At 44.8% G+C, this 56713-nt stretch carries 50 protein-coding genes and 1 pseudogene (1 of these 51 cut by a window edge); 24 read left to right on the top strand and 27 right to left on the bottom strand.

Translation table 11 applies throughout. From position 1 onward, the window contains the following. The 5 genes from KI742_RS08960 to KI742_RS08940 all read right to left on the bottom strand — a co-directional run. Nucleotides 1-1467, bottom strand: a 1467-nt coding sequence (locus KI742_RS08960) for a VWA domain-containing protein (protein WP_285445297.1), incomplete at its 3' end; no start/stop codon positions are given. Further along, complete coding sequence (locus KI742_RS08955; protein ID WP_050550100.1) at nucleotides 1460-2464, bottom strand: VWA domain-containing protein; 1005 nt, start codon at nucleotides 2462-2464, stop codon at nucleotides 1460-1462. The genes KI742_RS08960 and KI742_RS08955, both read right to left, overlap by 8 nt. Continuing rightward, entirely contained in the window at nucleotides 2457-2933 is a 477-nt protein-coding gene (locus tag KI742_RS08950; RefSeq protein ID WP_017821862.1) for a DUF4381 domain-containing protein, read from the bottom strand. The genes KI742_RS08955 and KI742_RS08950 overlap by 8 nt, the downstream gene beginning before the upstream one ends. 37 nt (nucleotides 2934-2970) lie before the next feature. Then, nucleotides 2971-3897 (bottom strand): DUF58 domain-containing protein, encoded by a 927-nt coding sequence (locus KI742_RS08945; protein ID WP_262629585.1) that lies wholly within the window; start codon nucleotides 3895-3897, stop codon nucleotides 2971-2973. A gap of 13 nt (nucleotides 3898-3910) precedes the next feature. Beyond that, nucleotides 3911-4867: a MoxR family ATPase gene (locus KI742_RS08940; protein ID WP_017635415.1), complete on the bottom strand. Its 957-nt coding sequence runs from the start codon at nucleotides 4865-4867 to the stop codon at nucleotides 3911-3913. A 310-nt stretch (nucleotides 4868-5177) separates the two neighbouring features. Between KI742_RS08940 and KI742_RS08935 the strand changes: the two genes are divergently transcribed. The 8 genes from KI742_RS08935 to KI742_RS08900 all read left to right on the top strand — a co-directional run bounded on the left by KI742_RS08935 (nucleotide 5178) and on the right by KI742_RS08900 (nucleotide 14078). Further along, the gene (locus KI742_RS08935; RefSeq protein WP_285385822.1) at nucleotides 5178-7094 is read left to right on the top strand and encodes a methyl-accepting chemotaxis protein; all 1917 of its coding nucleotides are present in this window, start codon (nucleotides 5178-5180) and stop codon (nucleotides 7092-7094) included. Nucleotides 7095-7150: 56 nt separating this feature from the next. Further along, on the top strand, nucleotides 7151-7351 hold the full coding sequence (locus KI742_RS08930) for a restriction endonuclease subunit S (protein ID WP_005375165.1): 201 nt from the start codon (nucleotides 7151-7153) through the stop codon (nucleotides 7349-7351). Nucleotides 7352-7597: 246 nt separating this feature from the next. After that, nucleotides 7598-8266 (top strand): LuxR C-terminal-related transcriptional regulator, encoded by a 669-nt coding sequence (locus KI742_RS08925; RefSeq protein ID WP_021707603.1) that lies wholly within the window; start codon nucleotides 7598-7600, stop codon nucleotides 8264-8266. 228 nt (nucleotides 8267-8494) lie between these two features. Then, complete coding sequence (locus KI742_RS08920) at nucleotides 8495-9151, top strand: LuxR C-terminal-related transcriptional regulator (protein WP_005383910.1); 657 nt, start codon at nucleotides 8495-8497, stop codon at nucleotides 9149-9151. Between the two features lie 206 nt (nucleotides 9152-9357). Next, nucleotides 9358-9948, top strand: coding sequence for a calcium-binding protein (locus tag KI742_RS08915; protein ID WP_005375168.1), 591 nt, complete (start codon nucleotides 9358-9360; stop codon nucleotides 9946-9948). Nucleotides 9949-10100: 152 nt separating this feature from the next. Beyond that, nucleotides 10101-11819 carry a type I secretion system permease/ATPase gene (locus KI742_RS08910; RefSeq protein ID WP_285385820.1) on the top strand — a complete coding sequence of 573 codons (1719 nt, stop codon included), beginning with the start codon at nucleotides 10101-10103 and terminating at the stop codon, nucleotides 11817-11819. After that, nucleotides 11794-13134: an HlyD family type I secretion periplasmic adaptor subunit gene (locus KI742_RS08905; protein WP_005383906.1), complete on the top strand. Its 1341-nt coding sequence runs from the start codon at nucleotides 11794-11796 to the stop codon at nucleotides 13132-13134. The genes KI742_RS08910 and KI742_RS08905 overlap by 26 nt, the downstream gene beginning before the upstream one ends. 95 nt (nucleotides 13135-13229) lie before the next feature. Further along, the gene (locus KI742_RS08900; protein ID WP_005375171.1) at nucleotides 13230-14078 is read left to right on the top strand and encodes a mechanosensitive ion channel family protein; all 849 of its coding nucleotides are present in this window, start codon (nucleotides 13230-13232) and stop codon (nucleotides 14076-14078) included. Between the two features lie 95 nt (nucleotides 14079-14173). Here the strand turns inward: KI742_RS08900 and fhuB are convergent, their stop codons facing one another. Genes fhuB through KI742_RS08880 form a run of 4 tightly spaced genes read right to left on the bottom strand, consistent with a single transcriptional unit; the run spans nucleotide 14174 to nucleotide 19997 of the window. After that, nucleotides 14174-16141 (bottom strand): Fe(3+)-hydroxamate ABC transporter permease FhuB, encoded by a 1968-nt coding sequence (fhuB, locus tag KI742_RS08895; protein ID WP_005383903.1) that lies wholly within the window; start codon nucleotides 16139-16141, stop codon nucleotides 14174-14176. Further along, nucleotides 16138-17067, bottom strand: coding sequence for an iron-siderophore ABC transporter substrate-binding protein (locus tag KI742_RS08890; RefSeq protein ID WP_154203993.1), 930 nt, complete (start codon nucleotides 17065-17067; stop codon nucleotides 16138-16140). The genes fhuB and KI742_RS08890 overlap by 4 nt, the downstream gene beginning before the upstream one ends. Continuing rightward, a complete protein-coding gene (locus KI742_RS08885; RefSeq protein ID WP_005375174.1) occupies nucleotides 17058-17843 on the bottom strand; it encodes an ABC transporter ATP-binding protein in 786 nt (261 codons plus the stop codon). Before KI742_RS08885 ends, KI742_RS08890 begins: the two co-directional genes overlap by 10 nt. 51 nt (nucleotides 17844-17894) lie before the next feature. After that, entirely contained in the window at nucleotides 17895-19997 is a 2103-nt protein-coding gene (locus KI742_RS08880; RefSeq protein WP_213901275.1) for a TonB-dependent siderophore receptor, read from the bottom strand. A gap of 145 nt (nucleotides 19998-20142) precedes the next feature. Here KI742_RS08880 and KI742_RS08875 point away from each other — a divergent pair, with 145 nt between their 5' ends. The 6 genes from KI742_RS08875 (at nucleotide 20143) to gcvA (ending at nucleotide 27308) form a co-directional block, all read left to right on the top strand. Beyond that, the gene (locus KI742_RS08875; protein WP_033906862.1) at nucleotides 20143-21996 is read left to right on the top strand and encodes an ABC transporter ATP-binding protein; all 1854 of its coding nucleotides are present in this window, start codon (nucleotides 20143-20145) and stop codon (nucleotides 21994-21996) included. Between the two features lie 228 nt (nucleotides 21997-22224). Continuing rightward, nucleotides 22225-23268, top strand: coding sequence for a DUF4118 domain-containing protein (locus tag KI742_RS08870; protein ID WP_285385816.1), 1044 nt, complete (start codon nucleotides 22225-22227; stop codon nucleotides 23266-23268). After that, complete coding sequence (locus KI742_RS08865) at nucleotides 23265-23963, top strand: response regulator transcription factor (RefSeq protein WP_053350063.1); 699 nt, start codon at nucleotides 23265-23267, stop codon at nucleotides 23961-23963. Before KI742_RS08870 ends, KI742_RS08865 begins: the two co-directional genes overlap by 4 nt. Before the next feature lie 151 nt (nucleotides 23964-24114). Beyond that, a complete protein-coding gene (locus tag KI742_RS08860) occupies nucleotides 24115-24768 on the top strand; it encodes a TrkA family potassium uptake protein (protein WP_005375180.1) in 654 nt (217 codons plus the stop codon). 1 nt (nucleotide 24769) lies between these two features. Beyond that, nucleotides 24770-26134 carry a TrkH family potassium uptake protein gene (locus KI742_RS08855; protein WP_025768536.1) on the top strand — a complete coding sequence of 455 codons (1365 nt, stop codon included), beginning with the start codon at nucleotides 24770-24772 and terminating at the stop codon, nucleotides 26132-26134. A gap of 247 nt (nucleotides 26135-26381) precedes the next feature. Further along, on the top strand, nucleotides 26382-27308 hold the full coding sequence (gcvA, locus tag KI742_RS08850; protein WP_047103923.1) for a transcriptional regulator GcvA: 927 nt from the start codon (nucleotides 26382-26384) through the stop codon (nucleotides 27306-27308). A gap of 94 nt (nucleotides 27309-27402) precedes the next feature. On the opposite strand, the gene KI742_RS08845 is transcribed toward gcvA, so the two are convergent. Next, nucleotides 27403-29139 (bottom strand): BCCT family transporter, encoded by a 1737-nt coding sequence (locus KI742_RS08845; RefSeq protein ID WP_138939664.1) that lies wholly within the window; start codon nucleotides 29137-29139, stop codon nucleotides 27403-27405. Between the two features lie 319 nt (nucleotides 29140-29458). Here KI742_RS08845 and KI742_RS08840 point away from each other — a divergent pair, with 319 nt between their 5' ends. The 6 genes and pseudogenes from KI742_RS08840 (at nucleotide 29459) to KI742_RS08815 (ending at nucleotide 35336) form a co-directional block, all read left to right on the top strand. Further along, on the top strand, nucleotides 29459-30646 hold the full coding sequence (locus tag KI742_RS08840; protein WP_285385811.1) for an aromatic ring-hydroxylating dioxygenase subunit alpha: 1188 nt from the start codon (nucleotides 29459-29461) through the stop codon (nucleotides 30644-30646). A 1-nt stretch (nucleotide 30647) separates the two neighbouring features. Further along, nucleotides 30648-32084, top strand: coding sequence for an aldehyde dehydrogenase family protein (locus KI742_RS08835; protein ID WP_285385808.1), 1437 nt, complete (start codon nucleotides 30648-30650; stop codon nucleotides 32082-32084). A 142-nt stretch (nucleotides 32085-32226) separates the two neighbouring features. Then, nucleotides 32227-32388 (top strand): annotated as a pseudogene (locus KI742_RS08830) (rubredoxin); the annotation flags it as partial. After that, nucleotides 32377-33660: an NAD(P)/FAD-dependent oxidoreductase gene (locus tag KI742_RS08825; protein WP_285385834.1), complete on the top strand. Its 1284-nt coding sequence runs from the start codon at nucleotides 32377-32379 to the stop codon at nucleotides 33658-33660. The pseudogene KI742_RS08830 and the gene KI742_RS08825, both read left to right, overlap by 12 nt. A gap of 12 nt (nucleotides 33661-33672) precedes the next feature. After that, nucleotides 33673-34989, top strand: coding sequence for an FAD-binding oxidoreductase (locus KI742_RS08820; protein WP_285385806.1), 1317 nt, complete (start codon nucleotides 33673-33675; stop codon nucleotides 34987-34989). Continuing rightward, on the top strand, nucleotides 34986-35336 hold the full coding sequence (locus KI742_RS08815; RefSeq protein WP_005385875.1) for an ethanolamine utilization protein EutQ: 351 nt from the start codon (nucleotides 34986-34988) through the stop codon (nucleotides 35334-35336). The genes KI742_RS08820 and KI742_RS08815 overlap by 4 nt, the downstream gene beginning before the upstream one ends. A gap of 226 nt (nucleotides 35337-35562) precedes the next feature. On the opposite strand, the gene azu is transcribed toward KI742_RS08815, so the two are convergent. The 4 genes from azu to norR form a co-directional block, all read right to left on the bottom strand. Beyond that, nucleotides 35563-36015 carry an azurin gene (azu, locus tag KI742_RS08810; protein ID WP_005375211.1) on the bottom strand — a complete coding sequence of 151 codons (453 nt, stop codon included), beginning with the start codon at nucleotides 36013-36015 and terminating at the stop codon, nucleotides 35563-35565. A gap of 335 nt (nucleotides 36016-36350) precedes the next feature. Then, nucleotides 36351-37001, bottom strand: a complete 651-nt coding sequence (locus KI742_RS08805; protein WP_005385872.1) for an HAD family phosphatase — start codon at nucleotides 36999-37001, stop codon at nucleotides 36351-36353. A 269-nt stretch (nucleotides 37002-37270) separates the two neighbouring features. Then, entirely contained in the window at nucleotides 37271-37789 is a 519-nt protein-coding gene (locus KI742_RS08800; RefSeq protein ID WP_005375218.1) for a hypothetical protein, read from the bottom strand. Nucleotides 37790-38186: 397 nt separating this feature from the next. Then, nucleotides 38187-39719, bottom strand: a complete 1533-nt coding sequence (gene norR / locus KI742_RS08795) for a nitric oxide reductase transcriptional regulator NorR (RefSeq protein WP_285385804.1) — start codon at nucleotides 39717-39719, stop codon at nucleotides 38187-38189. A 190-nt stretch (nucleotides 39720-39909) separates the two neighbouring features. Between norR and norV the strand changes: the two genes are divergently transcribed. From norV to KI742_RS08775, 4 genes are all read left to right on the top strand, one after another. Further along, nucleotides 39910-41412, top strand: a complete 1503-nt coding sequence (gene norV, locus KI742_RS08790) for an anaerobic nitric oxide reductase flavorubredoxin (RefSeq protein ID WP_372052361.1) — start codon at nucleotides 39910-39912, stop codon at nucleotides 41410-41412. 8 nt (nucleotides 41413-41420) lie between these two features. Continuing rightward, nucleotides 41421-42569, top strand: a complete 1149-nt coding sequence (gene norW / locus KI742_RS08785) for an NADH:flavorubredoxin reductase NorW (protein ID WP_285385802.1) — start codon at nucleotides 41421-41423, stop codon at nucleotides 42567-42569. A 43-nt stretch (nucleotides 42570-42612) separates the two neighbouring features. Then, nucleotides 42613-42951 carry a DUF1971 domain-containing protein gene (locus tag KI742_RS08780; protein WP_005375231.1) on the top strand — a complete coding sequence of 113 codons (339 nt, stop codon included), beginning with the start codon at nucleotides 42613-42615 and terminating at the stop codon, nucleotides 42949-42951. A 184-nt stretch (nucleotides 42952-43135) separates the two neighbouring features. Then, entirely contained in the window at nucleotides 43136-44014 is an 879-nt protein-coding gene (locus KI742_RS08775; protein WP_005375233.1) for an NAD(P)-dependent oxidoreductase, read from the top strand. 194 nt (nucleotides 44015-44208) lie between these two features. On the opposite strand, the gene KI742_RS08770 is transcribed toward KI742_RS08775, so the two are convergent. The 13 genes from KI742_RS08770 to KI742_RS08710 form a co-directional block, all read right to left on the bottom strand. Beyond that, nucleotides 44209-45648 (bottom strand): catalase, encoded by a 1440-nt coding sequence (locus KI742_RS08770; RefSeq protein WP_285385800.1) that lies wholly within the window; start codon nucleotides 45646-45648, stop codon nucleotides 44209-44211. Between the two features lie 291 nt (nucleotides 45649-45939). Further along, entirely contained in the window at nucleotides 45940-46557 is a 618-nt protein-coding gene (locus KI742_RS08765) for a glutathione S-transferase family protein (protein ID WP_005375238.1), read from the bottom strand. Between the two features lie 14 nt (nucleotides 46558-46571). Next, nucleotides 46572-47606 carry an NADP-dependent oxidoreductase gene (locus KI742_RS08760; protein WP_005375239.1) on the bottom strand — a complete coding sequence of 345 codons (1035 nt, stop codon included), beginning with the start codon at nucleotides 47604-47606 and terminating at the stop codon, nucleotides 46572-46574. 151 nt (nucleotides 47607-47757) lie between these two features. After that, complete coding sequence (locus KI742_RS08755; protein WP_005385858.1) at nucleotides 47758-48357, bottom strand: TetR/AcrR family transcriptional regulator; 600 nt, start codon at nucleotides 48355-48357, stop codon at nucleotides 47758-47760. Nucleotides 48358-48407: 50 nt separating this feature from the next. Then, nucleotides 48408-48728, bottom strand: a complete 321-nt coding sequence (yqfB, locus tag KI742_RS08750) for a N(4)-acetylcytidine aminohydrolase (protein WP_285385796.1) — start codon at nucleotides 48726-48728, stop codon at nucleotides 48408-48410. A 67-nt stretch (nucleotides 48729-48795) separates the two neighbouring features. Further along, entirely contained in the window at nucleotides 48796-49191 is a 396-nt protein-coding gene (locus tag KI742_RS08745; protein ID WP_033906760.1) for a VanZ family protein, read from the bottom strand. A 2-nt stretch (nucleotides 49192-49193) separates the two neighbouring features. Then, on the bottom strand, nucleotides 49194-50501 hold the full coding sequence (locus KI742_RS08740; RefSeq protein ID WP_213867405.1) for an oligosaccharide flippase family protein: 1308 nt from the start codon (nucleotides 50499-50501) through the stop codon (nucleotides 49194-49196). 8 nt (nucleotides 50502-50509) lie between these two features. Continuing rightward, nucleotides 50510-51541: a glycosyltransferase family 4 protein gene (locus KI742_RS08735; RefSeq protein WP_005385852.1), complete on the bottom strand. Its 1032-nt coding sequence runs from the start codon at nucleotides 51539-51541 to the stop codon at nucleotides 50510-50512. Next, nucleotides 51538-52371, bottom strand: coding sequence for a putative capsular polysaccharide synthesis family protein (locus KI742_RS08730; protein WP_005385851.1), 834 nt, complete (start codon nucleotides 52369-52371; stop codon nucleotides 51538-51540). The genes KI742_RS08735 and KI742_RS08730 overlap by 4 nt, the downstream gene beginning before the upstream one ends. 15 nt (nucleotides 52372-52386) lie before the next feature. Further along, the gene (locus tag KI742_RS08725) at nucleotides 52387-53634 is read right to left on the bottom strand and encodes an O-antigen ligase family protein (RefSeq protein ID WP_285385833.1); all 1248 of its coding nucleotides are present in this window, start codon (nucleotides 53632-53634) and stop codon (nucleotides 52387-52389) included. Further along, complete coding sequence (locus KI742_RS08720) at nucleotides 53600-54652, bottom strand: glycosyltransferase (protein ID WP_285385791.1); 1053 nt, start codon at nucleotides 54650-54652, stop codon at nucleotides 53600-53602. Before KI742_RS08720 ends, KI742_RS08725 begins: the two co-directional genes overlap by 35 nt. Nucleotides 54653-54654: 2 nt before the next feature. After that, nucleotides 54655-55464, bottom strand: coding sequence for a putative capsular polysaccharide synthesis family protein (locus KI742_RS08715; RefSeq protein ID WP_064369664.1), 810 nt, complete (start codon nucleotides 55462-55464; stop codon nucleotides 54655-54657). Beyond that, nucleotides 55442-56713, bottom strand: partial view of a polysaccharide biosynthesis tyrosine autokinase gene (locus KI742_RS08710; protein WP_005385847.1) — the 3' portion only. 909 nt of this gene lie beyond the right edge of the window; 1272 of the gene's 2181 nt are visible here — the last part of the coding sequence; its start codon lies beyond the right edge, outside the window; it ends in the stop codon at nucleotides 55442-55444. Before KI742_RS08710 ends, KI742_RS08715 begins: the two co-directional genes overlap by 23 nt.

Raw genomic sequence — 56713 nt, 5'->3', positions numbered from 1 at the left:
TTGCTGTTGCTGTTGCTGTTGCTGTTGCTGTTGCTGTTGCTGTTGCTGTTGCTGTTGCTGTTGCTGTTGCTGTTGCTGTTGCTGTTGCTGTTGCTGTTGCTGTTGCTGTTGCTGTTGCTGTTGCTGTTGCTGTTTTAGCTTTTCTTCTACAACCGATAGGTTTTTCTTCGCGGCTTCAAAGTTAGGCTTTTCCTCTAGCAGTTTTTTATACAAATCAGCCGCATCTTCTAATTGACCATTTTTAGCGAGCGAGTTGGCGAGGTTATAGCGGCCGTTAAGGGAGGCATCATGAGAAAATGCTTCGATAGCGGCTTCGTAGTCACCTTTTTGATAACTGGCGGCTCCTTTCCAGCTTGGGTTTGTAAATAGGTTTTGCGCCTGTTCATACTCACCTTGCTTGTATAGTTCCGCTCCTTGTTGGTCGGCATTTAAGAACGGATTAGCTTCTGCATGCGGTGTCCACGTTACTGGGACTACAGTCGCAACTACCATCCAAATCAGGCCGCGTCGAAACAGTAAAGCCGCAGGAAGAAGTAACAACGGCAGTAACCAAAAGCCACTGTTGAGACGAGAATCAGTTTTAACTTCTTCGCTTTGGGTCGCAGAAAGCTGGCTACCAATGTTATTGGTAAAGGCCGCGATGTTTTCAACATCACGGTTGGTGTGTTGAATAGGAACAAATAGGCCACCAGTCTTATTCGCTAGCGTTTGTAGATTTTTCAGATTTGTTTTCGCTACGACGGTTGTGCCTTGTGCCGTTTTTAGCAGAGAGCCATCGGGCAGCGCGATAGGCGCACCGTTAGGAGTCCCGACGGCAAGAACAGAAATGCGAAACTTTGTACCTTGGACTAAATCTAACGCGCGAGACAGCTCTGACGTATCAAGATCATCCGCTAACACGATGATATCGCCTTGTTGCGTGCCGGCTTGAGAAAACTGGTTGATCGCAAGTTCAATCGCGGCAGGCAGGTTTGCTCCTTGAAAAGGCATCAGCTCTGGTGACAAATTTTCGATAATGCCCGCAAGCGTGCTGGAATCAGTTGTCAGTGGACTTAAGTTATAGGCATCGCCAGCGTAAGCAATAAGTCCAGTGGCTCCCTCTTTCCATTTAGGCAGCAAATCGAGCGCCTTATAACGTGTTTGTGCTAGCCGATTGGGTTTGATGTCTGTAGCAAACATAGAGCGAGACATATCAAGCACCAAGATACGGTTTTGGTTTAACTCAAAGCTTGGTCGAGCATTGGACTGCCAGCTTGGCCCCGCTAATGAAATGCAAGTTATTGCCCAAGCTAAACCCCATAGAGTGAAGTAATGCTTAGACTGCGTGTTTTGTCCGAGCATCCGCGATAGGTGAGGGGCAATCAGTGTGGACTTTTGGGCTCTAAATTTGTGATTAAGCAAGAGTGCTATAGGGATCACGATGAGCCCCAAAAGCCAATAAGGATTGAGGAAAATAAACTCAGCCATGTTTTCTCCTTAATAGGAATAACAATACCGATAATACAAATGCAGCGCTTAATGGATATGGAAACCATTCAGACTGTGGGCGCCAAGTTTGTGTGTCGCTAGATACGGGTTCTAGCTGGTTGATGGTGTCATAAATCTTTTCGAGCTCTTCCGTATCTCGCGCTCGAAAATATTGTCCACCTGTCACCTCTGCCACTTTAGTCAGTGTTTGTTCATCTAAGTCGGCTGCGGTGTTGACTTTGCGAGTCATGAAAAACTCTTTCACCATCATTTCACCAGCGCCCACGCCCACGGTGTAAATAGTGGCGTTGTATTTTTTCGCAATTTCCGCTGCTTCTAGCGGCTCGAGTACCCCTGCAGTATTGCTGCCGTCACTGAGCAAAATCATGACTCGTTGGGGAGCATCACTGTCTACAAAGGTTTTTGTGCCTAACCCAATACCATCACCAATGGCGGTTCGTTGACCAACCAAGCCGATGACGGTTTGATTAATCTGTTGCATGACGCTTTTGCGGTCTGCAGTGAGTGGTGTTTGCAAATAAGCATGGTCGCCAAACAAAACAACTCCGAGACGGTCACCTTTTCTCTTTGCTACGAAATCAGACAGAACTTTTTTGACTGCTGTGAGGCGATCGATATATTCGCCGTTGAGTTCCATGTCTTCCTGCTGCATCGAACCGGACAGATCGACGACTAACATCAAGTCCCGATACTTGGGTTGGAATTCAACGGGATCGCCAAACCAAACTGGACGCGCACAAGCGACGACAAGAAGGCCCCAGATCGCGATTGAAAGTGCTTTTTGCAGCGCTTGCTTAGGCTTGCTGCGATTCTCATTAGTTGGTAAGTACGCCAATTTGATCTCGGCTTGTTGAGATTCTTGTGGCAGAAACTTGTATACCAGCCAGGGGATGGGCAACAAAAACAGTGCCCACCACCAGACAAATTCAATGTTTAGCCATTGGGCAAGATCGGTTATGAGTGTTTGCTCAGTCACGGTTATTTGCCTTTTTCTTTGGTGGCAAAGCGTAGGTTATCCAAAAGACACAATCGTCTACCAAGCTTTGATGCTGCCCTTGGGAAGAATTCTGATACAACGCTTCTTGCCACTGATGTTGTTTGTCTACGAATCGACTTTCTTTGGTATGGCTATCGAGAAATTCATACCAAGCGATTCCAGTTAATGGTGCGATCTCTTCACGCGGAAAGTAACTCAATGCTGCCTGGCGCAATATTTCCAGAGCAGAGGAAGGGGTATGAGGCGCGGTAGGTTGAGTTAAAAGTGTTAATGCTGTCTTTTTTGCGCGTAAGTGTTTTTTACGCCATCTCACATAAAGACAAATGCCGAAAACGAACAGCAAGGTTGCTGCAAGCACCACCCACCATCCCCAAGCGAGCGGAAACCAATCCGGTGCGTTTGGCAAAATCAAAGGTTCAAGGTCTAGGCTTTGGTTGTTTGTTGTCATTATTATTACTGCTTAATAAATACTGCTTGTCAGTTTGTTAGCTTAATTGTGAAATTAAGGGCCAGCCACTTGATAGCGTGTTAAATGGAATTGCTATCGAATGGCACTGCTGCTTAATGGTTTCTTGATGTTGGGTAAAGTGGCTTTCGAGTTCTCTTCGTTGTCCTTTAGAGCCAAAGTTAAACCATTGACTATGCAGCCCATCCGAAGCTTTCACTTGACCTCTAAAGTCTGTTTCGCCTCTTTCTAACGGATCATAAAACTGAACGGCCCTTACGCTATTGTGTTGTTTGAGTCGACGTAGTTGTGCCAGTTTCGTTGGTGTTACGTGGGCAAAGTCACTGAGCATAATCAATTCGCTGCCTTTTGGGGTGAGCGTATGAAGTGTCTCCAATACTTGTGTATAAGGCAGTGTACGAGTGTCGTTGCTTGCCGTACGAGTTACTTGCGCATTATGTATGTCGACTATGGCGTTAAGAATCCGCAGCCCTTGTCTTTGTAAAGAAGAGGGGCGAAATTCAAGACATTGATGTCCGTCATCAATCACTGCGCCGATGCGATCTTTTTTAGCTAGAGTTAGCCAAATTAGAACACTGGCAAAGTGGGCCAATTGAACGGATTTGAGTACATACTTAGATCCAAAATGTAGACTAGAACTTAGATCAAGATAAAGAATGACCGCTTGCTCTTTATCTTCTGCAAACAACTTCGTATGTGCTTTACCGGTCCTAGCGGTGACTCGCCAATCAATGCTGCGAATATCGTCGCCAGGTTGATATTGGCGCACCTCCATAAAATCCATACCTCGCCCTTTTTGGCGACTGGTATGGTTACCACTCATCTGCGACCAGAGACTCTGTGCTGGTGGTAACCAACGTACAGATTGAGTGCGATATTGGAGCAGCTCTTCAAGGGTTAATGTCACCCCATTCGCATGAGGTGGTAATGAATGTGTAGCGGACATATCACTCACTCGTTTATGCACTGCCAACAAGGTTTAGCAGTTTATCGATGACCTGGTTTGCCGTAATGCCTTCAGCTTGAGCGTGGTAACTCAATAATAAACGGTGGCGCAGTACCGGATAAGCCATGGTTTGAACATCTTCCGGAGAGACAAAATCACGACCAGCAAGCCAAGCGTGCGCACGTGCACAGCGATCAAGAGCGATGGTAGCACGCGGACTCACACCCATTGACAACCATTTGTCCAACTCAGTGTCATATTTGTTGGCTTGACGTGTCGCCATAACTAAACGGACGATGTACTGCTCTATCGTTTCTGCCATATGAATATCCAACACTTCTTTACGTGCGGTGAATATATCTTGTTGGCTTAACATTGGGCGTTCAACCTTTGCTTCGCCTTTTGCTTCTCCGCGGTTAATACGCAAGATAGATAGCTCATGCTCCGCATCTGGGTATTCCACTTCTAAATGCAATAAAAAGCGGTCTAGCTGCGCTTCAGGAAGGGGGTAGGTCCCTTCTTGCTCTATCGGGTTTTGAGTTGCCATAACCAAAAACAACTCTGGCAGCGGGTAGGTATGACGACCTGCTGTGACTTGTTTCTCTGCCATTGCTTCAAGCATTGCCGCTTGTACTTTGGCTGGTGCACGGTTTATCTCATCCGCAAGAATAAGCGAGTTGAAGATAGGACCTGATTGGAAAGTGAATTCTCCGGTTTCGGGACGGAAGATATCGGTGCCGGTTAAATCGGCTGGCAGCAAATCAGGGGTGAACTGAATGCGGTGGAAGTCGCCTTCAACACAGTCTGAGAGTGATTTTACTGCACGGGTTTTTGCTAACCCAGGAGGGCCTTCAACTAAAATATGCCCATCCGCAAGAAGCGCAACAAGCAGTTGCTTTACCAGATCTTGCTGTCCGATGATCTGCGACTCTAAGTATTGCTGAAGAGTTTCGAAGTTAGATTTATGCATGCTTTGGACTCTCGGTATCCATATGATTTTCGTGTTGAGTATTGGTCATTTTCCATGTGAAAAAAGTTCCAACGCTCTATTGCAATTTATCTTTTCAATATTGGGACGCTACAGAGAATTGCAAGTACGTGCTATCTCTGAAAGTGCTTATTTGACAGTGTGTTACATTTATTTTTCATAATATAATGAGAAATGCCTCTAGTTTTGTACATATGAGCCGATAAAGATTCCGTGGTGTGCGTGTCATGAGATATGCACCTGATTCCCCTTGTGGGGCCAATAACAAGTGATTCTTTTAAAAGGTCCGAATATGTTGAAACTTCATTCCTTGAGCATCAAACAGAAGGTTGTACTTGGCATTACGTTTGCTGTTCTAGCATCAACAATCATTGTTGGTGTTATGGCTCAGCGTCATGCGAGAGATGTATTGAGCCATCGTCTTATTGACATCGAGCTACCTGCGATGTTGCAGCAAATCAATACCGAAATTGACCGCGAAGTTGTCGAAATGCAACAAGCGGCAAAACAGCTGGCTACAAACGAATTTATTGTTGAAGCCCTATCTAATACAGACCGTGATCCGTCAGTAGAAGTTCAGTTGGTTCAGCAGCTCAATAACGTTAAATCACAGTATGGTCTTAATGATGCGTCGGTAGCGAATCGTCAAACGGCATATTACTGGAATCAAAACGGATTCTTACGTCAACTTAACCGAACGCAAGATGCTTGGTTCTTTGGATTTACGTCGTCTGGTCAAGAAACGTCCGTGAGTGTGTTCCAAGAGGCAAATGGCGAAGTGAAAATGTTTGCCAATTTCCAAGATCTTAATGGTACATCAATGTCAGGTCTCTCTAAATCTATGGGAGACATGGTTGCTTTGCTCAATGGGTTTAAAATTGAAGATACGGGTTACGTGTTCCTCACTAATGAACAAGGCCAGATTCAAATACACCGCCAACAAGGTAAGAACCAAACTTCTATCACTAAACTATTTGGTAGTGACGCAAGTGCGCTGTTGAACAAAAATAGCTTCAACCTAATTAATGTGGAGTTTGAAGGGCAGGATACTTTTGCTTCTAGTTTGTATGTTCCTTCAATGAACTGGTTTGTTATTGGCGTGGTTCCCGTTGATGAAGTATTCGCAGACCTGAATGTGACAGCTAAAAAAATGCTGTTTACGACCATCATTGTTGCCGTTGTATTCATCCTCATGGGCGTATGGTTAGCAAACAGCATTACGAAACCAATCCGACTGATTGCCGATCGTTTTACCGACCTTGGGCAAGGTGAAGGCGATTTGGCGCAGCGTATTGAAATTAAGAGTAATGATGAAATTGCTCAGCTTTCAAAAGGCTTTAATGGATTTATTGAGAAGATTCATGCCACGATGAAAGAGGTTGCTCTAACCAGTGGCTCATTAAGTCAAGCGGCAGAAAGTGTGTCAACGAAAGCAACATCCACACACGACAACAGCCAAGAGCAGCGTGATCAAACCATTCAAGTAGTTGCAGCTATCAACCAAATGGGTGCGACCATCAGTGAAATTGCATCGAACGCTGCTACCGCTGCTGATACGGCAAATCAGGCTTCAGATAACACTCAAACTGGTCGAGAAGTTGTGATGAAAGCAAAAGAGGTGATCAGCCGCCTAGCCGATGATGTTGAAACAACCAATATTGTTGTTACGCAGTTGGCATCGACAACCAAAGATATTGGCTCGATTCTGGGTGTAATTCGTGACATCTCTGAGCAAACGAATTTACTTGCGCTAAACGCTGCAATTGAAGCTGCTCGTGCTGGTGAGCAGGGACGTGGTTTTGCGGTTGTTGCTGATGAGGTAAGAAACCTAGCTTCACGCACGGCTGATTCTACAGAAGAGATTCAGCGCATGATCAATCAGCTTCAAAGTGACGCACAAGACGCGGTAAATGCTATGGAAGCGGGCAAAGCGGTCACCATAGAAGGGGTTACTTCTACCGATGAAGCAGTCGAGGTATTAATCAGTATTTCTGAACGAATCACCGACATCTCTGATCGTAATACACAAGTTGCAACGGCGACGGAAGAGCAATCCACGGTGGTGCATACCATTAATCAAAATATCGAAGAAATCAACGCGATAAATGAAATGACAACCGCGACAGCAGAAGAGTTGGCGGATGCAAGTCGCGATCTTCAAGCGCTCTCTTCTCGTTTAGACAAGATGGTTGGTAGCTTCAAGTTATAGAGTTGGATAGAATAGGCGAAGTTTAAAAGTTCAATCATTAATTTTAGGTAAGTACTATGAATGACTTCGAAAAAGAACTAGAGCAAATTTCTCAAGAAACCGCTCAGGAGCCAGAAGTAAAACTGCCGTCGCTAGAAGAGCAAAAAGCGATCGTCGCTGAGCTGAAAAAGCTGGAAGCGGAAGGTAAGCTGACGCCAGAAGTGTTAGAACAACACTTTGGTAAGTTTAACCAAAAAAACGCTGTTCCAATCCACTAAGTTAGGTGGTGTTTTGCCTCTAACGTGCGTGATTAAATCACCTGCTCAAACACAAAAAGGGAGTTTATACTCCCTTTTTTAATGTCTGAAAAATGCTAATACCTCTCATATACTTGCCACTTAAAAATTATTGACACTTCAATGAGTTATTAATTAGTACTAGTGATTTTCATACTTGACAATACTACCGCTCTATCTAAATCTATTGCGTATTTCAATAAAAACGACCAAGGGAATGCGATCAGGATGGAGCAGCAAAAAAAAAGAAACGTTATTTTAATCACGGAGGGAAGTCTACAGTCATCTCTGTTGAAAGATGTATTGGAGACCAAACTCGGTATTAGTGTTGCTCTAATCACGCCAGATAATCTGATTCACGGAGTGTTACATGAATCTCTTGCATCAGCCATTATTGTTGATTGCAGCGTGATCACGGATGAAATTTTTCGCCGTTATGCGGAGTTTAAAGCGGCCAAGCAGAAAGACACGCTTGAAATCTTAATTAATTGTGAGCAATCCATATCGACAGAAGATCTCTTTGCTTGGCGTACTTTGGCCGGTATTTTCTATACCTCTGATGATATAAAAACGTTGCAAGTTGGTATTGGTAAGGTGCTTCAAGGAGATATGTGGTTCAGCCGTAAGTTTTCTCAGCAGTACATTACTTACCTTCGTCGACATTGCAAACCTATAAATAAGAATGTTTCCGCTATTCTGACCAAACGAGAGCAACAAATAATTACCTTTCTTTCCATGGGGGCGTCCAATCAACAAATCGCCGAACAATTATTTGTCAGCGAGAATACGGTAAAAACGCATTTACATAATATTTTCAAGAAGATTGATGTAAAAAATAGAGTTCAAGCACTTATTTGGGCAAAGGAAAATATTTCAGACAACTCGTTAACGGTGTAATGCTATTGCAATATTAGGTTGCCTAATTTAGTAAACTCTTAATAATTTCTGTGACCTGAATGTGTTAAAAGTGTTTCTTTTATGAGAAACACTTTTTTTGGTTCTCTTTTTAATAACTTTAGAATTTAAAAAAGTAGCAAATAACTTTACTCTGTGAACTAGCACTTACATATCAAACTAAGTGCTGACGATTAACTACTAATTTAAGAATGTTAAGTCACTGAAAGTATGAGAAACATTATGGAACAGTATATGGAAAAGCCTGAAATCCTAATGCTCACTCAACAAAGTTTACAGAGTGAAAACTTTAAGGAAATGCTTTCTAAAAATACAGAAACTAAAATAACGATCATTGATACTAAAAACCCTAGTTATCATGAACTCATTCCGGAACGCTACTTTTTGCTTGTTGATTTTTCAGTTGAGATTCCTTCCGAAACTTTAGTTTATTTAAAAGATAGTAATAAAGTGCTAGGAACCATAATGCTTAATCTAGGTTATGACTTAGACACAGAAGAACTCGCTTCTTGGCCTCATGTAAAAGGTATATTTGGTCCAGGAGATTCAATGGACAAGGTTTGTCAGGGATTAAAAGCAATAATAAAAGGGGATAATTGGCTGTCTCGAAGATTACTTGATCAGCTAGTAAATTATTATCGAGGTAGAGAAGCAAATAACATTATCGAACCTGCTATTGAGGTTGAGCTTACTCGGCGTGAAGTTCAGGTTTTAAAAATGTTGAAAGAAGGTGGTTCAAATATGGAAATCGCTGATTCTTTATTTATCAGCGAGCATACTATTAAATCACATCTATACAATATTTTTAGAAAGTTAGAAGTAAAGAACCGTACGCAAGCTACAAGTTGGGCTAAGAGAAACCTGTAGTACTAGTATTAACTTGCTGTAATAAAAAGAAAATACTCTATAAAGTACTAAATTTTATATTTATTATTAAAATGTCAGTCTGAAATATCATCCCATATTCAAACTTATTCCTATTCAGTTGACTATTAGACTTCTCATGTCGTGACGAATCTAGTCAGACGTGGAACAGAAGGTCTATTCAATTAATAAGCTAAGAGGGAATAAAAATGAGCGCAAGTGACAATGACACGTATTTAGGCGATGCAGGTGTAAATAACCAATTTGCTGATTTCGATGGCGGCGATGATTTGTTTATCGGTTTTGGTGGTAATGACTCGTTTGTTGGCGGTGGCGGTAATGATTATGTGATCGGCGGCGACGGCGATGATCGCCTAACCGGTGGTGCAGGAGATGACATCCTTAGGGCTGGTACAGGAAACGACTACCTCGGCGGTGGTACCGGTAATGACTTGCTGTTGGGTTTGCTGGGCGACAATAAATTAAATGGTGGTGTCGGTGAAGATATTCTTGTTGCTGGTTCTGGTGACAACGTTTTAGTTGGCGGCAGCAATGGCGATAAGTTTGTGTTCACGGATAAGTTTGGTGGCCATGGCGAAGCCAAAGTTGTTGACTTCACCATTGGTGAAGACTCTTTGCACATCATTAGCGACTCTGTCACTGACTTTGGTGATTTAAGCTTTAGCTACGATGCAGTTGGGAATGCAGTGTTTACCGATGGGGCTGATCTAACAGTGAAACTTATTGGCGTGACTGAAACTGACATCAACACCTATGGTGCAGATCTGTTCGTAATCTAAACGACTGAAAATAACTCTGGATGGGAATTAGTTTGCGTGGCTCTGCCATGCTGAGGTGAACTAATCGGACACTCTAGAGCGATTTGAGGTTACCTTAAGCTAGGCGCTAGTATTTCTGGCGCCTACAATTTTCACGTTAAACGGAAGTAGTCGTGCAAAAAACGGTTTTCAAAGAAGTGAAACAAAAACTATGCACGCTTGCGGGCTTGCTGATCGTTTTTAGCCTTTTAATCAACTTATTGGTTCTCTCGATTCCGTTGTACATGCTTCAAGTGTACAACCGAGTGATATCCTCCTACTCAACCGATACTTTATTCTTGCTCACTGTCATCGTAATTGTCGCGCTGTTAACCATGTCCATCATCGACATTGCACGAGCACAAATGAGTAAATCTTTTGGTTATTGGATGGATACAAAACTCTCCGCTTTCATGCTCAAGCGCACGATTCAATATCAATCACATACCGGGAAGAGTTATACCTCGCAAACTCTGAGAGACATTCAGAACATCAAAAGCTTTTTGAGCAGTCAAGCACCTTATCCACTGTTGGATGCGCCCTGGACACCGCTGTTTATTTTATTTGTGTATTTATTGCACCCGATACTAGGTCACATCGCGTTACTTGGATCTATCGTATTGTTTAGCCTAGGTCTACTCAATGAGCTGATGACGCGTAAAACAATGCAAGAGAGCGAAGTCAGAGCGATTTCTCATATCAACAACGCAGAATTAGCCACGCAAAACTCCAATTCAATTCTCGCAATGGGGATGATGAATGCATTTTTAGAGAAGTGGCAGTCGCGCGTGAGTGAAGTGAATGTGCTTGAAGAGCGAGTTGCAGGTAAGTCCATCTACATGGCTAACTTTTCTAAGTTTGTACGTGGCTCATTACAGATATTTTTACTGGGAGGTGGTGCATGGTTAGTTATCCAACATGAGATAACGGCAGGGGCGATGATCGCGAGCTCCATATTAATGAGTCGGGCATTATCGCCGATGGAGCAGGCGATAGGCACGTGGCGAAGCGCGATGTCTGCTAAAGGCGCCTATAAAAGGTTGAAAGAAATCGATGCGATCGTGCGCCAAGATGAATCAGATATGCCACTGCCTAAACCAAAAGGACACTATGAGCTTTCCGGACTGGCCTATCGCCATCCTGGAGCAACTGAACCAGTGCTCTCATCGCTCAGCTTATCGATTCCTCCGGGTGTTGCTGTTGGGGTGATTGGCCCTTCTGGTACGGGTAAATCGACGTTTGCTCGGCTGCTATTAGGTACGGTTAAGCCGTTAGCGGGTAAAGTGACTCTTGATGGTATGGAAGTCTCCGTATGGTCATCTGAAGATCGCGGCGTACATTTTGGGTATCTCGCTCAAGAGGTGGAGTTATTTCCTGGCACAATTCGAGAGAACATCGCACGCTTTAAAGAAGAAGACCCCGCTAAAGTCATCAAGGCGGCGCAACTAGCAGGATGTCATGAATTAATACTCAAGAAAAACAAAGGCTATGATTGCATTATTGGTGAAAATGGCCGTGGTTTATCTGGGGGGGAAAGGCAGAGAATCGCTCTTGCAAGAGCCGTTTATGGCGACCCATCTATTGTGATTTTCGATGAAGCGAATGCCAACCTCGATGGTGAGGGAGAGGCTGCGTATCAACGTTTGATTGCCCATTTAAAAGCACAGAGTACAACGATTATCGTCATTGCCCACAATCCGAGTACGTTACGACAAATGGATAGGCTGTTGTATTTGGCTGACGGCCGAGTCAAGTTATACGGCGCTAAAGATGAAGTATTAAAACGTTTGATGGGCGAAGAAAGAACAGATATCCCAAGGGTAAGAAATGAGCAATCAACTGCCAACCGTTAATCAGAGTTCTACCGAGATCGTATATCGTTTTAGCCCCAAAGCGAGACTAAGCTTTCGAAAACCAATTTTACTCGGTGTGGTGACCTTAAGTGTTTTTCTTGGAGGTCTTGGCTACTGGGCTGCAACAGCCAAATTAGAAAGTGCAGCGATTGCTTATGGTGATTTGTCAGTTCTCACTAAGCGACAAGAAATTCAGCATTTAGAAGGCGGTATTATTGAAAAGCTATATGTACAGGAAGGGGATTTAGTCGAAAAAGGTCAGTTATTAATTCAACTTTCTAAGCGTCAAGCTATGGCTAAGTTGGACTCGTTAAGTGGTCGTTTTATCCATACTCTAGCAAAGGAAAACCGTTTAAGTGCGGAGCTTGACGAGCTTCCAACGATTGTATGGTCTGATGATCTTGAAAGCATTCCCCGTGTCGATATCGTACAAGAAGCACAACTGGTTCAAAACAAGATCTTTGAAGCGAGAAAGCGATTCTTTGATAGTAAACTGAGTATCATTGAGCAGAGTATTTCTGGAGCAAATTTAGAGCTTGAAAACCTTCAGCAAACCAAAGTGATTGAGACGGAACGACTCAACTTTATTGCTGAAGAAATAGACAGCAACCAAGCCTTGGTGCAAAAAGGTTTCTCGGGAAAATCTACTTTGCTTCAACTCAAGCGCTTAGCAGCGGAGGTGAGAAGTACCTTAAGCCAGTTAGACAGGCAATCGCTCACCGTTAGAAAAAGGTTAGATGAGAACCTAGCGCAAATTGAAGAGTTGAAGCTTGAAAGGCTGAATGAGATTGTCGAGGAACTACGAAACACCAAAACGGAAATTGTCGCAATTCGGGAAGAATATCGCTCCGCTCAAGATATTGTCGCAAGAACAACGATCAACGCACCTATTTCTGGTCGCGTAGTCAACATGCAAGTGTTTACCGAAAAAGGTGTGATTGGCTCGGGTGAAACGTTACTAGAACTGGTCCCGCAAGACGATAAGTTGTTAGTCGAGGCTCGTGTTAATCCTCAGGATATTGATTTAGTGAATCCAGGCCAGCAAGCGCATGTTCGTCTGACCGCTCTGAATGCACGGACGTTGGCACCTTTAGACGGTACTGTGCTGACGATTTCTGCCGATAAGCTCTCGCAAGAAAACCAAGAAGATTTTTATCTCGCTAGAATTGCAATTTCACCGGAAGATGTGACAAAACATCGTTTAACCTCAGGCATGAATGCCGAAGTGCTTATTTTATCTGAGCCACGAACGCCATTGAGCTACCTAATAAAGCCAATTACAGAAAGCATGAATCGCGCCTTCAGAGAGGAGTAATTTCAAAAAGACTTGAGTGAGCACGGACAACAGACAAAATAATTTGTTATCGTTAGCTGTTACTGGGCCGTATTTTTATTCGAGGGAGCCGTGGAATGGAGAAAGTGCAGTTAGTTGTCGATTTTCTTCTCACTCATAAATTGATTTTTACCGCACTGATCTTTGCGATTATGTGGTTAATTCGTCGTGCAATTTTATCGATGATTCGTGGTGATCACGCTTTTCTCTCAGAAGATCAGCGTAGTTGGATGTCCAGAACTAAAAATGGCACCTTTGCTGTTACATTACTGATTTTATTTATTTTATGGCAATCAGAAATTAACGAGTTTGCTCTGAGTGTAACGGCGATTGCCGTTGCCATTGTAGTGGCATCCAAAGAAATCATTTTGTGTTTTACGGGTTCGATTCAAAGAGCAAGTTCACGTTCTTTTCGCGTTGGGGACTGGATTGAGGTCGGGAAGTTATGCGGTGAAGTGATTGAGCACAATATGATGGCGACGGTGATTCAAGAGATCGACCTGCATCACGGGCAATATCATTACACCGGCAAAACAGCGACATTGCCTAATAGTATGTTCTTTACCTATCCAGTAAAGAACCTCAACTTCATGAAGCGGTACGTTTACCACAACTTTTCTGTAGTGGTGAAAGACTTCGTCAATTTGTATCCACTGTTACCGATTTTAACTGATAAAATTGAAGAACATTGCAGTTACTTTGCTGATGTTGCACATCGTTACAATGCGATGATTGAAAAACATGCTGGTGTTGACCTTCCTGGTTCTGAGCCACATATGCATATTTCTAGTAACATTAATGGCGAACAAATTCTGCACGTGATGATTTTCTGCCCAACCGATAAAGCGAACCACTTAGAGCATTTAATTCGTAAGGACTTTATGGAACTTTATGAGCAACGTTTTCCTGTAGTGCGAGAAGAATAGAGCATCGTACTTCGCCTTTAATTTCAAACCCCGCTATCAAAATAGCGGGGTTTGTGTTTCTTAGCGTATTTTTAGGCAGTCAAAATATTCCCAACTTAGCTGAATTTACTCTTCAGCATTAAAAATAGGAAGTAAGTGCTGCCTATAATAGCGACCAACGTGCCAGCTGCGACCTGACTTGGATAAATAGCGATTTGTCCTAGCCAATCTGCCCACAACATTAGGGTTGCGCCAATTAAGGCTCCGACACACAGTTGCTCTTTCACTTTTCTTGCTCCTAACATCATCGCCATATGGGGAGCGACCAAGCCAACAAAAGATATTGGACCAACTGTAGCGGTAGAAAAGGCGCATAACAAAGCAACGATGGTGAGCATAAGCGTATTGGCTACGGTAGGGTTAAGCCCTCGTGCATTTGAGAATTGTCGCCCGATGGAAATTAGTGTTAGCCAACGAGAAATCGAGAATACAGCGGCAAGCAGAACTATTATGGCCAAACATAACATCAGTGCGGTGTCGGCTGTGACTCGATAAATAGAACCAGTTAGCCACAATAAAATTTTGTAACTGTCACCTGAGCCTTGAGCTAGCGAAAATTGAACGAGGGCTTCTAATAGTGCCGTTAGTGCGATGCCGGACAACACGAAGTTAGATGGATTAAAATGGCTTCGTTTACCGATAACCAGCAATAACATCAATACGGACATACTTCCGAAAAAAGCGATACCCCAGCTAAATGCGGAGAGAAGCGACCCAGCGATGACTCCTGTCGTAATAATGGCAAACGTGGCTCCGGAAGACACACCGAGAATATCGGGACTTGCCAGAGGGTTGTAAACTATGCGTTGCAAAATGATTCCGGCAACGGATAGCGCAATACCGACAGAAAGTGCGGTTAACATGCGCGGCCAGCGCAATTGCCATTGGAACTCACCTGGCACAGACCATTGAATTCCGTTTATACCATGGGTAACGAATGAGTAAGCTAGAATCCCAACCAGACTGAATAGCGCAATGCTGCATACCGCGCGTTTAGAAAGCGCCGTTTTTCCTTGGCTCATTGAAAGGTTAAGTTGATCGGTTGCCGTCAGTTTTTTACGAGTAAACCAAATTAAAGCGGGAGCGCCAATAGCTGCAGCCGCTACGCCGCTAGGAATGGTTTCCTCTAACCATAAGCTCAGCGAGATAGCGGCAGAGTCTGTGATGATTAGTAGCATTGCGCCCAAAAGCATGCTGCTGATCAATTCGTCGCGCGGTGTTCTTGCCCCCATCGCTCTGGCAATATTGGGTGTCAGTAATCCGATGAAGCTGATAATACCAACTGCGGTGATGGAGGCAGATACCAGCCAAATACCCATCACCATTAACGCACCAAACGCGGGTAATACCGCTAAGCCTCGGGCTGCTGCGCCTTCTTGTCCTAGTTTCATTAAGGTCAGAATACGTGGTGCGACGATCAAAATTACGATTGCGATAGCGCAGCGAGGCAATAACCACTCAAACCAATCCCAGCTGTATTGAGAGAGGTCTCCTGCTCCCCACATAAAAATATTCTGTGCGAACTGGGCGTTTAAAATAATAATGGCTGTGGCGATAGAACCGAGCAAGATATTGATCACCATCCCCGAAACGACCAACGGCAAACCTGTCATATTACGCACACCGGCAATTGATACGATCAGGCCAAACGCCACTAAAGCCCCAAACATTGCGGCTAATGCAGAGTAATCGGCGACCCAATCGACGAACCAAATGTTTACCACGACTAATGCAAGCCAAGCACCAGAAGAGGTGCCAAGAGTCAACGGCGAGGTGAGGTTATTCTGCGTTAATTGCTGCATTAAGCTGCCGGTGAGACCAAGCATGGCACCAACAAGCAGGGTCATACTTAACCTAGGAAGCTGCGCTTGCGTAAAGAATACGTCACGAAACTCGGTTGCTACCTCTGGTTTTGTTAATAATTGCCATTGTTCGAAAAGTGATAAATTAGTATCAATTTGTAGGCTAAAGACGCTAAGTAATGTAATCAGCGCCAGATAACCAATATAATGTTTCGTTCTCATTGTTCTGGTGCCAACTCTATTAGACTGTCGGTAATCGCTTCAGCGGTGTATTGCAAAGACATGGCACCGCCATACGCCCACACTGCTCTGACTGAATTTACCCGCTGCTTTTTCACAAACGGCATCGCTTGCCAAAGTGGCGACTCTTTCAGTTTTCGTTCTTCTGGGAAAGGTTGTACGTAGAGAACGTAGCTGTTTTGAAGGCTCTGAAGCCGATTGATTCGATCTTGCTTTACTCCCCACGCACGTGGGTCCTCTTTAATTGGAGCCTGTAATCCCAGTTTTCTAACCACGTAGTCAGTGGTGGAGTTTTCGGTTGCAAGTAATACAGTATTCGGGGTTGAAAATCGCATCACAAGAACGCTGAGTGGAGCAGAGTAATAGTGGCGAATTCGCTGGCGCATCTGCGCAAATGAAGCATCTAATTCTGCCAGTTTCTGTTCAGCAAGTGCCTCTTTATTGAATAGCTTGCTGAGTGTACGAAAGTGACGAATGGCCGTTTCAGCTGCGGCCTCATTTTCAGAAAAATTAGGTAAATAGATTACCGGAGCAATTTGTTTGAGTAACGGAATCAAGTCTTGCTGTGGAGACGCAGCAAGGATGACATCTGGTTTCAAACTGGCTATTTTTTCTAAGTTGGGCTCTGCTCGGGTTCCAATATCTTCAATTGACTCTGGTGCAGTTGGATTGACGACCCATTGGCGGTAGCCTGGTAAATTTGGGGCTGCGATTGGTTCTACGTTTAGCGCCAAAACTTGTTCTAAGATGTCCCAGTTTAAGGCTACAACGCGTTGTGGCGCGTGCTCAAAACTATGCTCACCATATTCATCGGTAACGGTGATGACTGCATGTGCATTGGTCATAAAAAATGCGAGGAGAAAAGCAGATTGTGTAACCACAGTAAGTAAACGAGCTATTATGCGCATACAACAGCCACCTTTTGGCTCGCTAATGTGTTAGCCGGGCTTGGGTGTTCAATCAGCTTAATTGGTGACTCATATAGTTTAGAAAGGCGTGCCTCGTCTAACAACATGTCGGCGTTGCCTTCAAAGGCAATCTTACCTTTTTTGAGCGCAACAATGTGGGTGGCGTAGCGCAGTGCTAAGTTCAGATCGTGCAGGATCACGATAATGCCTACATTCTCGGTTCGATTCAGTTCTGCAAGCAGCGCCATTAGTTGAAACTGATGGTGAACATCGAGCGCCGAGGTTGGCTCATCGAGAATTAAAATTGGCGATTGTTGAGCCAGTAGCATAGACACCCAAGCGCGTTGGCGCTCGCCGCCCGATAAGTCATCCGCCAAAGCTTGAGCAAAAGGTGTAACTCCTGTTCGTTCCATAGCCTGCGTGATGATCTGTTTGTCTTCGGTTTTCCAACGACCAAGTGCCCCACGCCACGGAAAGCGACCTAAGCGCACTAGCTCTTCTACCGTTAAACCAGCCGAAGAGGGCAGCTTTTGTGGCAAATAGGCGATCTGTTTTGCCAACTCTTTGGTTTTAAGTGATGAAAGGGAAGTATCGTTTAGTGTTACCGTGCCTTTATCTGGCGACATTTGACCAGAAAGCAGGTTCACCAGTGTCGACTTACCTGAACCGTTATGGCCTAAAACGACCGTTAGCTCATTTGTTGGGATGTTAAGTTGTTCGATGCCGAGGATCTGACGTCCACCTCGCACGATCTCAATATTAGACAGTTGAAACATGGATGGCTCTTAGGAGAAAACTCCCCTCAATAGAGGGGAGTAGAAGTACAATTACCAGCGGTAGTTTGCGTTTAGCATAACAGAGCGAGACTGGCCGTAGTAACACCAGTAATCGCAACCTGAAACAAACTCTTTATCTAGGATGTTGTTCACGTTTAGCTGTGCTTGCCACTGTGAAGTGATGTCGTAAGTGACTGACGCATCCCAAAGAGTGACTGAAGGAACCGTTAGGTTCGAGCTCTTAGGGTTATCTTTTGACTCACCTACGTAGCGCACACCAGTACCGATATTGAGGCCTGGAATCAGGCTGTAGGCGCTGTAGTCTACCCATGCAGAAGCTTGGTGCTCAGGAATAAGTGCGGCTTGTTTTTTACCTTGGCCAAAGCTCTCATCTGTTTTCGCTTTAGTGTAGGTGTAGCTTGCCATCAGTTTTAGATCGTCTGTTAGCTGCGCCGTGCTTTCTAGCTCAACACCTTGAGATGTCACTTCACCTGTTTGTGTCGCAATCCATGTTGATGGGTTAGTGACCAACGCGTTCTTTTGCGTGATGTCGAACCATGCAAGGTTGATAAAGCCATCCATAAAGCTTGGCTCATACTTTACACCCACTTCTACTTGCTCGCCTTCCAGCGGTTTGTAAAGTTCATTGGTTGCCGCATCAATAGTGCTGATCACTTCAAACGACTGAGAGTAGTTTGCGTAAGGTGACAGGCCATTGTTTGCAAGGTACATCACACCCGCACTTAGAGAGAGCTGACCATCATCACGAGATTCACTTTGATCAACGGTAGCGCCTTTGCCAGAGTTTTCTGTTTTCACCCAGTCGTAACGAGCACCGATGTTACCAATCCACTGTTCATGCAGTTTCAATTGGTATTGTGAATAGAGACTTGCTTGAGATTTCTCAATCTCACGTTTCACGTTGTTGGCAGGATCAAGAGGGGTGAAGTTGCCGTAAACTGGGTTCCACGGATTGATGGTGCCAAATGCGTAGTTGTCCTGCTCGTCGCCATCGGTTTTGTGGAATTGCAGATCCATACCGATAAGCACTGTGTGCTCTGCGTTGTCTGTCATCCAGTTGCCGACAGCATTGTTATCGAACGTGATGCTCTGGTTTTTTCCGTCACGGAATACGATGCCTTGCGCTAACTCTTCTTTCGCTGGATCGTTGTTTGAGAACGCGTAAGAGCTGCGCAAGTACAACTCATTCGAACCGTAGTTGAGGTTTTGCGAGAGTGACCACGTGTCATTGATGTCGTGCTCTAGTAAGTAACCCAGAGAAAACTGCGTGCGTTCGTATTTATCGTAGTTTGGCTGACCAAGGTTAGTCGAAGGATCGATTTTGCCAAAGTTAGAACCAATCAGAGTACCTGCTGCTGGGAAGAATGGGTTAGTTGGTACACCGTCATCACGAAGGTAAGTTGCCAAAACGGTCAGCATTGTACGGTCAGAAATGTCGAACTCGACACTTGGCGCTAGGTAGAAACGCTCGTTGTTTGTGCCGTCCAGTTCACCATCTTGGCTTGTCATCAAGCCAACCAAACGATAGCGCACAGTGCCTGCGTCGTTTGCTTCGTCAGCAATGTCAAAACCTACGGATTGGTGTTGGTTGTTGCCAACTTCGACTTTTACTTCGCCTTGAGGCGTAAACGTTGGTTTTTTCTGAACAGCATTCACGATACCGCCTGGTGCCGATTCACCAAACAGAATAGCCGATGGACCTTTAACGACTTCTACACTTTCTAGGCCGTAAGGTTCGACCAACCATGTGTAGTAACCATCGCGGAATAGGCGGTTGCCGTTTAGGTAAGTCGCTGCATCAAATCCACGAACTTTGAACCAATCAGTGTCGTTGTCTGCGCCATAAGGCTGAGCGGTTACACCAGACGTGTAGCGTAATGCTTCATCTAGCTTTTTCGGTGCACGAACACGAAGTTCATCTTCAGAAATGATAGATACGCTGCGCGGCGTTTCTGCTGCCGGGGTTTCTACTTTAAGTGCTTGCGCGGTGACCGTTATGGTCTCCATGGCAATCACGTCATCTTGTACGACGTCTTCTTGAGCTTGTGCTGTGAATGCAACCACTGCTGTAGGTGCGAAAGCACAAACCAACGCGTTGCGGATAGCGATGGTCAGTGAGTTATTCTTTTGCATAAATCTATTCCCGATAATTATGATTAACGCTAAGCTTAATTGTAATTATTATCATTTGAGCTTTTGTTTCGGTATTTTACTGACTTTTGTATCAAAAGATAGTAAAACGTTCGCAAATTCATTCGCGGTACCTAAAGTCATTGTTATGTTCAATTGGTTTGAAAAGCTGACCCAACCCTTTCCCCAGATGGAAACCGAAAAGCCACCGAAGACGCTATTTGGCTTTTGTCGTTTTTACACTCGTGGCTTTGAAGCCCCTTTACTCGTTATGGCTGTGTTCAGTGCGCTTATTGCCATTACTGAGGTGACGCTGTTGCGTTATATGGGTGAGCTCGTCGATATTCTCTCTAATCAAGATCGCGCAACATTCTGGCAAGACCAGGGTGATCGCATGCTAATGATGCTGTTCTTAGTGGCGGTTGTGATGCCAGCTCTCGGTTTTGTCCACTCAATGGTGATGCACCAAACGTTATTGGGTAACTACCCGATGTCTATCCGTTGGTTGATTCACCGTTACTTGCTAAAACAAGCGGTTGGATTTTTCCAGCGTGACTTTGCAGGCCGAGTTGCGACCAAAGTGATGCAAAGTGCGTTAGCGGTACGGGAAACGGTCATGAAGCTGGTGGATGTACTGGTTTATATCAGCGTTTATTTTCTTTCGATGCTTTGGATGATGGGCGAAGCCGATGGTTTGCTAATGCTACCTATTGTGATTTGGATAGGAATGTACGCGGTTATCCAGTTCTACTTTATCCCTAAAATGAAACAAGTAGCGACAGAGCAAGCGGATGCTCGTTCTGTAATGACTGGGCGCATTGTCGATTCTTACACCAACATATCTACCGTAAAGCTATTCGCGCACTCGCAACGAGAGTTGGAATACGCAGAAAGCAGCATGAAGCAATTTTTGGTGACGGTTTACCGCCAAATGCGCATGGTGACTTGTTTACTGTTTAGTGTGGATGCCATCAACTATTTGCTGCTGATGTCTATTAGTGCCATTTCGGTTTATCTATGGCTAGATCACGCTGTAACAATTGGTGCTATTGCGATTGCCATCAGTATTGCATTGCGCGTACAAGGTATGTCGAAGTGGATCATGTGGGAAGTTAGCGCACTGTTTGAAAACATCGGTACAGTAGTAGACGGTATTAATACTATTTCAAACGATGTTGAAGTGAAAGACGTACCAAATGCTAAGCCTTTGCAAATCTCTCAAGGTGAGATCTGCTTTGATCATGTAGGTTTTAACTACAGTGATGAGAAGGCAGTATTTGAGAACTTGAATCTGACCATTAAACCGGGCGAAAAAGTCGGCATTGTCGGTCGTTCTGGGGCAGGTAAATCCACGTTGGTCAACTTGTTGCTGCGTTTTTACGACGTAAATACCGGTAAGATTTGTATTGATGGACAGGACATTTCTCAAGTCGAACAAGAGTCGCTTCGCCAACACATCGGTATGATCACTCAAGACACCTCTTTGCTGCATCGTTCAATTAAAGAGAACATTCTTTACGGTGATCCAGATGCTTCAATGGATGCCGTTATCGCAGCTGCTGAGAAAGCACATGCTCATGATTTCATTCAATCTCTACGAGACGAGCAAGGTAACGTTGGCTATGACGTTGAAGTGGGTGAACGCGGTGTGAAGCTGTCTGGTGGTCAGCGTCAACGCGTGGCGATTGCTCGCGTTCTGCTGAAAAACGCGCCAATTTTGATCATGGATGAAGCAACGTCTGCACTTGATTCAGAAGTAGAATCGGCAATTCAAGAAAACCTTGAAGTTCTGATGGAAGGAAAAACAGTGATTGCGATTGCTCACCGTTTATCAACGATTGCCGCGATGGATCGTTTGATTGTAATGGATGACGGCAAAATCATTGAGCAAGGCTCGCATTACGAGCTGCTGCAATTGGGTGGTGTTTACGCTCAGTTGTGGAAGCATCAAACCGGCGGATTTTTGTCTGAGCAAGGTGATGCTCAACTGCAAGTCATCTAATATGACGCTACACGAAAGAGGAGCAAATGCTCCTCTTTTTTGTGTCTGTCGTTTATACCGAGTAAGTAGGCGTTAATGGGCAACGTTAACTTGTGATTATTCATTGAGTTAGGCCAATTTAATGATGATTATGTTTATAACTCACTGTCGTGATTGAATTTTTTACGCTTTTTTTACGCGAACTCCGAATGGGCTTTTGCTAAAGTTTTCTACATCGAATTTTGGTTGATGTATTTTATGTTTGTTCAATGGCGAGATAACACCTTTCTCTTTTCTACTACCGTGATTGTTGGTGCGGTTGTCGTCTCATGGCTGTTAGACCAACTGTTTGGCTCTACAGCCGCAGTCCTGCTGATTTTACAGTTAGCGGTCGTGGTAGTGGCGTTTCAATGCAACTCGCGATTCGCTTATGCGGCGGCGGTGATCGAAGCGTTGAGCTTCAACTTCTTTTTCACGACGCCTCGTTACTCTTTGCAGATGTTTCGTCCGGAAGACATTTTTAATTTAGTCGTGTTTATGGTGGTGGCTTTTATCACCAGCACCTTTGCGGATCTTTATCGTCGGCAGCAGGGAGAGTTAAAACAAACCAAGCTGCAAAACAGCATCCTGCTATCGGTGTCCCATGACCTACGCACGCCGCTAGCAACCATTATTGGAACACTGACCACACTCAACGAGTACATGCCCAAGCTCGATGACTTAGAGCGTAAAGAATTGCTCGACAGTGCGACTTCAGAAAGCCATCGCTTGCATCAATATATCGAGAACCTCTTACAGGCGACTAAGCTCCAGCACGGCACATTAAAAATTACCAAAAAAGATGAGCTGATTGCAGATATTGTGCGGGATGCGGTTTCTCGTTTGCCGAATTACACCGAGAAAGTGTCCATGAATATGGATGATTCCGTTGGTTATTTATCAGTAAGTCGTTCGCTCATCGAACAAGCTATTTTTAATGTGTTGGATAATGCCATGCGATTTTCACCAGAGAATGAATCTGTTGAGGTTTCACTTTCTAAGCAGGGTTTGTCGTGCGTGATTGATGTTCGGGACATGGGGATTGGCATCAAAGCTGAAGATGCGGAAAAAATATTCAGCCTTTTCTATTCCGGCGCGAACAACAAATCGGCCGATTCAGGCACCGGAATGGGACTCGCGGTTGCCAAAGGCATCATCACCGCACACCAAGGATATATTCAATCTATGCCAGTATCAGAAGGGACGCTGATCCACATTCGACTTCCACTCAATCAAGGAGCAGAGCAGGCGTGAGTTACAAAGTTTTAGTCGTGGACGATGAGCCTCGCATTCATACCTTTATTCGAATTTCGCTGTCTGCTGAAGGGTTTGATTACATTGGCGCGAGTACCATTGCAGAAGCCAAAGCGTGTTTCGAAGCGTATTCGCCGCACGTAATTCTGCTAGATTTAGGCTTGCCCGACGGCGATGGGACGGAGTTTCTCACTACGCTTCGTCAGACCTATAAAACGCCAGTGCTAGTGCTGACAGCTCGCGATCAAGAAGAGGAAAAAATCCGCCTTTTAGAAGCGGGCGCGAATGATTACTTGAGCAAGCCTTTTGGCGTAAAAGAGCTCATCGCGCGCATCAAAGTGCTGGTTCGAGATTTGGTGGATGAGCAAACCGTCGCTGATGAGCTGGTGGCTGGCCGAGTCAAAATCATCAAAAGTACTCACCAATTTTGGTTGGATCAGAGGGAAATTCCACTCACCAAGAAAGAGTTTTCTTTCATTGAACAGTTGATTCTCAAGCCGGGAAAACTCATTGAGCAAACTCATTTGCTAGCGGTGATTTGGGGAAAAAGTCATGTCGAAGACACTCACTACTTACGCGTGTTAGTGAGTCAACTACGCAAAAAACTGAACGATAGTGCTGACGAACAGCGGCTATTAAAAACCGAGCCGGGGCTGGGTTATCGTTTAGTGCTTGAGACGTCCAAGCACTACTAAATTCCAAATTTAATCAACGTTAATGCCAAGGTTTAGTGCTGGTTATCGGCACTCGAACAGGATTCGTTTTGCCTATTTTCCGTGACGGAAAATCAGTCTAACCCTTAACGCATTAGCATTTTCTATACATAAAACACAGTTAGGTATTGATATGGCTCACTTTACAGTAATTGGTCTAGGGCGATTTGGCGTTGCCGCCAGCTTAGAACTTATTCATCTTGGACACACCGTAACGGGGGTGGATAGCGACCCGAAAATCGTCGAAAAATACGTCGAAGAGTTAACGCAAGCGGTCATATGTGACGCAACAGACGAAGGTGCACTCAGAGAGTTAGCGTTAGCAAACAGTGATGTGGTGTTGGTGGCGATTGGCGAAGACATGCAAGCCAGTTTGTTGTGTACTCTGGCGCTGAAAAATCTGGGTGTGAAATCCATTTGGGTCAAAGCGAGCACCAAAGCACACCACACCATCGTGTCTAAGCTTGGTGTACAACGCATTATTCATCCGGAAGAGGAGATGGGCGTAAGAGTCGCGCAGGCACTCAACTATCCGATGGTGAACAACTATTTGGAAATGGGGCATGGCTTGTATGTGGTGGAAATCCACGTTAAATCCAATCTGCACGATACGCCGCTTTCTAAGTTGATCAGCCGAGGTAGTTACAACATTCAGCCGATATTGGTGAAGCGCGAAGAAGCCGTCTACACCAATATCAATGATGAGTTTGTGCTTAATGAGTTCGACACGCTATTGCTTTGCGGTAGTCGCGCTGAGCTGAAATACGTCGCTCCAAGGTTGGTGTAACATGGTTTTGTGGCATCCCTCTATTATCCCAATCGAGCGAAAACCCAAAGCGGGCAAAAAATTGTTGGGCGCACCGCCATTAATACTTAGCCTCAGCTTTGCGTGCTTGATCATGCTCGGCACGGTCTTACTCAAACTGCCGATTGCCACCACAGAGCCCATCACTTGGATTCAAAGCCTGTTTACTGCGACATCGGCCATTACGGTGACGGGATTAGTTGTGGTGGACACGGGCACGGCGTTTACGCCTTTTGGGCAAGTGGTTATTGCTTTCCTGATTCAATGTGGTGGCCTAGGTTTGATGACGTTTGCCATCGTGACCTTGCTGGCTCTGGGCGGAAAAATTGGCTTTTTGGAGCGAGCAGTCGCGAGAGAGGCGTTCAACCAGACTGATTCATCGACACTCATTGCCACTGCTAAATCTGTATTGATGTTCGCTCTGCTCGTTGAACTTATTGGTTTCACTATTTTGAGCGTTTATTGGAGTGAAGAGCTGGGCTGGGAAACCAGTTTGTTCCATGGTTTCTTCTACACCATCAGTGCGTTTAACAATGCAGGTTTTGCGTTGAGTGCCGATAGCTTAATGCCTTACGTGGACGACCCGGTCGTTAACTTCACCATTACCAGTTTGTTCATTATTGGTGGTTTAGGCTTCTCGGTTTGGATTGACTTAAAACGCAATCGCCGTTGGCATCGACTCACCGTTTACAGTCGAATGATGATCTTAGGCACGATGATCATTAACGTGGTGGCACTTATCGCGATTTATCTGATTGAATATGACAACCCCAACACGCTTGCCCCGTTGAGCGAAGCAGGGAAATGGTGGGCATCGTGGTTTCAAGCGGTGACGCCAAGAACGGCAGGGTTCAACACTTTAGCTATCGATCAGTTGGAAGATGCCACAACGGCGATCATTCTGGTGTTGATGTTTATCGGCGGTGGATCATTGAGTACGGCAAGTGGCATTAAAGTTGTGACATTTATAGTGTTAGTCTTGGCGACTTACAGCTATTTGCGTCGCGATGAAGCAACCTATGCCTTTCAACGCGAGATTCCCAAAGAGACCATCAGCAAGGCATTGGCGCTGACTCTGATCTCGGTGGGGGTGACTTGGTTTGCCATATTCACGCTGTTACTGACAGAGAAAGCGTCTATGTTAGACATTATGTTCGAAGCGGTCTCGGCACTGGGTACGGTTGGGTTATCGCGAGGCTTAACGGGCAGTTTGTCCGAACCGGGTGAGTTAGTGATCATCTTCATGATGTTTATGGGACGATTAGGGCCTCTTACATTAGCGTACTTCTTAGCCAGTCCAAGAAAGAAAAAAGCGCGTTACGCGAGTACTAAACTGGCAATAGGGTAAATGGGCTAACTCGTACAAAGTGAGCAAAAGGCTAGACAAAAGAGGAGTAACTGCTCCTCTTTTTGTGCTCGTTGTAGCCACGAAACTGTATACGGCAGTCTCTCTCACAACAATTTATGATTCATCTCTATTTTTTATCATTTATAAATTGTCGTTTTTGAGGTGTTGTCCAGAATGGCATTATCCACGTGCAACATAAGATTGCCGGGAATAAAAATAATTACAATACTGCCTTACTGGAAGATACATGAAAATCAAACCCCTCCCACCTTTAAATAGCCTCGTTGCGTTTGAAGCGTCGGCGCGGCACTTGAGTTTTACGTTAGCCGCTGACGAGCTAAACGTGACCCAAGGTGCTATCAGTCGCCAAATTAGACAATTAGAAGAATATTTAGGCAAGGCTATGTTCACGCGAGCCAATCGAAGCATTAATTTAACGCCTACAGGTCTTCAATATTATCAAGCTGTCAGCCAATCTTTGCTCGATATTGCTCAAATCACGGGTGAAGTGAAGAAGTGGCAGGGCGAACAAAAGATCACGGTTGCGACGACAAATGCAATGGCAGCCTTGTGGTTGTTGCCTAAGGTTGCTCAATTTCAAAATGAACATGATGACATCGATATAAGAATATTGGCCTCAGATAATGTGTTGGACTTACGCCGATTAGATTGCGATATCGCCTTGTTTTATTGTCGCACTCCACCTGCGGAAATGGACGTGACAACGCTATTTTCAGAAGAGGTATTCCCTGTGTGTAGCCCGCTTTATTTAGAGAAAATCGGCCAGCCTAGTGAGCCAGAAGAAATCTTCAATAAAACGTTACTCTATCTGGAAGAGTCTCAAAGAGATTGGGTGAATTGGGAGCAGTGGTTTGCGAGTGTAGGATTGCCAAATATTTCGCCTCGTAATCGCATGAACATCAATAACTATCCAATGCTGTTACAAGCGGCAATTAATGGTCAGGGCATCGCGTTAGCCTGGGGGTCATTAGTGGACGACTATTTACAAAGCGGTGCTTTAGTTAGGCCAGTCGAACACGTGCTTTCAACACCTTCCAATTTCTCTATGCTTGAACCTAAAAATAGAGGTTTAATCCCAGCAAGCGTCAAGCGTTTTAGAGAGTGGCTTTTGCAACAGTTGCCAGATGAGGTGGGTGATCGAGGTTTAGCCTAAATCAATAAGCAGAGAAAATAACAGAGTTTGGTCATGTTAAAAAAGCGGGAGTACCAGTTCCCGCTTTGTTTTAATTGATTGATGAAACGACGCACTAACTTAGTACTGGTCCCTGATTGAGTGTGGAATCACTTTTTTGTGAGGATCTTGAAGCGATAGGCTCGGAAGCCACTGTTTTGCTTTCAACAAGCGGTTCAACAGGACCATCAAGTTTCTCTTGCTCTGGGTGAACATGCTCAGGCAGCATTGCCCATGGCTTAGGTTCGCGTCGAATACTATGAAACAGCGTTAAGCTCATCACCGCGATAAAAATGGCGATAGGGAAACCGGCAATAATGGAGGCCGTTTGCATTGCTTTTAACCCTCCTGCGTATAGAAGTACTCCCGCAATGGCTGCGATCATGATCCCCCACAATACGCGTATAGAGGTAGGAGGCTCACTGTGCCCAGCGGCATCGAGGGTGCATAGAACCAAGGTACCCGAGTCTGCGGAGGTAATGAAATAAGTACCGAGCAATAGACACGCAAGCACGCTAAGTAGTTTACCAAACATACCTGTATCTAGATTGTCGAATAGCGTAAACAAAGCGCGTGTCGTATCGGCTTTAGTCGCTTCAAGAATCGGGCCGCCAGAAAAATCCGCAGGTGGTGTTTGTTTGGCTTCTTGTGCCGCAGTGACTTGCTCTTGATGAGCAACACGAGCGTCTTGCTCTACCTTCAACGCTGCACCACCAAATACTGAAATCCATAAGAACGTGATCAGCGTGGGTACGATGAGAGCACCGCCGATAAGTTCACGTATTGTGCGTCCTTTAGAGATACGAGCCACAAACATGCCAACGAAAGGTGCCCAAGTCATCCACCAAGGCCAGTAATAAGCCGTCCACCAGTTTTGCCAGCCAGAGTCATTCTGTGCATCGCTCCATAAGCTCATACCGACAATGTTTTGTGCATAAAGCCCCGTACTTTCGAGTAGCGTATTTAAGATATAGCGAGTTGGGCCAATATAAAGTACGACCAGCACGAGTGCGAGTGAAAGCAGCATGTTCCATTCTGATAAACGGCGAATACCTTTTCCTACACCAGATAGCACCGACGCAACCGCACAAGTACAAAGGGAAACGATAATAAAGAGTTGAATCCCCAAACTAATGTCTAGGCCAAAGGCTTGATTCAAACCAGAGTTTATTTGGATAACTCCCATCCCCAAGGTTTGAGAGATACCGAAAGCAGTCACCGCGACTGTTAGGATATCAACCGTGTGCCCGATAGGCCCATAAATACGATCGCCAATCAAAGGGTACAAGATAGAGCGTAGGGTAAAAGGCAGATCTTTACGGTAGGAAAAGTAGGCTAATGCGAGTGCAACAATAATAAAGACAGACCAAGGATGTAGACCCCAGTGAAAGAATGTCAGTTTCATTGATGTTGTTGCGGCTTCATTGGTCAGGCCTTGAGTAAATGGGTTGTCAGCGTAATGCCACATCGGTTCGGCGACCGACCAGAAAATTAAGCCTATCCCCATGCCTCCGGAAAAAAGCATGGATACCCAAGACAAATAACTAAACTCTGGTTTTTCGTCATCTTTACTCAAACGAATATGTCCATATCGACTAACCATAAGGTAAAGAAGAAAACCGACAACGAGTGAAACAAGTCCGATGTAAAACCACTTCATATTCTGCAGCAAAATGCCGGAAATCGTTTCGAAGTATTGGCCCGCTTGGTTGGCGAGAATGGCGCAGAAAAGTACAAAACCGATAACGACGATCTTTGATGCGATTGTCACAGTCGGATTGAGTCCTTTCAATATCCCAGATGTTGCTCTCATAGGCATCCCTCACAGTGCGTTTGTTTTAGCGTTATTGTTTGTTGCGTTATTGTTAATTTTTGAAAGAGAGTAGAGAGAGGGCTTTTGTGTTTCAACTGATTAATACTCATCGGTTAATGAGTATTAATCATGACAAGAAGATCATTGTTAATTAAAAGGTTATTTTTTTGTTCGAGATCAATGCATGAATGACAAAAACTCATCCAAGCCCGGCGAAAAAGTCGTTTGTTTGTTGCCGGGTTGTTAATCAAAATCATCTCCACTAACACAACACGATGTTGTACGCACTGGATGCAACTCGACTCTCGGAGATAAGAATATGAGCAATGTCAACCAAACCATTATTCCTGTTGAACTTGTTGATAATGTACTGAACCCAATCAGTGAAGCAACAGGAATGCCGAATCAGGCCTACACCAGCGAAGGGTATTTTACTTTTGAGCGTGATCAGGTGTTTGGTAACACTTGGGTATGTATTGGTTTTGCATCAGACCTGCTTAAAAATGGTTATGTGATGCCACTTGATTTCATGAATCTTCCACTACTCATGATGAGAAATCGCCAAGGTGAAGTCCAAGTTTTCCACAACGTATGTAGTCATCGTGGTATGAAGCTGGTTCATGAGGCAGGCGAAGTTCAAGGCATGATTCGCTGTCCTTACCATTCATGGACGTACGATCTTGATGGCAATCTAAAAGGCACACCACACATTGGTGGTATCGCAAAACATAAAGATGATCGATTTAAGTGTGAAAAGCACGGCCTTAAGCCACTTCGTTCAGCCATTTGGATGGACATGGTATTCGTCAACTTATCGGGCAAAGCAGAAAGCTTTGAAGAGCATATTGCGCCGCTAGAGCAACGTTGGCAGCAATTCTTAGGTGAAGAAGGATTAGGGCTTCTTCGCCGCGTGAACATGGGTGGCAACTTAGAGATAGAAGTGAAAAGTAACTGGAAGCTTGCCGTAGAAAACTACTGTGAAGCTTACCACTTACCTTGGGTGCATCCGAGTTTGAATAGTTATTCTCGCCTAGAGGATCACTACAACATCATGTTTGCAGAGCGTTTTGCTGGCCAAGGTAGTCTCGCATACAACCTCTCTGATACTGCAGGAACACACTTACCTAAATTTCCAAGCTGGCCAGAAGATAAACTGCGTCATGCAGAATACGTTGCACTCTTTCCAAACGTGTTGCTTGGTATTCAAGCCGATCATGCCTTTGCGATGATGATTGAACCAATCACTGCGAATAAGAGTGTTGAGCACCTACGTGTTTTCTATGTGGGTGATGAAGCAACGAAAGATGAGTTCGCTGCGTGCCGTACTGCTACCGTTGAGTCATGGCGAGTCGTATTCGGCGAAGATATTGGAGCGGTCGAGGGCATGCAGGAAGGTCGTTACTCACCTGGCTTTGGTGGTGGTGTGTTCTCACCAGAAATGGATGTTCCGACGCATTTCTTTCAAACCTGGTTGGCAAAGCAAGTGAAAGCGGCACTGGAGCAGTAATATGATGCATTACCTTAATTATATTGATGGTGAGTGGTGCGATTCAGAGCAAGCGCTGACCGTCATGAACCCTGGCACAGCCGAAGCGTATGCGACGGTTGCAGAAGCCACTATCACCGATGCCGACCGCGCAATGGCAGCGGCACGTCGAGTAGTCAATCAAGGCGTTCTTTCGGACGTTCGTCCAGCCGTCAGAACCGAGTGGATGTTAAAAGCCGCCGCGGCTATTCGTGAAATGGTTGATGAAGGTGGGTTAGTTGCCTGCCGTGAAAATGGGAAATCTTTGCAAGATGCCAAAGATGAGTTTTTAGAATCGGCACGTTACTTCGAATACTACGCTGGCATGGCCGACAAGCTGGAAGGCACGTCAATTCCGTTGGGTAAAGATTATGTCGATTTCACCCAATATGTGCCGTTTGGTGTGTCAGTGCAGATTGTGCCGTGGAATTTCCCAGTTTCTATTTGTGCACGCTCATTAGCACCTGCATTAGCTGCTGGTAACGCAGTGGTGATCAAATCGCCAGAGATTTCCCCACTCGCTATGACGTTGTTGATTAAAGCGATTGAAAAAGCGGGCTTCCCAAAAGGCACGATTAACTTGCTATGTGGCAAAGGCTCAGTCGTTGGCAGTCATTTGGTGCAGCACCAAGAGGTCGATCAAATTGTCTTTACGGGTTCTGTTCCAACTGGCCAACGCATCCTGCAAGATTCAGCGCAACGCGCTACTCCATCGGTGATGGAGCTGGGTGGTAAATCGGCTGCTATCGCGCTGAAAGATGCGAGCCTCGAAACACTTTTGAAAAGCGTTCAGGTCGGTATTTTCTTTAACGCTGGTCAAGTTTGTTCGGCAATGTCTCGTTTGCTGATTCAAAAAGAGCGTTATGAAGAAGTAAAAGCGGCGGTTGTGGAAATGGCAAAAAGCCTAACCATTGGCCAAGGCGAAAGCCAGCCGGACATCACACCGTTGGTATCGGCTGATCAACAAGCGCGCGTGCTTGAAATGATAGAACAAGCAAAAGCCGACGGCGCGAACATCCTAACGGGTGGCTACGCCCCTGATTTGTCGGGTTACTTTGTGGCACCGACGGTGATTGAAGCCTCACCAGATATGCGTATTGCTCAAGAAGAAGTGTTTGGCCCTGTACTGGTAATTACACCGTTTGAAACCGAGCAAGAGGCCGTTGAAATCGCGAATGGCACCGATTTTGGCCTGGTCGCTGGTGTCTTTGGTGAAAGCCTAAACCAAACATTGCGTGTGGCACAGCAACTGCGTGGTGGACAAGTGTTCATCAATGAATGGTTTGCTGGTGGCATCGAAACACCATTTGGTGGCGTGGGCTTGTCCGGGTTTGGGCGAGAAAAAGGACAAGAAGCGATTTATAGCTACGTCCAGACACGCAATATTGCCATTCGTTTGCAGCAAGACAGCAACGTATAGCTACCGTGTAACTGTATTTTCATCACCTCGTACCGGCTTGGATTTCAGACCACAAGCTAGGGCGAGGTTGATGGAATCGCTACAAATCTGACAGCGGTTTGTAAACACGGAAATTCTGAACAAGGTAGTTGGAGTAAAAGTGATGAGAAAGTGGCTCTGTATTATTTGCGGCTTAATCTATGATGAAGCACAAGGTTGGCCATCCGATGGCATTGCACCAGGAACAGCATGGGAAGATGTACCGGATGACTGGTTATGTCCTGACTGTTTAGTGGGTAAGGCCGATTTTGAAATGATCGAAATCACCGACGATGTGCCACTAGAAGAGGTTGCAGTGGTGTCTTCGGTGTCGGTAGAAGCATCTGTTCAGCCAAATACGGCTCAGCCTCTTCCATCTGAAGTTACTCAACCTGTATTCTCAAATGACCCTATCGTTATCATCGGTAGTGGCCACAGTGGTTACCAGTTGGCGGCGGCACTTAGAGCACAATCCGAGACGGTTGCTATCACCGTCTTTACCGCTGATGATGGCGCTCTGTACAGCAAACCAGCTTTGTCTAATGCGTTGGTCATGAACAAAGACGGCGACGCGCTGCAAAGTGAAAGCGCGTTGAAGTGGGAAAGCCGTCTCAATATCCGCGTTTACCCGCATACGCGTGTTGAACAGATCGATCGTGCCAATTCAACGCTACATACCTCCATCGGTAAATACGCCTACAGCCGCTTGGTACTGGCAACAGGTGCATCACCGATTGAAATCCCAATTGAGGGCGATCGCTCTTGGGTTATGAGTGTGAACGACTTAGTTGACTACCGCCGTTTCAGATCGGAGCTGCAAGACAAAAAGCGCATCGCGATCCTAGGTGATGGCTTAATTGGCTGTGAGTTCGCGAATGACCTGATCGAAAGCGGTTATGAAGTGACAGTTATCGGGTTGGGTCAATGGCCAATGGAGCGTTTGATCCCGCAACAGTTGGGTGAATCATTACAAAGCGCACTTGCCGAACGAGGCGTGCAATGGGCTCTACAAGACAGTATCGCCAGAATCGAGCCAAGGTCCGAATCCAGTGCGGTTTTACATCTGAACAGTGGCAAGCAGATTGAAGCAGACCTAGTGCTAAGCGCGGTTGGACTCAAGCCAAATGTTTCTCTGGCTGAGCAAGCAGGGCTCGAAGTGGGCCGCGGCATTAAAGTGAATCAATTCGGCCAGACGAGTGATGAGAGTATTTACTCGCTAGGCGACTGTGTTGAAACGGAGCAAGGTTGGCAGCCGTATATTGCACCGATTAATCAAATGATCCCTTCTGTAGCGAAAAGCTTGCTAGGCGATGTCGCCCCTATCTCGTTAACACCAACTCCAGTGATTGTAAAAACGCCGATTCTTCCACTCACGATTTTCCCGGTAGCCGCTGAAGAACAGGGACAATGGTACATCGAGAACCAAGCAGATGAATTGACCGCTGCGTTTTATTCACCAGAAGGAGCAATGCTCGGTTTTGCGTTGCTAGGAAGAAAAGTACAGTCATTACGCGGCCCTTGGCTAGATCAATTGTCATTGAAACTGTCAGCAGCGTAGCGGAGAAAAAAGATGATTCATTTACCCAATGATGACGTGACGTGTGGTTGGTACCATGCGTTGCCAAGTATTCCAGAAAAATCGGCGTTAAAAGGTAAACAAAGTGCTGACTATGCCGTGTTAGGTGCCGGTTTCGCAGGCCTAGCTATGGCAAGACGTTTAGCTGAACTTATGCCTAATGCACGAATTATACTGATTGATGCGCAACGTATCGGCCAAGGGGCTTCAGGAAGAAATTCGGGCTTTGTTATCGATTTGCCTCATAAGTTTTCACTTGAGCATCCCGACCCTGAGCACAAGAAAAAGTTATTATCACTCAACCGTTCTGCGATTGCTCAGCTAAACACTTTAGTGTCGAAGCACAGTATTTCTTGTCAGTGGTCAGCAAAGGGCAAATATCAAGGAGCCGTAGGGGCGCGCGGTGAAGCATATCTCGATCACTTTGAGCACCTAATGAAAGACCTTGGCGAACCATACTTCCATGTTAATGGCAGTGAGCTGGCGAAAGTCTTGGGAACCAACTACTACAGCCGCGCAATTTACACGCCAGGTGGTTATTTAATGCAACCTGCTGCTTTGGTGCGTGGGCTAGGGGAAAGCCTTCCAGAGAACGTCGAGGTGTTAGAGAACTCGCCAATCCGCAAGCTCAGTAAAGAAAACGGTTGCTGGGTATTACATGGAGATAGTGGCTCTGTTGAAGCCCCTGAACTGCTGCTTGGGACCAGCATTTTTACTCGGGAGTTTGGTTATCTTAAAAACAGACTACTTCCAGTGATGACGTTTGCAAGCTGGACGCGTCCATTAACCGACGCAGAAATGCAACGATACGGAGGTGAGCTGAATTGGGGGTTAACTCCAGCTGATCATGCGGGAACGACGTTACGTATGACCGCCGATCGACGTATTTTGATCCGCAATACTTACAAACACGTGCCGAAATATGGCTCAAGCATGAACGATAAAGTCAGAGAACAAATTCGCGACGATCATCGTCAGGTCTTTCTGGCGCGTTATCCCGAGCTGGCCGACGTACCATTTACTCACACATGGGGTGGGGTGTATGCCATCTCTCGTAACTTTACTAACTTTTTCGGTCAATTAGATGAAGGTGTTTATGCCAGCGCTTGTGACAATGGTGTTGGTGCTGCGTGGGGAACCATTTCTGGAACACTGTTAGCTGACTATGTCGTTGGTGCGACATCTAAATCATTGGATGACATACAGCAAGTGACAGGAATGCCTTGTTTGAATCCGCCAGAGCCTTTTTTAGGTTTGGGAGTAAAAACGCGTATCCAATTAGCAAAATGGCAAAGCCGGAGTGAATTATGAAGCAAGTCAAACTTGTTGATAGTAAAAGTCTAGATTTCAATGTTCGTGGTGATACGCCGGGAATGGCGTATGTTGCCAGGGCGTTAAGCCCAGAAATTTCACCAAACATTGGTGTAGGCTTTGCTAAATGGGAAGGCGCTAAAGTGGCTTGGACAGTGCTTTATGATGAAGTTGTTTTTGTGATTGAAGGCTGTTTTGAGCTGACCGCAAATGGTGAGACACATTTTGTGCACCCAGGTCAGATGCTTTGGATACCGGAAGGAACTGAATTGGTTTATGGTGGGCATGCTCTGTTCGGCTATGTGGTTCATCCAGGAAACTGGAAAGAGTTACATGGTATTGAATGACTTTTATCATTTAGTAGTGTCTCGGAAAGGCAAAACAAAAATCCGATTTTTACCCATGAGTTTTCGTAAAAGAACTTAATCTCAATGGAGCAAGGGTTTCTTACTTGCTATGTTTCTTGGTCACGTTTCCAGACGTGTTAGACCTTTCTCAATTGCTATTTTATCTATCAAAAAGGGAAGCCTTGGCTTCCCTATAATGAGTCTTCTTTTGGCTTGGCTAAATCTTTTATTTTAGCTCAAATTTACCCTGCATGATTGCCCAGTGACCCGGGAATGAACAGAAGAATGAATAGTCACCGCCGGCTTTCATTTTCTCAGTACTGAACGTAATGCTGGTGCTTTCACCGCCACCAATTACTTTTGTGTGAGCGTAGACGCGATCATCATTTGGTTTTACGTAGTTATTTTCTGCTCCAGCTGCCATGCCATCAGTACCGACTGCTTGTAGGTTGGCTGTGTCAGAGATGACCACGTTGTGACCCATCGATTGCGCTGGCATCTTACCTGTGTGATTCAGCGTCAGTTTTACCTCTTTACAAGTGGCTGGTACGCTCAATGTTTTAGTAGAAAACTGCATCATATCGTTAGCATCTAATGACACTTCACACTCGGCACTGGCTTGGGCACCAAAGCTCATTCCGACTAATGCGAAGGTTGTTGCTAATAAACGTAAAGACATATAACACTCTCCATTTTGTATTTTAGGCTGACTTGGATTGATCTTATCCAATAGTTCTCATTATCAGCCAATTTTCACTCCAAAAACGTGCTTCAATCGGTATATTGACGTTTTGTTGCAAGCTTGTACTGGTCAGTTCCGCTATTTGATCACTCAAATACCTTATTTCATGCGATTGCGTGAGTTAAATCAAAAGTCGTGATTAGCCAGAGTTAAGGTGAAATTAATCTCGCTAAACGGGTGGAAGAATCGTTTGGTTTTAAGGTATTGGAGAGGTTTCGAGAAAGAAGCTCAGCTAAATTGCTGAGCTTCTAGGGAACAGATGACAAGTAAACCTAGCGAGTTTGTTTTAACGTGTGCAACACATCATGCAGTGAAGGTGCGACAGTATGGCCTAATTGCTTTATTTCGTCACAAGGCTCAACCAGATCAGGAATTTGATAAGTGATCATGTTCGCTGCTACCGCAGCACGTACGCCATTATTTGAATCTTCAAAGGCGAGACATTTGGTTGGATCTACGCTTAGACGACTTGCTGCAAGCAGGTAGATCTCTGGATCAGGTTTGCCGTGTGACACTTCACAGCCCGTCGTTAAGTTGTCGAAGTACTTGCTTAGGCCCGCTAACTCCAACTTCTTCTGTGCCACTTCTTTTGCTGTAGAAGTGGCGACTGCAATTGGCAACCCTTGGCCTTTCAACCACTCAAGCAGCTCAATCACCCCTTCTTTTACCGGTATCGCTTGGTGCTTAACCACAGCGTCGTAACGGTCGCGCCACTCTTGGTGTAAGCGGTCAAGATCATCCCCATAAGCTTTACGAAAAATCACTTCAATGCCCGCTGCATTGCGACCAATGATTGAAAGGTAAACATCTTTATAGAAGGGTAGGTTCTGGGCTTCACATGCTTCTTGGAAAATATGCATACAGACGCGCTCGGTATCAAGGAGCAAACCATCCATATCAAAAATAGCAGCTTGGTAGTTCATTACATTAAGACTTTTTGGTTGGGATGGCGCATTTTGACACAAGCAGATCGGTTTTTCTTCTAAAAATTAGAACTTGATTTTGATCCTATGAGTTCACATTGCCTCTGAACACACTATACACATAGTCTATAAATTAGGTGTGAAATATAATATTTTTAAAATTATAAAAATTTCAGTTAAATAGATAAAACTCTATCTTAATATAAGCTAGAGTTTTATTAATATTCCATTGTTATTTTAACTATTGGATAATTTATTAATAGTTAAAATTAATAATAAAATAATACCAAGTCACGATTGTTTACGACTGCATGAGTGTACCAGCTCTTGACTTCAGATATTTGTTGCTCTGATAAGCCTCCGAAGTCAACGTTATCTTGGTGAATATCTTGATTTTTTATCATAAAAACAACTGGGAAATCGTCAGGGAATGGGAATTTTATAGGATAATCGGTGTTAGTGAATGGGATATCGCAGAAATCGTTTACATCGCATGGATACCAAGAGTTATTGGACAAGTAATAACCAGTTATCTTACATATAGCTTCAAGCAAGTAAGCATAGGCGTAACCCAAGTGACTGTATTTTATCTCTTCAGACAGCATCTGCATAAGAAGCTCTTCAGCTCGGATGCTTTCGCCACTACTTTCCAGCATTTCATTAATCACTTTAAAGGAGTCTTGACACCTTTCCATGATGGCTTTTTCTAGCTCTGGATTACGCTCATTCTTTAATACGTTAAAAACCTTTTCAGTATCTAATGAATATACTGTCGCCCCATATCCCATATTTTATTCTCCTCACTTTTATACAGTTAAATTCATTTAAGTGTTTTTATCGAAGGGATTATATTTTGATGTTTTTTGAAGGTAAAGTGTATATATAGAGGTTGTATTTATTATGATGAACTTTGAAAGTTTAAATTCTTAAAATAAATACTATATATTTAATTTTATTAGATCTGGCTCATAAAAACACCTTAACTATTATTATGTTTATTGTTAAGGGTTATTAAATCTGTGAGGTGGTTCAAGACAATAAAATTTAGAAGAAAATACCGTCAAACTTAGGTGGCTATTCTATCTGAGCACTCTGCTCACTACTTATAGTGGGCTGAGTGAGCGGTTGGGCATCGGCTCTTTATTTGGCGATGAATATGCCATATTAGGTGATATTCGTTAGTGTCTATTTTATCCCTAGGCGCTTCGCTAATCGGTGCAAATTGCCGTTGTCCAGTTCCAACTGACGGGCCGTTGCTGCCCAGTTGCCTTGATTCTCTTCCAGAGCTCGAACAATCATCGCTTTTTGGAAGGCGTCTGTGGCAGGCTTCAATCCGCCTTCTGGTAGCTCAAGCCGAGAGTTTTGTTCCGCTTCTTCAACGTTCTTGATGTTCTGATTCGGCGTTCGGATATCAAAATCTTGCTCAACCAACTCAATGTCCATGGCATGAGTACGCGCTTTAGCCAAAACACCAGCACGTTTAATGACATGTTCAAGCTCTCGCACGTTGCCTGGCCATGAATAGTCTTTGAGTGCTTGCACCAAAGTGGGGGACAAACGAATGCTGTTTAATCCCAATTTGCTTCTTAAGCGTTCGGCAAAAAAGCCTGCGAGTAACACCACATCGTCTTCACGTTCACGAAGAGGTGGAACATGAAGCGGGAAGACGCTTAGACGATGATACAAGTCGGCTCGGAAGCGACCAGTAGTGACTTCTTCATGCAATATACGGTTAGTGGCGGCGACAATGCGTGTGTTGACTCGAATATGGCGGTCATCACCCACTCGTTGGATGTCGCCGTATTGTAGGGCTCGAAGTAACTTGGCTTGCAGCTCTAACGACAGTTCGCCGACTTCATCCAAAAACAGTGTGCCGCCGTCGGCTTGTTCGAACTTACCCTTACGATTGCTGATTGCACCTGTGAATGCGCCTTTGATATGGCCGAACAACTCGCTTTCCGCGACTGATTCTGGCAGCGCCGCACAGTTGAGGTAAACCAAAGTATTGTTCGAGCGGCTAGAGCGATGGTGAATAGCGCTGGCAACTAACTCTTTACCCACGCCCGTTTCTCCCATCACTAGCACAGACAATTCCGTATCGGCGACGGCATCAATCTGCTCTTGAAGATTCTTCATCCCCTTAGAGTTGCCAATGATTTCATTACTTAAGGTGCGCTTCTCGGCGTAAGAGTCGCGTGGCAGGCTCGCTTGTGTCTCTAGCTGTTCTAGTAGGAGTGCAGTGTGCAAGCCACCTGCTGCCAATGCGCTGACAAAACGTAATTCTTGGTTGCGTAGCCTATCAAATTGGTTGGGGTCGAAGGCGTCAATCGTAATAGCACCGATCAGTTGATCGTCGATCAGCAAAGGTAAACCAATGCAGGAATGGACATGCAGTTTATCATCGTGGTTTGGAATCAAGCCATCGTATGGATCCGGTAAATCACTGTCAGAGGGAAAACGCACGATATCGCCTGCTCGGGCAATAGCTTCTAACCTTGGGTGTTGCTCAATGGAGAAACGGCGTCCAAGCACTTCTTTCGCCAATCCATTGATCGCTAAAGGCTTAAAGTGCTGCTCTTCATACAAAAGAAGGGCAGAAGAGTCACACTTCAATACATCTCGAATCGTGGTTAATAACGTATCAAAGCGAGCCTGTTGAGTGAGCGCTGAGTTAAGGTCTTGCGTGATGTGTAGCCATTGCGCGATTAAAGAAGTCATAGCCAATACCGATTGTGTCAATATGACTATTGTAGTGTCTTAATGACAATTTTCAACTGTGTCTAAATGACAGCTGTCAAAGTTGAGTTTTAGTTAAGTTGTTGAAATTTAATGGAATTAAAAGTTGGCACACCCAGTGCAATACAAGAAGAAATTATTTTTGTTTATCCCGTCATTCAAGGTAGTAATTATGACAATTCACGTAAAAAACAACATCCACTGGGTAGGTCAACGCGATTGGGAAGTTCAAGACTTCCACGGTACAGAATACAAAATGACAAAAGGTACCAGCTACAACAGTTATCTAATTCGTGAAGAGAAAACCGTATTGATTGATACGGTCGATCATCGATTCAGTCAACAATTCATCCAAAATTTAGAGATGGAAATCGACCTTAAGTCTATCGACTTTATCGTGGTAAACCATGCAGAAGAAGATCACTCAGGCGCATTGTCGGCATTAATGGAGAAGATTCCGAACACGCCAATTTACTGTACAGAAGCGGCGATTGATTCGATTGTGGGTCATCACCACCATCCTGAATGGAACTTCAAAACTGTAAAAACGGGCGACAGCATCGATATTGGTAACGGTAAGCAATTGGTGTTCGTGGAAGCGCCGATGCTGCATTGGCCAGACAGCATGATGACTTACCTAACTGGCGATGCAGTATTATTCAGCAATGACGCATTTGGTCAGCACTACTGCGATGAACGCTTATTCAATGATGAAGTGGATCAAAATGAGTTGATGGAACAGTGTTTGCGTTACTACTCAAACATCCTAACGCCATTCAGCAGCTTGGTAACCGCAAAAATCAAAGAAGTGCTGAGTTTCAATTTGCCTGTCGACATGATCGCAACGTCACACGGTATTGTATGGCGCGATAATCCGGTTCAAATCATCGAGCAATACTTGGCGTGGGCAGACAATTATCAAGAAGATCGCATTACGATTTTCTACGATTCTATGTCAAATAACACCCGAATGATGGCCGATGCAATCGCGCAAGGCATTCACGATGTCGACCCTAGTGTGGCGGTCAAAGTCTTTAATGTCTCTAAGCATGATAAGAATGAAATTCTCGCCAACGTATTCCGCTCAAAAGGCATCTTGGTTGGTTCGTCTACCATGAATAACGTCATGATGCCGAAGATCGCAGGCATGCTAGAAGAAATTACTGGTTTGCGCTTTAAAGCGAAGAAGGCCGCAGCATTCGGTAGTTACGGTTGGAATGGTGGCGCGGTGGATCGTATCCATGCTCGATTGACTGACGCAGGTTTTGAAACCGCAGTGAGCTTGAAAACCAAATGGCGACCAGATGGTAAAGCGATGCGTGAATGTCGCGAACATGGTCAGAACATCGCAAAATTGTGGGCAAAGCATGACCTGACAAGTCCTGTTATTTCTCCTGCGATTACTGCATCTGTACCACAAGTTCAATCACAACCCGTTGCGCCAGTGACAACACAAGCGGTAGTAGATGCTGCTCCTAGCAACCCTAGTACTGAGGCGCATCCCGCAGATTGTCAATGCATGGTTTGTACGGTTTGTAATTGGGTATATGACCCAGCTAAAGGCGAGCCTAACCAAGGTGTTGAACCGGGTACAGCTTGGTCGGAAGTGCCAGATTACTTCTTGTGCCCAGAATGCCATTTAGGTAAAGACGTTTTCGTTGAATACAACGGTTAGGAGGGAATATGCAAGCACCTATTGTGATTATTGGTAGCGGCTTTGCGGCTTACCAATTGGTGAAAACAGTGCGTCGAATGGACGCACATATTCCGCTGCAAGTGTTTACTGCTGATGATGGCGCGGAATACAACAAGCCCGATTTGAGTCATGTATTTAGTAACAAGCAAACTGCCCGAGACTTGGTAGTTAAAAGTGGTGAGGCGTTTGCACAGGAACACAACATCGAACTGTTCGCCCATACCAAGGTTGAGCATGTCGACGTGCAAGCTCAGCAAGTGGTCGCCAACGGCCAAACCTATCCTTATTCCAAACTGGTGTTTGCGACAGGCGCGAAAGCCTTTGTGCCGCCAATATCTGGTGGTGCAGCACCTGAGGTGATAACGCTGAACTCGCTACAAGAATATCAATTAGCGGAAGAGCAAATTAGCCGCGCGGAACGAATTCTAGTAATGGGTGGTGGTTTGATCGGCGTCGAGATCGCCATGGATCTCGCAACCAGTGGTAAAGCCGTTACGGTGGTTGAGCCAAATCCCCGTTTGCTCGCTAACTTGATTCCTGAATTTGTTGCATTGCGGCTGGAGAATCAACTTAAGCAGCAAGGTATTCAACTTGCCTTAGAGACTGGAGTTGTCGCGATCAATCACTCGGATGATTCGCTGGTGGCAAGCTTGAGCAAAGGTAAGGAAATCGAAGCCGATGTAGTGATTTCAGCTGCGGGTTTACGTGCTAACACTTGGTTAGCGAAGGCTTGTGGGTTGAGTGTCAATAAAGGCATCGAGGTGGATGCTCGATTACAGACATCAGCAGCCAATGTGTTCGCATTAGGCGATTGTGCTGAGATCCAAGGTCGAATGATGCCGTACCTCCAACCGATCGTGCTAAGTGCCAATGCTTTGGGCAAACAACTACTGGAGCAAGAAGCAGAGTTGAAACTACCGCCTATGATGGTAAAGGTCAAAACGCCGAGCTACCCAATTCAATTGGCAGGCGATTTTAGTTCTGTGACGAACTGGAGCGTGCAGATTTCTCAAACTGGTATTGCCGCGAAGGCAGAAGATGAAAATCGCCGACTCATGGGCTTCGTCGTGACGGGAGAACAAGTTACGCAAGCATTTCCACTACTTCGAGAGTTGTCTCAAGCCGCTCAGGCTTAACCGATTTAAACGAAAAGAATTGTAATTAGAGAGGGTATTATTAATGTCGCATCTACGAATTCCTAAAGACTGGACTGTTCAACGTTCAACGCCTTTCTTCACTAAAGACAATGTGCCACCAGCGCTACTGACTCATCACAATACCGCTGAGGGTGTGTTTGGGCAGCTGTGCGTCATGGAAGGGCAAGTGACTTACTACGGCTTTGCTGATGAAAATGCCACAGAAGCAGAAGTAGTGGTGGTGATTAATGCAGGCCAGTTTGCTACAAGTCCACCGCAGTACTGGCACCGCATTGAGATGAGCGATGATGCTCAGTTCAACATCAATTTCTGGTCGAACAAGGACAAGAGTGGGCAAGCGATGTTCCATGCTAAGCAGTAGTAAACCTTTTTAAGTGCTTTGACTGTTATGCTAATCGTCAAGTAAAGGGGGGTAGAAGGCGCAATAAACGAACTGAAATACTGGATCATCGAGACCGTGGAAAGAGAAATCACGAGTAATGATTTCAATTCTTTAGTAGCATGTTACGAAACATTTCAGTCAGGTGAACTAAGGGAAGCGTGCAATGGAAAAACAACGAGTAGCATTTATTGGTCTGGGAGTGATGGGATACCCAATGGCTGGTTACCTAAGTAAAGCGGGCTTTGAAACCAAAGTATACAACCGCACAAAAGCGAAAGCCGACAAATGGGCTGAAGAATACCAAGGCGTAGCTTGTGAAACACCACGTGAAGCGGCAGAAGGCTGTGACATCGTTTTTACCTGTGTGGGTAATGATGATGACGTTCGTAGCGTTGTTTACGGTGAAGAGGGCATTCTGGTCGGCTTGAAAGCGGATGCAGTGCTAGTGGACCACACGACCACTTCTGCAGACCTAGCGGTTGAGCTGGCTGAAGCGTGTGCTAAGTATGGTAATCACTTCATTGATGCGCCAGTTTCTGGTGGTCAAGCAGGCGCAGAAAATGGTGTTCTAACCATCATGTGTGGTGGTGAACAAAGCATTTTTGACCGTGTGTCTCCGGCGATGGATGTGTACGCGAAGCAGATGACGCTACTGGGTGAAAACGGTCAGGGTCAACGCTGTAAGATGGTAAACCAAATCTGTATTGGAGGCGTTTTACAAGGTCTGAGTGAAGCTTTGTTGCTGGCACAAAAATCAGGCTTGGACATCGCTCAAGTTGTAGAAACGCTTAAGCATGGCGCTGCAGGTTCTTGGCAGATGGAAAACCGCGCAAATACGATGGCTGAAGACAAGTTCGATTTTGGCTTCGCTATTGATTGGATGCGCAAAGACTTAGGTTTCTGTCTGCAAGAAGCTGAGCGAGTGGGTCTAGAACTTCCACTGACTAAGAAAGTGGATGAGCAATACGCAGACCTTCAACGTGATGGTTTAGGTCGCATGGATACATCAGTACTGATCAAAGCGGTAGCTAAAAATCAGTAGTTGATGAATCAGTAATAGATAAACAGTTCTTTGGTATCAAAGAGCTTAAAGAAATCTAAGTTAATCATAATGAATCTCCTTGAGCATGGTTTGTGACTTGTGATTAAGGATTAGTGATTTGAAATCAGGAGGTGCTGTAGAGCACCTCCTTTTTTCGTCTTTAAATCACGCAGTGTAATGATTGCAGCGTTCGCTTACTTGTTTAAGCCTAGTGCAATTTCAAGACCTTTGCCGTACGCTTCGTCCGCTTGGTATGCGTGTTGAACGTGGCGCTGTTGGATGAACTCTGGTACACCGTCCATTGCGCGAGCTGTGTTGTCGAACAGAGTTTGACGTTGCTCTTCACTCATCAGACGGAATAGGTCACCCGCTTGGCTGAAGTAGTCTTCGTCTACACGGTGATCGTAGTGATCAGCGTTGCCGTTGATGCGTAGAGGTGGCTCAGAGTAATCTGGTTGCTCTGCCCATTCTTGTTTGTAGTTTGGCTCGTAACCTAGTGTTGAACCAAAGTTGCCATCAACGCGCATTGCGCCATCGCGGTGGTAGCTGTGAACAGGGCAACGAGGTGCGTTCACTGGGATTTGATGATGGTTCACACCTAGACGGTAACGCTGAGCATCGCCGTAAGCGAACAGACGACCTTGTAGCATTTTATCTGGAGAGAAGCCGATACCAGGTACGACTGCAGCTGGGTTGAACGCTGATTGCTCAACTTCTGCGTAGAAGTTTTCTGGGTTACGGTTCAGTTCGAACTCACCAACTGGGATCAGTGGGTAATCTTTTTGAGACCATACACGTGTTAGGTCGAATGGGTTGAAGTTGACTTCATCCGCTTCTAGCTCAGGCATGATCTGTACGTACATCTTCCATTTAGGGAAGTCTTGGCGCTCAATCGCTTCGTAAAGGTCACGGTGATGGCTTTCGCGGTCTTTACCTACGATCGCTTCTGCTTCTTGGTCAGTCAGGTTCTTGATGCCTTGCTGAGTTTTGAAGTGGAATTTCACCCAGTAACGCTCGTTTTCTGAGTTGATGAAGCTGAATGTGTGGCTACCAAAACCATGCATATGACGGTAAGAAGCGGGGATACCACGGTCACTCATTACGATAGTCACTTGGTGGAATGCTTCTGGTAGTGCTGTCCAGAAATCCCAGTTGTTGGTAGAGCTACGCATGTTAGTGCGAGGGTCGCGTTTTACTGCGTGGTTTAGGTCTGGGAATTTTAGTGGGTCACGTAGGAAGAATACTGGTGTGTTGTTACCAACCAAGTCCCAGTTACCTTCTTCAGTGTAGAATTTTAGTGCGAAACCACGGATGTCGCGTTCTGCGTCTGCTGCACCGCGCTCACCAGCTACAGTAGTGAAGCGAGCGAATAGTTCTGTTTTTTTGCCGATGTCAGAGAAGATCTTAGCGCGAGTGTATTTTGTGATGTCGTGCGTTACTGTGAACGTACCGTAAGCACCAGAACCTTTTGCGTGCATACGACGCTCAGGGATCACTTCGCGGTCAAAGTGTGCCAATTTTTCAAGGAACCAAACGTCTTGTAATAGTTGAGGGCCACGAGGACCTGCAGTCATAACGTTTTGGTTATGTGCGACAGGGCAACCTGCTGCTGTAGTCAATTTCTTGTTTGTCATTTTTCTTCCCCCTCCAGGGTTCAATACCTTAGAAACTGTATAGGAGGTTATTACGGAAAAGCTGGGGGAGAAAACTGATATTGCTTATCAATTCAATAGATGGTGACTATGGTCGAAACTATATTAGAATCAGAAATTTACTACATTAGCTTGATTGACATAACAATCGGCGTTCTCGAAAGCGATTTACTGGGGGGGAGCGCTATCCAGTTAGCGTGTCTGCGATGCTAGTAATATCGCCCCTTAAATGAAGTTTTACGTGTCATCAAAGGGGCGAAAGGGGGGAAGTAATTAAGAGTACTTCACTTCAAGTTGTTCAGCTTTTGCAAATGCTGGGTGTGTCGCGAGCTGTTTCCCATAACGTTCAATATTAGGGAAGTGATTAACTAAACCAAACTTTTGAACCAATTCGACAATGAAAGACATCATGATGTCAGCGCCAGTCAGACGCTCTTCTACTAGGTAAGTTTTGCCTTCTAAGGATTGCTCGAAGTAGCCTAGTACATTCATTGCTTCCTTGTCGGCATAGCCTGATAAAAACTGAGTTTCATTTGGCTCTTTGCTTACGAAGATTTTTAGCAGCATAGGTAAAATTGCAGAGCTTTCTGCAAAGTGCATCCATTGCAAATATTCTGTGTGTGCTTTTGTACCACGCTCAGGAGCAAAGGCTCCGTCACTGTATTTCTCAATCAAATATTCGGTCATTGCACCTGACTCAATGATAATCTCGCCGTTATCTTCAAGAACAGGTGACTTTCCTAATGGGTGAACACTTTTTAGTTCTGGCGGTGCCATGAAGGTCACGGAATCACGGACATAGGGTACAATCTCGTAATTTACATCTAGCTCTTCAAGTAACCAAATGATGCGCTTTGAACGAGACTGATTGAGGTGGTGAAGTTTAATCATTTACATATCCCTTTTTATAATGGGTCGTTAATCTGTACTACAAGCTTGCCGAAATTCTTACCTTCCAACAGACCGATGAATGCTTCTGGCGCATTATCCAGTCCTTGTACTAGATGTTCGCGGTATTGGATCTTTCCTTCTGCCAACCATTGATTAATATCTTGCGCAAATTCACCGTAACGATGTCCGTAATCATCAAAAATGATGAAGCCTTGCACCTTGATTCGTTTGGTCAGGAGCTTACCCATTAGTAATGGAAGATGGTCGGTACCTTCAGGCAGCTCTGTCGCGTTGTACTGAGAAATCAAACCACAAAGTGGGATACGCGCATTTGTATTCAGAAGTGGCATTACAGCCTCGAATACTTTGCCACCTACGTTTTCGAAGTAAACATCGATACCTTTGTCACAGGCATTTTTCAGTTGTTCTGCAAAGTCTTCAGCTTTGTGATCAATACACTCATCGAAGCCAAGCACCTCTTTAGCGTAACGGCATTTTTCTTCTCCGCCTGCTATACCAACAACTCGGCAACCTTTGATTTTACCAATTTGACCAACTGTTGCGCCTACAGGCCCCGTAGCAGCTGCTACCACGATGGTCTCCCCTGGTTTTGGCTGACCAATGTCGAGTAAACCCATGTACGCGGTAAATCCTGGCATACCTGCAACGCCTAACGCGTAAGAAGGGTTTTGCGGTTCTTTACCAAGTTTAATGACCATCTCACCAGTTGAGATAGCGTAGTCTTGCCAGCCAACAGTGTAGGCAAGAACCCATTCACCTGCTTCGTAATCTGGGTGGTTTGATGTTTCTACCTGACAAACTGTACCACCGACCATTACGTCATCAATTGCAACAGGGTCAGCGTATGATTCGGCATCACTCATGCGACCACGCATGTATGGATCTAGAGATAAATAAACCGTTCTCAATAGCATTTCACCCTCTTTCGGAGTCGGTTTCGTTACCTCTTCTAAACGAAAGTTTTCTTGTGTCGGTGCACCATGGGGACGTGACGCGAGTACGATTCTGCGATTTGTTGCGTTAGTCATATCTATCTCACTTGTTGATTAGACCGGTCGTCTAGTATTTATTTCAAAATATCCCGCTTATTTAAAGCGGGAAGGTTTACTGTGTTAACACTGACGCTTTTTCTGACAGTGAAACGTGTGTAGGGTGTTCATTCTGCTTCCACGCCGCCCATTATGGGCAAGTGCGCGTATTCTGCAGTAAGTGTTGAGTATAGGTCAGACTTTGCGTCAATGCTGCCTGATCTTGATAAAGTTTGTTCAGCAAGCTAGCGCCATTCCAAAGGTAGTATATCTGCCTTGCTAATAACGCACTGTCACCATTGGGGATTGAGCCATCTTGAATGCCGATGTCTATGCAATCCGCTATCGCTTGAATGGTTTTGTCTGCTCCTTGGCGTAATGCCAAGCGCATTGACTCAGAGAGATCGGAGACTTCTGCACTTAACTTAACCAATAAACATTTGTTCGCATTACACACGTCGTCTTCTACTTTGACCATTTCTTCGAAATAGCTCATTAGGCGTTGGTAGCCACTCAGTTCAGTATTGGTAAAGCGTGCGTTTAAACGCTCAAAATACTTAGTAAAGTAGTCTTGAATCATCGCTTCACCAAATTGTTCTTTGGATTTGAAGTAATGATAAAACGAGCCTTTTGGCACTGCGGCCTTTTTTAATAGCTCTGAAAGACCAACACTTGTGAACCCTCGGTTTACGATCAACTCGTATCCGACGTCGAGAATATGTTGGCGTGTGTCATTCGTCTTTGCGTTCATGAAGTGTACTATAGAATGAATTAGACCAGTCGTCTAGTGTTTGTTGTGGGTTATTTAATCAGCTCATACTCAATAACAAAGAGCGTGTCGTTATTTGGGTAGATTTCTCGAATTAGCTGCTTGAGTTTTGGTAGTTCGATGGCTTCTTGTTCGGCATGAAACTCATTAATATCTTCAAAGTGAAGTGGTTCTACAGAACGTATCTTGATATCGCAGACTTTACGATCCGTTTCTAAGGTAAAAACTTCGACTTCTGTATTGGGAACGTAATGGCTTTCTGATTCATCTCGAATCGTTATCGTCTTTTTGCCTGACGTGATCAACGGGGTTAAGAATTCAAAAAAAGTAATCTTGGTTGGATGAGATGGCATGATGTACTCGTTAGTCTGGTTGTTTGGCGTAATTATATACCCAAATCCCCCAGAGATTCCTGTATTACTAGAACGATCGAGCGCGGATGAAGCGAATTAACTTGGCACTAAAGTAACCTGAGATAACGCCTATCCAGTTGGTGCTGAGATCATCAAAACTAAATGATCGATTTGGAATAAAAAGTTGGCTTATTTCTTCCATTGAAACGATAGCTAACAGCAGTAGCAAAAGACGAATCCCAAAAACGTCGGTTTTATTCGAGCTCACCAGAGAAGGGAACGTGAAGACCGATAAAAAGCCGATCAATAAACTGAAAGTAAAGTGAAGCGTACTTGATCCGCCTAAGTAGGTTTCCATTTGCAGGTAAGCAGTATGGTGTAGGTCAGAGCTTTTCCACAAAGAGAGTGAAGCGGTTAGCATCAGGACTAAAACAAAACTCGTGCGTGCCAGTATTAAAGCCATAATTAACCTATTGGAAAGAAGCCTAAGTAACGTTTTACAAAGTACAGTGCAGCTAAATTCTGGATAGCCATGCCAATTGCCATTGCCCACGCTGCACCAATCACACCAAACATTTGACAAAGCGTAACAAGTAGGCAGATGGACACCGTACCGGAGGAAATTGTAATGTATTTCATGGTTCTCTCATGACCACTCATTAATAATAAAAAACCTACTGAACCAGTCGCAACATTGACTAACTGCCCCAGAGAAAGGACGACTAATAGTGGTGCCGCGGCGAGAAACTCCTCACCAAAAAACTGCATTACAAACTCGGGGAAGAGGGTGCAAATAATTACGGGTACAATCGCTAAACCAACATTGGCTCGGCACGCCAAGCGGCTCAGGTTCTGCAGTTTGCGCATTTGACGCTCTTTGTAGAGAGAGGCAAACATCGGGGCGACCACAAAGTTAATGGTAATCAGCACAAAGCCAATCAGTAGTGATGTGCGTTGGGCTGCGGCTAACAAACCGATTTCCGCTGTTGAGATAAAAAAGCCCGCAATAACAAGGCTTCCCCATTGAAGAACATTCGTGAAGATACTGCCAACCCAGACTTGCTTGGCAGAAGCGACCATTTTTTTGTTTGGTACGAAAGCCGATGTTTGATATTGATCTGAGCCAAGCCAATTGGCACTAGATATGACCGCGACGCCTATGCTCGCTAAAAGCAGTGCGGTCATTAGATTGTTGATATTTTGCTGACCGATATAGTCTAGGGCAAAGACAAAAATGACCATCAACATGCTTACCCCAAGCTGCAACGCAAACAGAGATGATACGACTTTTCTACATGCTTGAAGCACCCGACTGTTGGTTTGCGCAAGCACCAAGAAAGGTATACAAAGCAAGCATAAAGTAATCGCATACATTGGTGATTGAGTCTGGTTTAGCTGTTCTGGAAACAGATTAAACCCTGCCAACAAAACGCCTATGGCGAGCAAGCAAAATGCCATACTTCGATAAAGTGCGGTTTTATAGTTTTGGCTTTGTTCAAGCTTCTCTTTGTTATTAAAAGCGATCGCATTGTAACGAACTAACGAGACATCAAAACCTAGCTGAGAAACAATAGCGAGTAGCGAGACTAGGTTGAATAAAAAGAAAAATTGACCGGCCGTCGAAGCGTCACTGGTCTTCGATACAATCAGAGTCAGTAAAAAAGCAAATAGCGCACTCAACACACGCGTGATTGCGGTTTTTAATCCAGTAGATAACAAGCTTTTTTTACCGCTGGGCATCAACAGTAATTTTTGTTGAACAGTGTGAAACATAGGGGCATTTAACCGTAAATATTATTGAGTGCGAGGCGCTGTTTTTCTTCACTGAAGGCATCGTTTAATTCTGCTGTATATTGGCGAAAATCGATCTCTTCATAATGATTGACACAATGCGCGATCTGCTTGGCCATTTCTTCAGGTGTGAGCGCTAAAAACGGGTAGTTGAGATCTTTGGTTGCGCCGATGGTCCGAATAACCATAGGAAGATGTAACTTGGATGCTTCTAGAATGGTTAACGGCATCCCTTCCCATGCTGCAGTATGTAGATAAAGGTCTGAACCCTTGAGCTTTTCAACTACCTCATCGCGAGGCAGCATGCCCGTTACATCCACATTTTCAGTGCGTAATTTCTGTTCGAGTACGTGGTCCCCGCCACCTATCCATGTGATCTCTATCGGGCGGTTAAGCGCATACCGATTAAGGAACTGCAATGTGCTGATAAGAAACTGAGGATCTTTTTGGGGCGCGACACGACCAAGTACAACGAGCTTCAGCGCTTCTTGCTTGTTTCGCTCTATACGATCTTCACTTTGATAAGACACGTAGTTGTTGAGCAGTTCGGCACGTTTCGCACCAATGCTAATGGCTAGGTCACACTCTCGTTGGCTACAGCCTGCAACCACATCAATTTTGCTCAGTTTTACTTTCTCTAGTGCTTTATAGATCTGGCGTGCAAGCTCTGAGATATCTTCACGTTCGAAGGCATAACAGTGCGGTGTGTAAACCAAGCGTGCCTTGCCAAGCTTTAGAAATCGGCCGAGAAATCCTGCTTTACTCGAGTGCAAATGCACGACGTCGGGGCCAAGTGATGCAATCATGTGGTTTGCATCGCGAATAAATTGAAGCAAGCCGCCTTCTACCCACTTTGTCTGTACGAAAATGTGGTGGTTGTTCTCATTGGTCAAGTCGTTTTCTCGGGCTCTGGCTAGCAAGAAATGCTGATAAGGCTCGTCTCTGGATGAGTGAACATAACTATAGAGGGCGGTTTGAACGCCACCTCCAAATGCTTCTGTAACATGGAGCACTTTCTTCATGATGATTTTGTCCCTGGTGTTTGCATCCATTTGTGTTTAAAAGCATCACGCTCTTGCTCTGAATAAACGTGGCGATACAAGGGAAGATCGTACATATAGAACAGTTTTGAGAAGTCGTAGTGATTCTTAAAGTGTTGGTGGATATTGGAGTACCACTTGTTTTTCGCTTCGTTGCTGTTTTTCAGCACGAAGTCTTGCAACTCAAGAAACTCACCGATTTCTTTATCAAGAGAACTGAGCTGTTCGCATTTGATTAGCATGACGTTGGCCTGATCGTTCTGGAATGTGAAGAAAGGGTGAGTGTTGTCCAGCTCTTGGCGCATCACATCGATATTGAAATTACGCTTTAACTCGTTGTCGAACCAGTCCGCAAAATAGTTGAGATTGATATAGTTATCAAAGCAATGCTCGAGGTGCTGATACGTGACTTCCATATCTCGGTGAATTGCATCGTTCTTTTTGCCTTCGATAAATTGCAAATGGAGATCTTGAAAGAAGCGAGAAAAGACAGTTGCGATTGGATCGCGGACCAGCGTAACGATTTTAATCTGCTCGCGTTTTTGTAAGATACGTTTTCGCTGCTTGAGCACTAAGCGATAGAGTGCGCGGTTTCGGAAGTCGAAGAATTTACTCACGTCTTTTTTATTGTGATACATGTGAAATTCTTCGTGATCATCAAAGGTGTGGATGTGATAGCTCGGGATATTTTTCTCCCCTAGCGTGTGCTCAATTGATGAGGAGCCAACTTTACCCATTTGGTAAACTAAAACAAAATTATCAGCTTGGAGTTCTCGGTTCTTTTCAAATTGTCGAGAGATTGAATACTTCATCTATCCTATCCTTGATTATTCATATTCGTGGTGATGGTTTACCGGAAAAGTATGAGCTATGGCCCTTGAGTCGTTGCTCATGCTGATCATGACGGGTAACAAGAGTATTAAAATTATGGTGGTGTTTACCGCAACGAAAAACACCATGATGAGGGCGTATATCGCAAGTAATAGGCTTTTTCTGTTTTCATTAAGGCTGCGGAAGCAAAAGCGAATAAAAAGAAAATAACCACCAAACAGCAGACCGATACCAAGCAATCCGTATTCAATGGCGGTATCTAACACAAAGTTGTGGGTGTAGATCGCCAGCTCATCATAATTAAAGTAACTGATCATAAAGTTGGGTAACATTTTCGCGCCGACACCTAACACCGGGTGTTGAAATAAAATATCTAGCCCATTGGCAAGTAAAAGTTTTCTATGAAGATTCGATACCCATCGGGCTTCACTTTGGTTGGCAAATAAGACGTCTTCTTGGGTTATTTCCAATGTGTCTGCTAGCGTTTCAAACCCAACGTAGAGTGTGGTTGTGACGGCAGTAAACACAATGAAGCTTAAGGCTAATAAAATCGTCCACGTGTACGTTTCGCTGAGCGATTTTCTCATTAAGTTTTTTACGAGCAGTTGGTCAAAGAAGAAAAGCAGACAAAAACCAAGTAGCGCTTTTCTTTCTTGTGACAACACCAGTAATACTAAAGCTACGAGCATCAAAAGGTGGAAAGCGCGAATTTTATCTCGATAAAGGTACAGTAGTGAGCACAGTACACCGAACCCGTATTTACTTACCCCGAGTAACTTAAACCCGCTTTGATAGCCCTGAGCAAAGTGCCATAAGGCAACGAGCGTACAGATGAGAAACAACAGATACGTGAAATAAACCATTACCCGTTCGTCATCAAACACGCCATAGGCGTACATTAGGCTCAGTAGGCACAAAATCGCTAACCATTGTACAGTTTCTATAACTAGCGGCATTAAAGGGACGCGATTTAGCAGACTATTTATGAACACATACCCAGTGAACAATACGAGGAACCCCATACAGGGATGCATGAGTTTTTCAGCTTTTCCTTCCAATACCACTAATGCAGTAAAACCAATGGACAAAAGGCTTGCGATGTCAGATGGGGCTAGCGCTATTCCTCCAGCACGAAACTTCATAGGAATAAAGAACAATGCTAATAGGCATGCTGCAAGCAATGAGGCGCGATGGCTCGATGGCGCGGAACTATTTGTTGGCGCAAAGCTGCTGGTAGATCCCATAGTAACCTTCACGAAATTTATCGATGGTGTAGAGAGAGGCCCTATTGACTGAGTATTGACTTGCAGCGTCATACCGCTCAACACTTTCACACAGTTGGAGAACTTTTTGGCTCAGTTCAGTGGCGTTACCAACTTGAAATAAATATTCGGCACGTCCGGTGACGTCATCCAAACCAGGTACGTCCGACGATAGTACGGGTAAGCCTGCTGCCATCGCCTCAACCGCCGCCAAACCAAAGCCTTCGACGTGCGACGATTGCACGTAAATATCCATGTAGTTCAAAAAGGCTGGAACGTCAGAAACTACGCCATGAAAGTGAACACGTTGCGCGACGTTGATTTTTGTTGCCAATGCTTGCAGTGACGATTTTTTTTCTCCATCTCCCGCAAGGTGGAGTTCGTATCGTCTTGGTAAATGGATAAGTGCTTGGATAAGCGTTTCATGGTCTTTATGTTGGTGAAGTCGGCCCACCATTCCAATCTTGATAACTGGTTTGTCGATTAGGTGGCTGGCGAATCTTGGCGTCATAGAAAACCTTTTTAAATCAACGCCATTGTGCACCACGTGATATTTATGTTGATAGCGAGGCATGAACTTCACCAGTTCATCTTGTACTTTTTCACTAATACTGACTGTCAAGTCGTGGCCCCAATATAAGACGTATTCCATGAACTTAAACAGCGGATAGTCACGTCGACGGTTATAAGAACAGTGCTCAGTCTGGATTCGTTTTTTACCTACCGCCAATAGCGCTAGGTAAATGGAAGGGTAGAGGTGCCCGTGAACGACATCCGGCCAACGCAGCAAAGAGAATTTCTCACTCAATGGCAATGTGCGCCAGTTAAAACACTCTATGCCTTGGGCGGATAGCATTGGTAAGTAATCATTTTCATCACACAAGACCAAAATTTTGATTTCGTATTCAGGCTTATGTTCTAAAACAAGGTCGACTAAGAACTTCTGAGCACCGCCGTTCTGAGAAAGATCATTGATAATATGTAGAATCTTGGTTTTCATGATTAATTGGTCAGATATTGCTGTTTAAGGTCGGTGATTTCTGTATTTGAGAAAAAGTGCTTCGTCAATTTAGAATTCAGCATTTCTTCAACGTACTCGGGTGTAGGTTGAAATTGCGTTTTGAATTCTTTCATTAGTGGCGAGTACCATTTGTTGTCTGATTGATTTTCATAAACAACATCCACGGGGTAACCTAAAAAGTCTTCAACTGCGGAGTTAGCCTTCGTTAGCTTGTCACTTCGAATGACCAACAGTGAGAAGTTATTGTTATGGTATGTTTGATAGCCTACTTCGTGATTAAAAGACTCGTTAAACACATCAATCCCTGTTAGTTGTTTGATCTCGTTGTCAAACCACTGCAGCGCATATTGATGATTCATGTGCTTATCAAATGCTTCTTGGAGTAATTGCGGTCGTTCGGTACGTATTGCGCTGTCATCCTTTAGATATTTGTCCGCCATCCAAAAAGGAAGTGCTTGAAAGAACATTGAGACATTTCGTCCGATCGGTTCTCGCACCAGCGAGATAATTCGAACTTTTTTCTTGCGCTTTAACATATGGCTCATCGTTATACGCTTTAGTCGTCGCTTTAACGCATTGATCTGAGGCTTATGCAATTGCGCTCTAACGGGGGATATTTGTTTTTGCGCATCGACGGTCATAAGGTCGTGCAAGTGAATCGAGTTAGGAATGGAATGCTCTAATGCACTCGAACCTACTTTGCCCATTTGATAGATCAATACCGGCTGTTCTTGGCTTTTCAACGTTTGGTACCAAGATAGGTTTACGTTAGTAGGCGTATTTCTGGACATAGAGCGTCTCTCCTTCCTTGGCCTTGGCTTGTGTGATTAAGACGCCAAGAGATGGAACTGAGTGTTGTATTTGTTTAGATAACGCAAGGTTAACCAGTGATGATTTTGTTGATTCTGAGCGAATGACGGTAATCAGACCATTGGCATATTGACCAAGAATAAGTGCGTCACTCACTGACAGTAGGGGCGGCGTATCGATAATGATCCGGTCATACTTATTTTGAAAATGTTCGAGCAACTTTTTAAAGCGATCAGAAGCCAGTAATTCCTGTGGGTTTGGCGGAATTAGGCCGGCCGATAATACATCTAAGTTGGCTTCTTTTATATGTGTAACACAATCTTTGATTGGCGTATCCATCGTCAGGATATGCGTTAAGCCAGGGCTTGATTCAGCAATACCGAATCGCTTTGCGATGGAAGGTCGACGTAAATCGCAGTCGATGATCAACACCTTTTCCATTTTTGAAAACGACACCGCCATATTGATACTGGTCGATGTTTTTCCTTCTTCTGGAATAGCAGAGGTAAAGGGCAATATCTTTTGCTTCGTGTTGGTTAATCTGAGCAGAAGCGAGGTTCTGACGGAGCGGCAAGCTTCACTAAATAGCTTTTCTTCATCATCTAAATACGCGGTATAACTGACGCCGTTTTTACGCAAATTGCGTTTTTTGACCATAGGAATCACACCTAAACACGTAACACCAAGTTTTTCCTGCACATCGGCTGTGCTTCGGATAACTTCTCGCATCGTTTCTAAGATGATGACCAGAGCGCAAGCAATGGCAAAGCCAAAAAAGGTGGCAATTAGTACCAGTTTGATTCGTTGTGGTGCCACCGGGAATAGAGGGATGATGGCTTTATCAGTAAAGCGAGCAGTGACATTCTTGTAGTCGCTGGTGGCGTTGGTCTCTTTCTCACGATTTAAGAACGCTTCATAGAGTGCCTTATTGGATTCAACCTCGCGTTTTAACTGTTCGTAACGCGCTTTTTGTGACCCTAACGATTGGAAGTCTGACTTTTTGTTATCGAGCTCTGCTCGAAGCATGTCCTCTTGCGCTTTTGCAGCAAGAAGGTCTTGTTGCTTACTGAAGGAAATGTCACGAATGAGTTGCTGGGTTCTTGATTGAATTTCAGCAAGCTGTGCTTTCGCCTGAATCATTCGATCATGCTTAGGTCCGTAGCGCTGTGCCAGTTCAGAGAGATTTTTGGCTGCCTGTGCTTCCGACAATTTTAGATCGCGGATTTGCGC

The sequence above is a fragment of the Vibrio sp. D417a genome (assembly GCF_030248595.1).
Classification (GTDB): Bacteria; Pseudomonadota; Gammaproteobacteria; order Enterobacterales; family Vibrionaceae; genus Vibrio; species Vibrio alginolyticus.
The sequence above is the reverse complement of the archived record's forward strand: the minus strand, read 5'-3'. Positions and strand labels throughout refer to the sequence as shown.

Excerpts from the sequence above, each read along its gene's own strand:
- KI742_RS08940 (WP_017635415.1), bottom strand. The coding sequence starts at position 4,867 with ATGCATAAATCTAACTTCGAAACTCTTCAGCAATACTTAGAGTCGCAG.
- KI742_RS08905 (WP_005383906.1), top strand. The coding sequence starts at position 11,794 with ATGAGCAATCAACTGCCAACCGTTAATCAGAGTTCTACCGAGATCGTA.
- KI742_RS08760 (WP_005375239.1), bottom strand. The coding sequence starts at position 47,606 with ATGACTAACGCAACAAATCGCAGAATCGTACTCGCGTCACGTCCCCAT.
- KI742_RS08915 (WP_005375168.1), top strand. The coding sequence starts at position 9,358 with ATGAGCGCAAGTGACAATGACACGTATTTAGGCGATGCAGGTGTAAAT.
- KI742_RS08900 (WP_005375171.1), top strand. The coding sequence starts at position 13,230 with ATGGAGAAAGTGCAGTTAGTTGTCGATTTTCTTCTCACTCATAAATTG.
- KI742_RS08860 (WP_005375180.1), top strand. The coding sequence starts at position 24,115 with ATGGCTCACTTTACAGTAATTGGTCTAGGGCGATTTGGCGTTGCCGCC.
- KI742_RS08775 (WP_005375233.1), top strand. The coding sequence starts at position 43,136 with ATGGAAAAACAACGAGTAGCATTTATTGGTCTGGGAGTGATGGGATAC.
- KI742_RS08880 (WP_213901275.1), bottom strand. The coding sequence starts at position 19,997 with ATGCAAAAGAATAACTCACTGACCATCGCTATCCGCAACGCGTTGGTT.
- KI742_RS08770 (WP_285385800.1), bottom strand. The coding sequence starts at position 45,648 with ATGACAAACAAGAAATTGACTACAGCAGCAGGTTGCCCTGTCGCACAT.
- KI742_RS08945 (WP_262629585.1), bottom strand. The coding sequence starts at position 3,897 with ATGTCCGCTACACATTCATTACCACCTCATGCGAATGGGGTGACATTA.
- gcvA (WP_047103923.1), top strand. The coding sequence starts at position 26,382 with ATGAAAATCAAACCCCTCCCACCTTTAAATAGCCTCGTTGCGTTTGAA.
- KI742_RS08730 (WP_005385851.1), bottom strand. The coding sequence starts at position 52,371 with ATGAAGTATTCAATCTCTCGACAATTTGAAAAGAACCGAGAACTCCAA.
- KI742_RS08825 (WP_285385834.1), top strand. The coding sequence starts at position 32,377 with ATGATCGAAATCACCGACGATGTGCCACTAGAAGAGGTTGCAGTGGTG.
- KI742_RS08920 (WP_005383910.1), top strand. The coding sequence starts at position 8,495 with ATGAGAAACATTATGGAACAGTATATGGAAAAGCCTGAAATCCTAATG.
- KI742_RS08840 (WP_285385811.1), top strand. The coding sequence starts at position 29,459 with ATGAGCAATGTCAACCAAACCATTATTCCTGTTGAACTTGTTGATAAT.
- KI742_RS08735 (WP_005385852.1), bottom strand. The coding sequence starts at position 51,541 with ATGAAGAAAGTGCTCCATGTTACAGAAGCATTTGGAGGTGGCGTTCAA.
- azu (WP_005375211.1), bottom strand. The coding sequence starts at position 36,015 with ATGTCTTTACGTTTATTAGCAACAACCTTCGCATTAGTCGGAATGAGC.
- KI742_RS08780 (WP_005375231.1), top strand. The coding sequence starts at position 42,613 with ATGTCGCATCTACGAATTCCTAAAGACTGGACTGTTCAACGTTCAACG.
- KI742_RS08890 (WP_154203993.1), bottom strand. The coding sequence starts at position 17,067 with ATGCGCATAATAGCTCGTTTACTTACTGTGGTTACACAATCTGCTTTT.
- KI742_RS08765 (WP_005375238.1), bottom strand. The coding sequence starts at position 46,557 with ATGATTAAACTTCACCACCTCAATCAGTCTCGTTCAAAGCGCATCATT.
- KI742_RS08755 (WP_005385858.1), bottom strand. The coding sequence starts at position 48,357 with ATGAACGCAAAGACGAATGACACACGCCAACATATTCTCGACGTCGGA.
- norR (WP_285385804.1), bottom strand. The coding sequence starts at position 39,719 with ATGACTTCTTTAATCGCGCAATGGCTACACATCACGCAAGACCTTAAC.
- KI742_RS08855 (WP_025768536.1), top strand. The coding sequence starts at position 24,770 with ATGGTTTTGTGGCATCCCTCTATTATCCCAATCGAGCGAAAACCCAAA.
- KI742_RS08925 (WP_021707603.1), top strand. The coding sequence starts at position 7,598 with ATGGAGCAGCAAAAAAAAAGAAACGTTATTTTAATCACGGAGGGAAGT.
- KI742_RS08745 (WP_033906760.1), bottom strand. The coding sequence starts at position 49,191 with ATGGCTTTAATACTGGCACGCACGAGTTTTGTTTTAGTCCTGATGCTA.
- yqfB (WP_285385796.1), bottom strand. The coding sequence starts at position 48,728 with ATGCCATCTCATCCAACCAAGATTACTTTTTTTGAATTCTTAACCCCG.
- KI742_RS08815 (WP_005385875.1), top strand. The coding sequence starts at position 34,986 with ATGAAGCAAGTCAAACTTGTTGATAGTAAAAGTCTAGATTTCAATGTT.
- KI742_RS08740 (WP_213867405.1), bottom strand. The coding sequence starts at position 50,501 with ATGTTTCACACTGTTCAACAAAAATTACTGTTGATGCCCAGCGGTAAA.
- KI742_RS08935 (WP_285385822.1), top strand. The coding sequence starts at position 5,178 with ATGTTGAAACTTCATTCCTTGAGCATCAAACAGAAGGTTGTACTTGGC.
- KI742_RS08875 (WP_033906862.1), top strand. The coding sequence starts at position 20,143 with ATGTTCAATTGGTTTGAAAAGCTGACCCAACCCTTTCCCCAGATGGAA.
- norV (WP_372052361.1), top strand. The coding sequence starts at position 39,910 with ATGACAATTCACGTAAAAAACAACATCCACTGGGTAGGTCAACGCGAT.
- KI742_RS08720 (WP_285385791.1), bottom strand. The coding sequence starts at position 54,652 with ATGAAAACCAAGATTCTACATATTATCAATGATCTTTCTCAGAACGGC.
- KI742_RS08820 (WP_285385806.1), top strand. The coding sequence starts at position 33,673 with ATGATTCATTTACCCAATGATGACGTGACGTGTGGTTGGTACCATGCG.
- norW (WP_285385802.1), top strand. The coding sequence starts at position 41,421 with ATGCAAGCACCTATTGTGATTATTGGTAGCGGCTTTGCGGCTTACCAA.
- KI742_RS08845 (WP_138939664.1), bottom strand. The coding sequence starts at position 29,139 with ATGAGAGCAACATCTGGGATATTGAAAGGACTCAATCCGACTGTGACA.
- KI742_RS08725 (WP_285385833.1), bottom strand. The coding sequence starts at position 53,634 with ATGGGATCTACCAGCAGCTTTGCGCCAACAAATAGTTCCGCGCCATCG.
- KI742_RS08950 (WP_017821862.1), bottom strand. The coding sequence starts at position 2,933 with ATGACAACAAACAACCAAAGCCTAGACCTTGAACCTTTGATTTTGCCA.
- KI742_RS08800 (WP_005375218.1), bottom strand. The coding sequence starts at position 37,789 with ATGGGATATGGGGCGACAGTATATTCATTAGATACTGAAAAGGTTTTT.
- KI742_RS08715 (WP_064369664.1), bottom strand. The coding sequence starts at position 55,464 with ATGTCCAGAAATACGCCTACTAACGTAAACCTATCTTGGTACCAAACG.
- KI742_RS08885 (WP_005375174.1), bottom strand. The coding sequence starts at position 17,843 with ATGTTTCAACTGTCTAATATTGAGATCGTGCGAGGTGGACGTCAGATC.
- fhuB (WP_005383903.1), bottom strand. The coding sequence starts at position 16,141 with ATGAGAACGAAACATTATATTGGTTATCTGGCGCTGATTACATTACTT.
- KI742_RS08870 (WP_285385816.1), top strand. The coding sequence starts at position 22,225 with ATGTATTTTATGTTTGTTCAATGGCGAGATAACACCTTTCTCTTTTCT.
- KI742_RS08930 (WP_005375165.1), top strand. The coding sequence starts at position 7,151 with ATGAATGACTTCGAAAAAGAACTAGAGCAAATTTCTCAAGAAACCGCT.
- KI742_RS08835 (WP_285385808.1), top strand. The coding sequence starts at position 30,648 with ATGATGCATTACCTTAATTATATTGATGGTGAGTGGTGCGATTCAGAG.
- KI742_RS08805 (WP_005385872.1), bottom strand. The coding sequence starts at position 37,001 with ATGAACTACCAAGCTGCTATTTTTGATATGGATGGTTTGCTCCTTGAT.